We start from the raw sequence: 57,220 nt of genomic DNA, 5'->3' as shown, positions 1-57,220 counted from the left end.
GGTTCTACAAGTTTGAGCTGGATGCGAGCCGGGCTGACGCCCCCCGCCTGATGGTGAGCGAGGCGAGCGCTGAGGATCTGACTCTGGTCAACCCGCATCAGGGGCATGAGGCGGTCGAGAAGCGCTCCTTCGATACCTATCAAGCCGGGGTGAAGGAGGAGGTCACCTTCTCGGTGCTCAAGCGCGATGTCGAGCTGCGCCAATACGCCCAATCCACCACCCAGGAGCTGCGTGACCCGGTCGAAAATCATGTGACCTACCGGGAGGAGGCCGATCTGCCCAGGGTGCGCACCGGCAGCCTGGCCTTCGATGCCCTGTTTGCCCTGGCCAACCATGAGATGCGCCTCAACAGCGTGGCAGAGGTGAAGGATGGCAGCTACAACGGTGGCCGGGCCATCTCGTGTGACTGCTTCGAGACGGGGGCCAAGTGGCATTATGTCTGGACCCGGGATCTCTCCTATGCCACCGATCTGGGGCTCGGCACCCTGGATCCCCTGCGCGCCCGCAACTCGCTGCAGTTCAAGCTCTCCCCGTTCAGGGCATCCCTGCAGGGGGATCTCTCGCCCCGCATCCCCGAGGGGGCGCAGATAGTGCAGGACACAGGGACCGGCGGCAGCTGGCCCATCAGCACGGATCGGGTGACCTGGGCCATGGGGGCCGAGGCGGTGCTGGGCAGCCTGGATGAGCCGGAGCGGCTCGTCTTCGCCCGCCAGGTTTATGGCGGGCTCAAGGCCACCCTGGAGAGCGACCGGCTGGCCGCCTTCGATCCGGCCGACGGCCTCTACACGGGGGAGCAGTCCTACCTGGACTGGCGTGAACAGACCTATGCCAGGTGGATTACCGGGGACATCGCCCATATCGCCATGAGCAAGGCCCTCTCGACCAACGTGAACCACTACCGGGCGCTGCGCCTGGCGGCCCGCCTGGCGGACCAGCAGGGGGAGAGCGAGGTGGCCAGCCGCTATGAGGGGTGGGCCCGGGATCTGAAACTGGCCATCAACCGGGGCTTCTGGATGCCGGAGCAGGGCATGTATGCCAGCCTCATCTATGGTGCGACCGATGCCGGCCAGGGTTATCGCTTCGACATGCTGGGGGAGGCCCTGGCCATTGTCAGCGGCATCGCCGATGAGCAGCAGGCCAGGTCGATCGTCAGCCGTTACCCCTTCGGCCCCTTCGGTGCGCCCGTCTACTTCCCCCAGCAACCCGATGTGCCCGTCTATCACAACCGCTCCATCTGGCCTTTCGTCACCGCCTACGCCCTCAAGGCGGCGGTGCAGGTGAAGAGCGTGGCGGCGGTCGATCGCCATGTGGACACCCTGATGCGCGGCGCGGCCCTCAACCTCTCCAACATGGAGAACCTGGAGTGGCTCTCCGGTCAGCCCTCCCTGATGGATCTGGAGCACCCCGAGCTGAGTGGCCCGGTGATCAACTCCCAGCGCCAACTCTGGTCCGTGGGGGGGTACCTCGGTATGGTGACGGGTGACATCTTCGGTTATCGGGTGGAGGAGGGGGGCATACGCCTCACGCCCTTCGTCACCACAAGGCTGCACCGCCTCATGGGGGGCAGTGACAGCGTGACCCTGACGGGGCTCAACTATCGGGGCAAGACGATCAGCATAGTGCTGCAACTGCCCGCACAGGGGGCGGTCGGTGGTTACTATCCGGTGGCGGGAATCCGCCTCAACGGCAACGAGGTGAGCGGCGATCGGATCGACGCCAGCCAGCTGCAGGGGAGCAACCGCATCGAGATCCGGTTTGGCGCCGCCCAGCGCGACGAGCAGCCGGTGACCCTGATCGAGGGGGTCGATCCCCGCTCGGTGGATGACCCCAACGTCTTTGCCCCCGTGGAGCCGCAGATGGTCGCCGTGACCCGCCAGGGTGACGGGGTAGCCGTCGAGTTTAGTGACATGGCCAACCGCGGCGGCGTCACCTACAACCTCTATCGCAACGGACAGCGGGTGGCCAGTGGCCTGACCGAGCCGCGTTGGCTGGATGCGGGTCTGCCTGCGACCGACGGGGCCTGCTACAGCGCCGAGGCGGTCTATGGGTCCAGTGGCCATCGCTCCCATCACGCCAAGCCCTTGTGCCTGAACGCGGTGCGAGAGCGCATCCCGGTCACCGACGCCAGGGTTCGCCACGATGGCAGCCTGGTGACGGGGGAGGGGATTGAGGTCGCCTATCTCAAGGATTGGGGGGCGCCGGGTGAGCAGCTGCTGATCGGGGATCTGCCCATCGAGGGCAAGCGGATGATCCGGCTCGAGTATTTCAACGGTCACCACGCCATCAATCTGGGAGTGACCAACGGGGTCAAGCTGGTCGAAGTGCTGAGCCAGGGCGGTGCCGTGGTGGCGAGCGGTGCGGTGCAGATGCCCCATGTCATGAAGGAGGGGGAGAAGAAGCCCCTGCGCGAGTCGACGCCGTTGGCGGTCGATCTGCCGGCCGGTCGTTACAGCGTCCGGGTCAGCGACTTCTATAACATGAGCTATCTAAGCTCCAATGAGACCTATAACGATGCGGGTGGACGGGAGGGGCCCATCAACCGGGTCGATCTGGCCGCCCTGCTGCTGACGGATCGCTAAGGGCCATAGATGCAAACGCCGCTCTTGAGAGCGGCGTTTTTCTTGAGGCTGTCATCAGCTCAGACGGGAGGGGTAGACCTTCTTGAGAAACTCCGGGGCCAACACCTCGACCTGACCGTCGATGTTGTGCAGCCAGCTGCGAAACTCGGGGGTGTCGGCCACCTCGGTCTCCACCACCACGCTGCGCTTGTCATAGCGGGTCATGCGCTGGTTGCGACCGGGGATGTCACCCTCGCGCAGGGCCTGGCTGCTCTCGTCGATACGGCCGACGAAGCGGATGGTGCTGCTGGCATCCTGATAGCTCTGCTCGCGCACCAGCTTCTGGAGGTTGAAATCCTTCGGCTGGGTGGTGCTGTGGTTGGTCAGCTCTATTTCGCGAATATGGTCGAAGGCGATGCCGTAGACCTTGGGATCCAGCTCGGAGAGGGTACAGAGCAGCACCGGGCCCTCCTCCTGATTCAGGATGCCGAGGGGGTTGATCAGATCGTAACGCAGCCAGACGGTACGCTCCTTGATCACCCGCTGCACGTCGGCGCTGAACTTGCGGCCACGCCACAGGGCGTCGCGGATCAGGGTGCTGCGGCGAATATCCGGGTTGCCGGCGAAGGGGCGCGGCGACTGGTGAACGCTCTCGAGCCAGCGTTGGGCCGGTTCGCTCTGGCTGTCCTGGATCACCTGACAGGCCTTGTCCACCAGGGGGTTGAGTTCGGTCAGCACGCTCGCCGGCAGCAGTTGACTGGCCTGATCGCTCCAGGTCTTCAGGGCCACCGCCAGGGAGAGGGGCATGATATTGGCGAAGTCGCTCAGGCCGTTGCGTTCGAAGCACCAGCCATGGGGCTTGCTGCGCTCATCGGAGGTGAGGTCGAACAGACCCATGCCTGACATCTCTTCCAGATCGCGCTGGACGGTACGCAGGCTGACACGGATCCCCTCTTCCTCGAGTTTCACCTGCAGTTGGCTGGCGGTCAGCTTGTAGGGACGGTGCGGAATGCAGCGTGCCAGCGTCAGTTGTCTTAACAGCTTCTTGCTCATGGTGAATGCCTTTGCTGATGGGCTATGAGTCTATCCTAGAGACAAGTTGCGACAACTTCTGTCGCATTTTTTGCTGCGACAAGTGTCGCCATTTACATACACAATGGCATATCTATCTGAAAATCATGGATTTTAACAAAACAAAGGGCCCCGTTAGGAGCCCTGAAGGTTTCTGTCGCAGTGGGTTTTGCTTGCCTAGTTCAGCCAGGAGAGGGGGCTCTTGAGGAGGGCGGCCCCCACCATGTAGCCAAACAGACCCAGTGCGCTGACCCCCGAGAGGGTACGCAGGAGCGGACGCCGGCTCTTGAGGGCCACCATGCCGGCGGCGATATAGCCGACCAGGGCGATCAGCTTGGCCAGCAACCAGGGTTGGCTGCCGGGGGAGAGGTGCAGCAGCACCGCCAGCCAGAGGCCGGCCCCGAGCAGCAGGGTGTCGTTGATGTGGGGAGCTATCTTGAGCCACTTGCGCTGCAAGAGCGGGCTCTCCATCAGTGCCAGTATCCAGCGGCCGAGAAACAGCAGCAGGCTCACCATGGCCAGCAGCATATGCAGGTGCTTTATCAATGGGTAGTAGGTGATCATCTCTCTTCCTTGGGGTGTTCATCGGCGGGCAAACCGCTGTCCCAGTCGTGATGACGGGCGCGCTCCTGCTCCTCCTCGTCATCTTGCAGCAAGTCGGCCAGGATGTCGCGGTATTGCAGGCTCTTGTTGATATAGGTGTGTTCGTCGTCCAGATAGTGGAGCTGCTCGTGCAGCAGACGATTGTCGTGCTGCTTGAAGGTCTGGCCGGCGCGCCACGCCTGGTTGGCCCGAAAGCCGAGTTGGGTCAGAGCCTCGACCCCGAGATCGACCGCCGACCCCAGGGTTTCGCGATAGACCCTCTCGACCCCGTTACGCAGCAGCGCGTGGGCGTGGGGACGGTCCTGGGCCCGGGCCAGTATGCGCAGGTGGGGGAAGTGCTTGTGCGCCGTCTCTATGATGGCCAGGGTCATGGCCGGATCGTTGACCGCCACCACCAGCAGCCTGGCCTGGTGGGCCCCGGCCGCGTGCAGCAGATCGAGCCTGGCCGCATCCCCGTAGAAGACCTGGTAGCCGAACTTGCGCAGCATCTCGATCTGGCTCGGGTCCTGCTCGAGTATGGTGGTGCCGATGCCGTGACCGTGCAGCATACGCCCCACCATCTGCCCGAAGCGACCGAAGCCGGCGATGATGACCGGGTTGTCGGCGGGCTCGGGGTTGGCGTGTTCCCGGGCCGTAGCCTGATAGTCGAAGCGGGGCTGGATCAGGCGATCGTTGAGGATCAGCAGCAGGGGACCGAGCGCCATGGAGAGGGTCACCACCAGGGTGAGCAGATCGGTGATCTCACCATCGAGCACCCGGGCCTGGCCGGCGAAGGAGAAGAGGACGAAGGCAAACTCCCCCCCCTGGGCCAGCGCCAGGGCGAAGGTCCAGTTCTGGTTCGGGCTCATCCGCAGCACCCGGCCCAGTCCCATCAGCACGGCCCACTTCACCGCCACCAGCACGATGACCAGCAGGGGGATCAGCAGGGGATGCTCGGCAAACAGGCTAAAGTCGATACCGGCCCCCACCGACATGAAGAAGAGGCCGAGCAACAGCCCCTTGAAGGGGGCCATGTCCGCCTCGAGCTCGTGGCGGTATTCGCTCTCGGCCAATACTACGCCGGCCAGGAAGGAGCCGAGCGCCGGCGAGAGGCCCACCGACTCCATCAACACGGCGATCCCCACCACCAGCAGCAGGGCGGCGGCGACGAAGATCTCCCGCAGATGGGCCTGGGCGATGGCACGAAAGATGGGACGCATCAGGTAGTGGCCACCCAACACTATGCCGCTGATGGCGGCGGCCACCACCATGCCCTGCTGCCAGCCACTGAGACCGCTGCTCTCGCCGAGGGTGGTGGGCTGCAGGGCCAGCAGGGGAAGCAGAGAGAGGATGGGGATGACGGCGATATCCTGCAGCAGCAGCACGGCGAACGCGCTGCGACCGCTCTCGCTCTGCATCTGGTGGCGCTCCTGCAGGCTCTGCAGGGCGATGGCCGTCGAGGAGAGGGCCAGGATCAGGCCGATGGCGAGCGCACTCTGCCAACCGAGGGAGAAGAGCAGCCCCACCCCGGTGAGAGCGACCGTGGTGAGCACCATCTGCAGACCACCCGTGCCGAGGATGGGTCCCTTGAGTTGCCACAGCAGGGCGGGTTTGAGCTCCAGCCCCACCAGAAACAGCATCAGCACCACACCGAATTCGGCAAAGTGCATCACCTCTTTCTGATCCCCCACCAGGCCGAGCAGATAGGGGCCGATCAAGATACCCGCCAGCAGGTAGCCGAGCACAGAGCCGAGGCCGAAGCGCTTGGCCAGCGGCACCGCGATGACGGCGGCCCCCAGATAGATGAGGGCGTTGTGCAGCAGTCCCTGTTCCATCACAGCGCCTCCAGCAGATCGCGCAGGTAGTCGTGGCCGGCCAGTTGCTCCTGCGCCAGGCGGTCGTCGCGCAGGGCCTCGAGCAGGCGGCGATACTCCTGGCCGCAGCGGGTGAAGGCTCCTGGTTCGCTCAGCTTGTGGAAGGAGTGCAGTACGAAGGGGGGCAGCCAGGTCATGCCGCACATCCGGGCCGTCTGTTGAAACGGCAGCAGGAAGTCGAGCAGGGGGCGGTGGTTGTAGCCGGCCTCGCTGTATGACTCCGGTGCCCCCCCTGTGGTGATGGCCGAGAGCCACTGTTTGCCGTGCAAGGCGGTGCCCTCCTGGCCATAGGCATAGCCGTACTCGAGCACCAGATCGCACCACTCCTTGAGGATGGCGGGGCCGGAGTACCAGTAGAAGGGGTGTTGAAAGACGATGAGATCGTGCTCGGCCAACAGGGCTTGCTCCCGTTTAACATCGATCAGCTGATCCGGGTAGGTCTGATAGAGATCGTGCAGTGTGACCCCCTCCAGATCCGAGATGGCCTGCAGCAGACTGCGGTTGGCCCGCGACTTCTGCAGGGCGGGGTGGGCAAACAGCACCAGGATGCGTTTCATGGGGTCCTCGGTTTGTCCTGTCACAGGGGCCCCATTCTCGGCCGGGTTGTCGATGGCGTCCAGTCCGTCGATCCCGCCTTGACCCTGCCCCCGGTGGTAAGGTTAGGATATGCCCCTGTTCCCGATGAGGTCTCCCATGCTCTCCCTAACCCATTCCCGACTCGGCGCCGGCCGCTGGATACCCTTGTGGTGTCTGCTGCTGGTGTTGATGTCGTTCGGGACCAGGGCGGCGGCCGACCTCTGTACCTTCACCAGCCACTGTGGCGCCATGGAGCGCAACCTGGAGAAGGCGATGCCCTGCGGCAGCTTCACCACGGCTCTCAGCATGACGGTGGTGGCGGATGCCTGGTTGGGGGTGGCCCGTCCGGTGCCCGATACCCCCTGCTTCCCCGAGCCGAGCCGTTTCGTCCCTGTCGCCCCGGTGGAGCGGCTGGAGCGCCCTCCGATCTCCCTCCTCTGACTCGTCGCCGTCTTCCTTCCGGGGAAGGCTCAACCCTAAGTCAAACGAGGATAACCCGATGAAACTCGCATCCCGTCTGCTGGCCATGATGGCCGGTGTGGCTGCCTTCTCCGCCGTTGCGGGGCAGAGCATGACCGTTTATGAATCCCCCTACTGCGGCTGCTGCAAGGGGTGGGTCAAACACATGGAGGAGAATGGCTTCGACGTGAAGGTGGTGGAGACCAATGATCTCGCTACCGTCAAGGCCAGGTACGGCATCCGTCCCGAGCTCTCCTCCTGCCACACCGGCATAGTGGAAGGGTATGTGGTGGAGGGGCATGTCCCCGCCGCCGACGTCAAGCGCCTGCTCAAGGAGAAACCGGCGATCCAGGGGCTGACCATTCCCGGCATGCCCCAGAGCGCCCCGGGAATGGACATTCCCGGCCACCCCTATGAGGTGCTGAGCATGGACAAGGAGGGCAAGACGGCCCGCTGGTCCGCCTACCCGGGCTGACCCAAGACCGCTGTGGTGCGCTCCTTTCATCCCATGTGAGGCACACCTGGCAGACTGCCGAGCCGCCGCAGCGGTCGACCGCCACCCTTGGGTGGCGGTTTTTTTATGGAGATCGCCTTGTCATCGGGCCCGTATGGGGGCAGATTGGTCCCGCCAGGAGAGTGGCCCAGGCCGCTCGAGAGAAACGACAGAAGATCGCAAAGGACGCGACATGTTGCTAAAACCCCATTGGCTGCTCTGGTTGGGACTCCTGACCGGGGCCGCCCAAGCCGCGAGTATTGCCCCCATGACCCAGCCCATGCCTCCCCAGGCCGCCCGCCATCCCCATCTGCTCAAGAGTCACGGGGATGAGCGTATCGACAACTACTACTGGCTGCGGGATGACGAGCGCCGCGATCCGGCCGTGCTCGACTACCTCAAGGCCGAGAATGACTACACCACTACCATGCTGGCCCCCTCCAGGGCGCTGCGCGATACCCTCTACAAGGAGATGGTGGCGCGCATTCCCCAGCGGGACGAGTCGGTGCCCTACGTCAAGAATGGCTACCGCTACCAGACTCGCTACGAGCCGGGCAAGGAGTACGCCATCTACAGCCGTGAGGCGGTGGCAGGCGGCGCCTCCCAGCTGCTGCTGGATGGCAACCGGCGTGCCGAGGGGCACGACTACTACGCCACCGGCGCGCTCGAGGTGAGCCGCGACAACCGGCTGCTGGCGGTGAGCGAAGACCTGGTATCGCGCCGCCAGTATGACGTGCGCTTCTTCGATATCGAGCGCGGCCAGTGGTTGCCCGATACCATCGCGAATACTTCGGGCAACATCGTCTGGGCCGCCGACAACAAGACCCTCTTCTATGTGCGCAAGCACCCGCAGACCCTGCTGCCCTATCAGGTCTATCGCCACGTGCTGGGTACGGATCCGGCCAAGGATGAGCTGGTCTATGAGGAGAAAGACGACACCTTCTACGTCAGCCTCTATGCCACCACCTCGGAAGAGTTCATCGTCATCAGTGTCTCCAGTACCACCACGGGCGAGGCCCTGCTGCTCGATCCCCTTCACCCCGAGCGTCCCCCCAAGGTGTTCCTGCCCCGTCGGGTGAACCACGAGTACGGCATCGATCACTATCGCGGCTACTTCTATGTGCGCTCCAACAAGGACGGCAAGAACTTCGGCCTCTACGAGACCCGCGAGGCCTCGGAGGCGCGCTGGAAGCCGGTGGTGGCGCCGCGCCCCGACACCCTGCTGGAAAACTATACCCTGCTGCGCGACTGGCTGGTGGTGGAGGAGCGGGAAGGGGGGCTGACCCGGCTGCGCCAGATCCGCTGGAAGGATGGGGAGCAGAAGGCGATCGCCTTCGACGATCCCGCCTACGTCACCTGGCTCGGCTACAACCCCGAGCCCGACACCGATCGCCTGCGCTACGGCTACTCGTCACTGACCACCCCGAGCACCACCTACGAGGTGAACCTCGACAGCGGCGAGCGTACCCGGCTCAAGCAGCAGGCGGTGGCCGGCTTCAAGAGCGAGGATTACGCCAGTGCCCGGCTCTGGGTGAGCGCCCGTGATGGCGTCAAGGTGCCGGTCTCGCTGGTGTGGCGCAAAGACAAGTTCAAACAGGATGGCAGCAACCCCCTGCTGGTCTATGGCTACGGTTCGTATGGCGCCAGCATGGATCCGGACTTTGGCAGCGCCCGCCTGAGCCTGCTCGATCGCGGATTCGTCTATGCCATTGCCCACATCCGTGGTGGCGAGGAGCTGGGGCGCGACTGGTATGAACAGGGCAAGCTGCTCAACAAGCAGAACAGCTTCAACGACTTCGTGGATGTCACCCGGGCCCTGGTCGAGCAGAAGTACGCAGCCGCCGATCGGGTTTATGCCATGGGAGGCAGCGCCGGCGGCCTGCTGATGGGGGCGGTGATCAACCAGGCCCCCGAGCTCTATCGCGGCGTAGTGGCCCAGGTGCCGTTCGTCGATGTGGTGACCACCATGCTCGACGAGTCGATCCCCCTCACCACCGGCGAGTACGACGAGTGGGGCAACCCGGGCGAGAAGGCCTACTACGACTACATGAAGTCCTACAGTCCCTACGATCAGGTCAAGGCTCAGGCCTATCCGAACCTGCTGGTGACCACAGGATTGCACGACTCCCAGGTGCAGTACTGGGAGCCGGCCAAGTGGGTCGCCAAGCTGCGCGAACTCAAGACCGATCACAACCTGCTGCTGCTCAATACCGACATGGAATCGGGCCACGGGGGCAAGTCGGGACGCTTCAAGGCCTATGAGGATATCGCCCTGGAGTTCGCCTTCCTGCTGCAGGTGGACAAGAGGGCGTAAACCGCCCAACAAAAAGAGCGCCCTTTGGCGCTCTTTTTTTATTTCGCGACCGTCACACAGCGGCGGTGAGCTGGATCTCGACCTTGTAGTCGTCGTGGGCGAGGCGGGCCTGCACGCAGCAGCGCACCGGGGCCGTGCCGGCCGGCAACCAGGCGTCCCACAGCTCGTTGAAGGCGGCGATGTCACCGATCTCTTTCAGATAGATGGTGGCCATCACTATCTTGTCGACCCCGGAGCCGTTCTCTTCCAACAGGCGGGTCAGGCTGGTCAGCACCTCGCGGGTCTGGGACTGGAGGTCGGCCTCCAGGGTGGCGGGAACCTCCACCACATAGAGGGTGCCGTTGTGGATGACGACGTCGGACCAACGGGCCGTGGTGCCGATGCGGGTGATCTGGGACATGAAGATTCCTTGCGATTACAGACCCTTGCGGATCAGATAGCGGTAGGGGGCGGCCTCTATCTCGCTGGCCACCAGAGTGTGGTCCATGAAACGGCAGAAGCTCGGGATGTCGCGGGTGGTGGAGGGATCGTCGGCGCGAACCAGCAGGGTCTCACCGTCGGCCATGTTGCGTACCACCTTGCGCACCATCATCACCGGCTCGGGACAACGGAGTCCAATTGCATCCAGTTCATGGGTTGCCTTGCAGAATAAATCACTCATTAACTTGAAACCCCTAACCAATTCGGCTGCCAATAATACTCTCGGACAAAAAATAATCAAACCGGGTCGGCGTAGAACAGAAGATGTAACCAAATTGTTTCATCTTGCTTTCCACTCTGCCTATCATGGGTAATATAAAAAAAGACCCATATTCAACAAGGAGGTGTGAATATGATCCAGTCATACGACAGACTGAAGGTCTATGCCGCCATGGGCTTTCTGGCCTTCTCCATGTTGGCCCTGGGAACGCCCATCGGCAATGCCGGTACCTGGTTTGGTGCCCTGGTGATGATAGGGCTGGGACTCTGGGTCGAGATCAGCGATTTCGACGAGGATGAGGACGACAGGGATCAGTAACGAAGACGGGCCATTGGCCCGTCTTCACTGTTTCTGCCCCTCGGTCAGGGCGCTGGCCCTGAGGTAGTAGCGCAGCTCCCCCTGCACCCGTCGTATGGCCGCCAGATGGCGCTCCTGCAGGTAGATCTCCCCCTCTTGCCCCAGATGGGCGTGGGTGACCCCCATGCTGCGAAGGTACTCCTCAAACAATACGGGGCTGCCTATCTCGATGAAACGCGGATCCATGGCCATCTTTCCTGAGTAACGAGTAAATAGCATAGTCTCCCGGCTCCCTTGGCATCTGCCCATTGTCAGATCTGACACCGGGCTCTCTCCCCTTTGCTCCGTAGAGGGTCGCGTTATAGTAGAGAGGAATCTCTGTTGGAGTCGTGCGATGCGGCATCTGGCCCTGTGCCTGTTACTGTTGTGCGGTATGCCCCGTGCTGCCGAGGCACCGCTGGTGGTCTGGAACCGGTTGCTCGAGCACCCCAATCCCGCCGTGGCCGGTCTGCTGCGCCTGGCGCTCGACCTCACCGTGGAGGACTACGGCCCCTACACCCTGAGTCGCAGCGTGGAGATGGAGCAGGGACGGGCGGTACGGGAACTGCAGTCGGGGCAGATGGATGTGGCGGTGTTTGCCCCCGATGGGGAGCGAGAGCGCACCCTGCTCGGCGTCTATGTGCCGCTCGCCAGGGGGTTGCTGGGGTGGCGGGTCTGCCTGATCCGCCCCGGCGACGAGCGGCGCTTCGCGGCCATCGACAGCCTGGCGCGCTGGCGGGCCAGCGGATTGTTGATAGGGCAGCACCAATCCTGGCCCGATACCGCGCTGCTTCAGGCCAACAAGCTGCGGGTCGAGTTGGGGCATCGCTATGAGGGGTTGTTTCGGATGCTGCGCAAGGGGCGTTTCGACTGCTTCCTGCGCTCGGTGATCGAGGTGGAGGATGAGCAGAAGGCCAACCCGGATCTCGTCATCGAGCCACACCTGATTTTTCGCTATCCCCTGGCCCTGATGTTCTTCGTCTCGCCGACGCGACCGGAGCTGGCGCGTCGCATCGAGACCGGCCTGCAGCGGGCACGCGCCAACGGCGCCTATGAACGGCTGTTTGAGCAGGGCTTTGGCGGCACCATACGCCGCCTGGGGTTGGCGCGGCGTACCATCCTGGAGCTGGAAAATCCCGACCTGCCCGAGCGCAGTCGCCAGATGCTGGCCGATCCGGCCCTGACTTTCCCGCGTCCCTAGCGGCCGCTGCGGGCCGTGTCCCAGAAGGCGCGTACCAGCGGTTCCTCGAGCCGCTTCTTGAGCACGGCCACGCCCACATCGAAGGGCTTGAAGGGCGGTGCGAGATCGATGATGCGCACCTTCTCCCCCATGGGGCTATGGTCGATCACCGCATCGGGTACCAGTCCCACCCCGCAGCCCAGGGCCACCATGGCCACTATGCCCTCGTTACCGGCCACCTCGGCGTAGAGGTTGGGGGCGATGCCCTTGTTGCGAAACCATTGATCGCTGCGTTTACGGGCCAACCCCTGCTCCGAGAGGATCACCGGTAGCCGCTCCCAATCCGGCTCGCCACCCGGAAACCACTGGGCCAGCTGGGGGCCACTTCGGGGGGCGATGAACACCAGGGGCACCTGGCGCAGGTTGGCAAACTCCAGCTTGGCGGGCAGGGCATCGGGGCGGGCGGCGATGGCGAGATCCGCCTCGTCTCCCAGCAGCTTGTCCACTGCCAGGGCCGGGTCGCCGGTCTCGAGTTTGATCTCGAGGCGCGGGTGGCGACGGCGAAAACGCTCGAGCACCTCGGGCAGCAGGAAGTAGCTGGCGGTGACCGAGCAGAAGACCCGCAGTCGCCCCTGCAATGGCTCGTCGCTGCGGCGCAGCTCCTGGCGCAGGTGGCGCCACTCCTGCACCAGGCTGCCGCCAAACTCGCGCAGCTTCTCCCCGGCCGGAGTGAGGCGCACGCTGCGGTTGTCCCGCTCGAACAGGGCGCAGCCGGTCTCTTGCTCCAGGCGCTGGATGGCGCGGCTTAAGGTGGAGGGGCTGACCGCCATGGCATCGGCGGTCTTGCCGAAGTGAAGGCTGTCGGCGAGGTGGAGAAAGAGCTCCAGGTGGCGCAGGTCCATATTTCATTATCCGCAATACGATGTTTCGAATATATCAGTTACGGCAATACCTGTCCCACGCTATAGTGGTTCGACATCGAGCCGCATCGCGGCATGGAATCAACCGGACGGAGCAATCACCATGGCCAACTATTTCAATACCTTGAATCTGCGTCAGCAGCTCGCCCAGCTGGGCAAGTGCCGTTTCATGAAGCGCGATGAGTTCAGTGACGGCTGCGCCGTGCTCAAGGGCAAGAAGGTAGTGATCGTCGGCTGTGGTGCCCAGGGTCTGAATCAGGGTCTGAACATGCGTGACTCCGGCCTGGATATCGCCTACGCCCTGCGCAAGGCGGCCATCGAAGAGAAACGCGCCTCCTGGAAGAAGGCTACCGACAACGGCTTCGTGGTCGGCACTTATGAAGAGCTGATCCCCACCGCCGATCTGGTGCTGAACCTGACCCCGGACAAGCAGCACTCGGACGTGGTCAAGACCGTGATGCCGCTGATGAAACAGGGCGCCGCCCTGGGTTACTCCCACGGCTTCAACGTGGTCGAGGAAGGGCAGCAGATCCGTGCCGACATCACGGTCGTCATGGTGGCCCCCAAGTGCCCGGGCACCGAGGTGCGCGAGGAGTACAAGCGCGGCTTCGGCGTGCCGACCCTGATCGCCGTGCACCCGGAGAACGATCCCAGGGGCGAGGGCATGGCCATCGCCAAGGCGTGGGCCTCCGCCACCGGCGGCGACCGCGCCGGGGTGCTGGAGTCCTCCTTCGTGGCCGAGGTGAAATCCGACCTGATGGGCGAGCAAACCATCCTCTGCGGCATGCTGCAGGCGGGCTCCCTGCTCTGCTACGACAAGCTGGTGGCCGAAGGCACCGACGCCGGTTACGCCGGCAAGCTGATCCAGTTCGGCTGGGAGACCATCACAGAGGCCCTCAAGCAGGGTGGCATCACCAACATGATGGACCGCCTGTCCAACCCGGCCAAGCTGCGTGCCTTCGAGCTCTCCGAGCAGCTCAAGGTGCTGATGCGCCCCCTGTTCGAGAAGCACATGGATGACATCATCGCCGGCGACTTCTCCCGCGGCATGATGGCCGACTGGGCCGAAGACGACATCAAGCTGCTGACCTGGCGCGAAGAGACCGGCAAGTCCGCCTTCGAGAACGCCCCGGCGTTCGACGGCAAGATCGCCGAGCAGGAGTACTTCGACAAGGGGCTGGTCATGGTGGCCATGGTCAAGGCGGGGGTCGAGCTGGCGTTCGAAACCATGGTGGCCTCCGGCATCTACGAAGAGTCCGCCTACTACGAGTCCCTGCACGAGCTGCCGCTCATCGCCAACACGGTTGCCCGCAAGCGCCTGTACGAGATGAACGTGGTCATCTCCGACACCGCCGAATACGGTAACTACCTGTTCGCCAACGCCGCCGTACCGCTGCTGCGCGAGCACTTCATGCCGACCCTCAAGGCAGGCGATCTGGGCCAGCTGCTGGCGGGTAACGAGGCGGACAACGCCGCCCTGATCCGCGCCAACGAGGCGATTCGCAACCACCCCATCGAGGCCATCGGCCAGGTGCTGCGCGGTTACATGAAGGACATGAAGCGCATCGCCGTCGGCGGTTAAGCCCGGGGATGTCAGAGAGGGGAGCCGGTGGCTCCCCTTTTTCGTTGGCGCCGGCGCCTTGACCTTCCCACGATGGCAAGGTTTAGGGTGACACTCAGGTGTGCCCGGTGGCGCCCGAAGGGAGAGCCCATGCTTGCAAACAGATTGCCCACGAGCCTGATAGCCCGGCTGATGCTGGTGCTGCTGCTCGCCTGCAATCTGACCTTCTGCCTCGCCGCCCACCAGGCCAGCGCCGCTGTGGACCAGATGGCCCTTGGCTGCCACGCCGAAGAGAACCAGTCCGGCAGCGATTGCCCCATGCCTTCGGGCCTCGCCGGCTCCCTGGCCCAGTTGGCGGCCGGCCTGCCCTGGCTGCCACTGCTACTCTGCCTCACCCTGTTTGCCCCCCCCCTGCTGCTGGTCGCCCGCCCGGGCTGGCGGGTCGGTCGTGAACGGGGCGCCCCGCCACCCTCCTGGCCAAGGCGACACCTGGAGCTCTGCGTCCTGCGCCATTGATTTTCCCTTGCCGTGTCAACGGCCGGCCTCGTGCCGGCGTGTCTTCGTTTTCGTGCAAGAGAGTGATCATGGAATCCAACACCTCATCCCTGCGCCCCTTGAAGGGGATCTTGCTGCTGGCCGCCCTGGCCGGCAGCGCCGCCGCCGGCTACTGGCTGGCGAGCCATAACGCCGCTCCGGCCAGTGCCGAGAAGCAGCCCCTCTACTGGGTCAACCCCATGGACCCGGCCGACAAGCGCCCGGGCCCCGCCAAGGACTCCATGGGGATGGACTTCATCCCCGTCTATGAAGAGAAACAGGACGGCTCCCCCGGCACCGTCACCATAGCCCCCGAGATCCAGCAGAACATGGGGGTGCGTCTGGCCGAGGTGACCCGGGCCCCCTGGTTGCAGCGCATCGATACGGTGGGTTATGTGGGCTATGACGAGGAGCGCCTCGAGACGGTGACCGCCCGCCTGAGCGGCTGGATCCGCCGTCTCTACGTCAAGAGCGAGGGGCAGACGGTGCGTGCCGGCGAGCCCCTGTTCGACCTCTACTCGCCGGATCTGGTCAACGCCCAGAAGGAGTATCTGTTGGCCCTGGGCAGTGGCAACCCGCTGATTATCAAGGCCGCCGAGGGCAAGCTGCGCGCCCTCGAGGTGCCCCAGAGCCAGATAGATCAGGTGCGCCAGAGCCGCCGGGTGCAGGAGACCATACGGGTACCGGCGCCGCGCAGCGGCTATCTGGTCGATCTCAAGGTGCGTGAGGGGCAATACGTCGACCCGGCCAACCCCCTCTTCTCCCTGGCCTCCCTCGATCAGGTCTGGGTGAGCGCCGAGCTGTTCGAGCGCCAGGCCGCCGCCGTGCAGCCGGGCATGCCGGCCACCATGACCCTGGACTATGCCCCCGGGCGCAGCTGGCAGGGGCGGGTCGATTACGTCTATCCCACCCTGGATGCGGCCACCCGCACCCTCAAGGTGCGCCTGCGCTTCGCCAACCCGGACGGCTTCCTCAGGCCCAACATGTTTGCCGCCGTTCGCATCGAGCAGGCCCGCGCCCCCGTGTTGCAGGTGCCGGCCGAGGCGGTGATCCGCACCGGTCGCCAGGATCGGGTAGTGCTGGCGCTGGGTGACGGGCGCTTCAAGTCGGTGGCGGTGCGCCTCGGTGAGCGCGACGGCGAGCGTCAGGCGATCCTCGAGGGGGTCGAGGCGGGGGACAAGGTGGTCAGCTCGGCCCAGTTCCTCATCGACTCGGAGTCGAGCCTGGGCTCTGACTTCCAGCGCATGACGGCGTTTCGCCCCGAGTCGGTCTGGAGCCAGGGTACGGTGACGGCCCTGAGTGAGGGGCGGGTTACCCTCTCCCATGAGGCGGTGCCCGAGTGGCAGTGGCCTGCCATGGAGATGGAGTTCGCGCTGGCCGACGGTGTCGATGCCAGCGCCCTCAAGGTGGGCGGTGCCCTGCACTTCGAGATGCGCCAGCAGGGAGATGACTACCTCATCACCGCCATCCATATGATGGACGGCGCTGCGACCACCACCACTGGACACGGGGGGCAGTGAGCATGATCGCAGCCATCATTCGCTGGTCGCTGGGCAACCGCTTTCTGGTGCTGCTGGTGACCCTGCTGGTGACCGCCTGGGGCATCTGGTCGGTACGCCAGACCCCGGTCGATGCCCTGCCGGATCTCTCGGACGTGCAGGTGATCATCAAGACCAGCTACCCGGGGCAGGCGCCCCAGGTGGTTGAGGATCAGGTCACCTATCCCCTCACCACGGCGCTGCTGGCGGTGCCCGGCGCCACCACGGTGCGCGGCTACTCGTTTTTTGGCGACTCCTTCGTCTATGTGCTGTTCGACGACAAGACCGATCTCTACTGGGCCCGCGCCCGGGTGCTGGAGTACCTGAGCCAGGTTGCCTCGCGCCTGCCGCCCGAGGCCAAGCCCGAGCTCGGCCCCGACGCTACCGGGGTGGGCTGGGTCTACCAATACGCCCTGGTCGACAAGAGCGGCAAGCACGATCTGGCCCAGCTCACCTCGCTGCAGAACTGGTTTCTCAAGTATGAGCTGCAGACGGTGCCCGGTGTCTCCGAGGTGGCGACCGTCGGGGGCATGGTCAAGCAGTATCAGGTGCGGGTCGACCCGGACAAGCTGCGCGCCTACGGGGTGCCACTCTCGCTGATCAAGAGCGCCATCGAGGCGGGTAACCAGGAGACGGGGGCGTCGGTCATCGAGATGGCCGAGGCTGAGTACATGGTGCGCTCCAACGGCTACCTCAAGGGGGTGGAGGATCTGCGCCTCATCCCGCTCGGCACCCGGGTGCGCGGCACCCCCCTCACCCTGGGGGACGTGGCCGAGATAGGCACGGGCCCGCAGATGCGGCGCGGGGTGGCCGAGCTCAACGGCGAGGGGGAGGTGGTCGGCGGCATCATCGTCATGCGCTACGGCGAGAATGCCCAGCAGACCATAGACGGGGTCAAGGCTCGCCTGGCCGAGCTGACATCCAGCCTGCCCGAGGGGGTGGAGCTGGTCACCGTCTATGACCGTTCGGATCTCATCCAGCGCGCCATCGACAACCTCTCCGGCAAGCTGGTGGAGGAGTTCGTGGTGGTGGTGCTGGTCTGCCTGGCCTTCCTGTTCCACCTGCGCTCCTCCCTGGTGGTGGTGGTGAGCCTGCCCATCGCCATCCTGGTCGCCTTCATCGTTATGCACCTGCAGGGGATCAACGCCAACATCATGTCGCTGGGCGGCATCGCCATCGCCATCGGCGCCATGGTGGATGGCGCCATCGTGATGATCGAGAACGTCCACAAGCACATGGAGCGCACCACCCTCACCGACCAGAACCGCTGGCAGGTGATCCAGCAGGCGAGCATAGAGGTGGGGCCCGCCATCTTCTTCTCCCTGCTCATCATCACCATGAGCTTCCTGCCGGTCTTTACCCTGGAGGCCCAGGAGGGGCGCATGTTTGCCCCGCTCGCCTACACCAAGACCTATGCCATGGCGGCGGCCTCGGCCCTGGCCATTACCCTGGTGCCTGTGCTGATGGGTTACTTCATCCGCGGCCGGGTGCTGGCCGAGCAGGCCAATCCCCTCAACCGCACCCTGTCGCGCGCCTACATCCCCTTGCTCAATACGGTACTGGCCTGGCCCAAGACCACCCTGGCGCTGGCCCTGCTGGTGACTGTGGGGGGGCTCTACCCGCTCAAGCACCTGGGTTCGGAGTTCGTGCCCCAGCTCGACGAGGGGGATCTGATGTACATGCCCACCACCTACGCCAACCTCTCGGTGGGCAAGGCGCGCGAGCTGCTGCAGCAGACCGACAAGCTCATTCGCACCGTGCCCGAGGTGCAGAATGTGTTCGGCAAGGCGGGACGGGCCGACAGTGCCACCGATCCGGCGGACCTGGTGATGTTCGAGACCAGCATCCAGCTCAAGCCCCGCGACCAGTGGCGCCCCGGCATGACGCCACAGAAGCTGCGTGAGGAGCTCGACGCCCTCATTCGCTTCCCCGGTCTCACCAACGCCTGGGTGCCCCCCATCAAGACCCGTATCGACATGCTGGCCACCGGCATCAAGACCCCGGTCGGCATCAAGATAGCCGGCCCCGATCTCAAGGTGATCGAACGCATCGGCCGCGACATCGAGGGGATCCTCAAGACGGTGCCGGGCCTCTCGTCGGTCTATGCGGAGCGGGTCGCCGGCGGACGCTACGTCAAGGTGGATATCGACCGTGCCCTCGCCGCCCGCTACGGCCTCAACGTGGCCGACGTGCAGGCGGTGCTGGCCACCGCCGTCGGCGGCATGGAGATTGGCCAGACCATAGAGGGGCGCGAGCGTTACCCCATCAACCTGCGTTATCCCCAGGACTATCGCGACTCCCCCGAGGCCCTGGCCCTGCTCCCCCTGGTGACCGCCGACGGGGCACGCATTGCGCTGGGCGACGTGGCGCGGGTCTACCTCTCCGACGAGGCGCCCATGCTGCGCAGCGAGAACGCCCGCCTCAACGGCTGGGTCTATGTGGATATCGACGGGCGCGACATCGGCTCCTTCGTGGCCGAGGCGCGTGCCAGGGTGGAGCAGGAGCTTAAACTCGATCCCGGCTACTCCCTGACCTGGTCCGGTCAATACGAATACATGGAGCGGGCCAAGGCGCGCCTCACCTATGTGGTGCCGCTCACCCTGGCCATCATAGTGCTGCTGCTCTATCTGGCGTTTCGTCGCATGAGCGAGGTGCTGATCATCCTGGGTTCATTGCCGCTCGCCGTGGTGGGGGGGATCTGGGCCATCTGGCTGCTCGGCTTCAACCTCTCGGTAGCGGTCGGGGTGGGCTTTATCGCCCTGGCCGGGGTGGCGGTCGAGACCGGTGTGCTGATGCTGGTCTACCTCAACCACGCCTGGGAGGATCTCTGGGCCCGTGGCCAGCCCGATCGCGCCGGTCTGCACGACGCCGTCATCGAGGGGGCCGCCCTGCGCCTGCGCCCCAAGATGATGACGGTGGTGACCATCATCGTCGGCCTGCTCCCCATCATGTGGAGCGAGGGAACCGGATCCGAGGTGATGCAGCGCATCGCCGCCCCCATGATAGGCGGCATGGTGACGGCCCTGGTGCTCACCCTGCTGGTGCTGCCGGCCATCTACTACCTGTGGCGCGGGCGTCAGCTTGCCGCCCTTTGCCAACCCGAGGAGAAGACCCGATGAGAGTGATTGCAGGCCTGCTGCTGGCCATGACCTTTGCCGCCCACGCCGACGGGGGCCACCGCCTGGGGGAACCTGCCCCCCAACGCCCCGTCGATCGCACCCTGACGGTGACCCTGGATGACACCATGCGTTTTAGCCCGGCTGCCATCCGGGTCGAGGCGGGTGAGACGGTGCGGCTGCGGCTGCACAACCAGGGCAAGTTGACCCACGAGTTTGTGCTGGGGGAGATGAACAGCCTGCGCCAGCATGCCGAGATGATGCGCCAGCACCCCGGGATGGAGCATGACGATCCCGGTATGGTGAGCCTGGCCCCCGGTGCCAGCGGCGAACTGGTGTGGTACTTCCCCAAGGCCGGCCAACTCGACTTTGCCTGTCTGCTCCCTGGTCATATGGAGGCGGGCATGGTGGGCCAGATCCGGGTGGAGGGGTGAGGCGTTGGCTACTGGCCACTCTGTTACTCAGTGGGTCGGCGCTCGCCGATCCCTGGCTGGTGAAGGGGGTCGTCGTGGCCAGGGAGGCGTCAGCCGTTACGGTGCGCCACGAGGCCGAAATCAGGCTGGGAATGCCGGCCATGACAATGCGCGTCCGGGTCAGTGACCCGATGCTGTTGGAGACGCTGGCGGTGGGGGACACCCTCTTGCTGGCCCTGTGTGATAACCCATTGCTTAATAGCTTCGGACTGCTTGGCCCGAGCGTATCAATCTGACGAGGAGAGACAAATGAAAAGAGCACTGACCCTGTTGCTGCTGGGCTCCCTGAGCCTGACCATGCCCGCCCTGGCCAACGAGATGGCCGGCCACGAAGGCCACCAGATGGACGAGCCCATGATGGGGGCCCAGGTGATGACCAAGGGGGTGGTCACCAGGGTCGATCTGGAGGCGGGTAAGGTGGGGATCCGTCACGAGGCGATCGCCAACCTGGGGATGCCCCCCATGACCATGATCTTCAAGGCGGCCGATCCTGCCCTGCTGGAGGGGCTTAAAACCGGGGATGCCATCGAGTTTTTCGCCGAGAAACGGGACGGGGCCCTGGTGCTCGTCTCCCTGAGCCGCTAAGCGGCGGGACATCTGGTGACGCCCCGACAAGCGGGTTTATGACCCTCCCCGGACGGGGAGGGTTTTTTATTTGTTGCCGCCGGCGTTGTTGAATAAAAGAATCTTTCTCTGGTTAAGCTGGCATGAGCCTGAAAATCTCATCTGAACGCCGCATTCCAGTGTCTCAGGCAGGGTGAAGTGCAGAGACATCGATAACTTAAACAGCGCAGATATGCGTTTGTTCAACAAGGCAGCGTTACGCCCACCACTGCGGGCAGCGACGATGTCATCAGCCGGCGACTCGAATCTTTGCACTGTATCTTCGAGATAAACTCGGGTCGGCACCGGGAGTGAGAATGGGGGCCACCGCAGCCTTGAGTGGCACAGATGTAGGTGTCATGTGAGTGTCGCCTATGGCTGCAGTGGTGAGTAAGTCCCAAGCATGGAGATCTCCTCGCAACCGCTTTTATGATGAGTTTTAGTAAAAATCTGCTGGTCCCTCGCGGTCTGGCTCGGTAATCTTGCTCTTCCGGCCCCGGAGGGGCGTTGTCCGGCCACAGGAGTCTCGATGGCAACCCTGAAAGAGATTGCGCAGGAGGCGGGTGTCTCGCTCGCCACCGTTTCCCGTGTCCTTAATGAGGACCCCACCCTGAGCGTCAAGGATGAGACCCGGCAGCGTATCTTCGAGATCGCCGAGCGGCTGGAGTATCGGCCGCAGGCGAACCGACGCGGGGTGCACAAGAGCAAGCAGCAGTTTCTGGCCCTCTATGGCTATCCCCAGAGCCTGGAGGTGAACGATCCCTTCTACCTCTCCATCCGTTATGGCATCGAGGCCCAGTGTACCCGCCTCGGCATCGGCCTGAGCCATCTCTACGAGGCGGGAGCCCAGAGCGAGCTGCCTGCCACCCTGGACGGTGCCCTTCTGGTAGGGCGGGTCGAAACCGACCTCTGCCGCCTGCTGCAGGAACGCGGGGTGCCTCTGGTGTCGGTTGACAACAGCAGCGCTCTCGAGCACGACACGGTCGACGTGGATCTGGCCCGTATCAGCCAGCAGGTGATCGATCACTTCGTCGCCCATGGTCACCGGCGCATTGGCTATATCGGTGGTCAGGATGGAGAAACCGACGCCCGCGAGATCGCCTTCGCCGCCTACGGAGAGCGGCTCGGGGTGGTGCAGCAGGAGGATCTCTACCGGGGCGAGTTTTCCAGTGCCTCCGGCTACCGGCTGGCCTGTCAGATGCTGGAGCATGAGTGCCCGCCGGCCCTCTTCGTCGCCTCCGACTCCATTGCCATCGGGGTGTTGCGTGCCCTGCACGAGCGGGGGGTGCGCATTCCCGAGCAGGTGGAGCTTATCAGTGTCAACGACATCCCCACCGCCAAGTTCACCTTCCCCCCGCTCTCCACGGTGCGCATCCACTCCGAGCTGATGGGCTCGCAGGGGGTCAACCTGCTGCTGGAGCGGCAGCGCGACGGGCGCGACATCCCGTTACGGGTGCTGGTACCGAGTCAGTTGGTGCTGCGCGGCACCACCCGCTGAACCCGTTTTACTCCCCTTTACCCGACCCTGACCCGCTCGATGCCCTCGATGCGGGTCAATTTTTATGCCAACGAGCGCCTCACCACCTCGCCAACAGGATCCGGATCACAGTCCAGAAAGTGAGCTGTGATCCAGTTAAAGTTTTACCTGTTTAACTCTGTGATTAAGTAAAACTTTAACTAAAGTCGTCCCATCAACTCAGCCTGTTCCGGGAGGACATGTGAATAACTGGGAAAACTTCACCCTGTTGGGAGAGCATCGTCTGGCGCCACGCGCCTACTTCTTCTCCTATGCCGACAGGGCAAGCGCCGCCACCATGCAGCGAGAACTGAGCCGCCGCTTCCTCTCCTTGAGCGGCCGCTGGCAGTTCCACTACTTCGATCATCCCCTGGCGGTGCCGGAAGCCTTCTACCACAGCCCCATGAGCGAGTGGGGCCAGATCACAGTGCCCAACCTGTGGCAGATGGAGGGGCATGGCCGGCTCCAGTACACGGATGAAGGTTTTCCCTTCCCCATCGATGTCCCCTTCGTGCCGACCGACAACCCCACCGGTGCCTACCAGCGCAGTTTCACGCTGAGCCCGGCGTGGGACGGGGAGCAGGTCATCATCAAATTTGACGGGGTCGAGACCTACTTCGAGGTCTATGTGAACGGTCACTACGCCGGCTTTAGCAAGGGCAGCCGCCTCACCGCCGAGTTCGATATCAGTGCCTTTACCCGGGTGGGCGAGAACCTGCTCTCGGTGCGGGTGATGCAGTGGGCCGACTCCACCTATATCGAGGATCAGGACATGTGGTGGATGGCTGGCATCTTCCGCGACGTCTACCTGGTCGGCAAGCCGCGTGCCCATCTGCAGGACTTCTTCGTTCAGACCCGCCTCTCGGGTGACTGCACCGGCGCCACCCTGAGCTGCGATCTTCAATTCGAGAGCCTGGACGGCCCGGTCAGCGGTCATCGTCTGGCCTGGCGCCTGCTTGACGCCGAGCAAGAGGTCGGGAGTGGCGAGCTGACGGATCTGTACATCGATGGCAACCTCTCCACCCGCTTCACCCTGGACCTCGATCGGCCGCGCCTCTGGAGTGCCGAAGATCCCTACCTCTACCGCCTGGAGCTGGCCCACTTCGATGCCACCGGCACCCTGCTGGAGGTGATCCCCCAGCGGGTCGGGGTACGCGAGATCGCCGTGCGCGACGGCCTCTTCCATGTCAACGGCCGCTACCTCAAGCTGCACGGGGTGAACCGCCATGACAACGATCATCTGAAGAGCCGCGCCGTGGGCATGGATCGGGTTGAGCAGGACATCATCCTGATGAAGCAGCACAACCTTAACTCGGTGCGCACCGCCCACTACCCCAACGACCCCCGCTTCTACGAGCTGTGCGACCGCTATGGCCTGTTTGTGATGGCCGAGACCGATGTGGAGACCCACGGCTTCGTCAGCGTCGGTGATCTCAGCGCCATCACCGATGATCCGGCCTGGGAGAGCGTCTTCGTCGATCGCATCGTGCGCCACGTACACGCCCAGAAGAATCACCCCTCCATCATCATCTGGTCCCTGGGCAATGAATCCGGCTACGGCTGCAACATCAGGGCCATGTACCACAGCTGCAAGGCCATCGATCCGACCCGTCTGGTCCACTACGAGGAGGACAGGGACGCCGAGGTGGTGGACGTGGTGAGCACCATGTACTCCCGGGTTCAGCAGATGAACCACTTCGGCGAGTACCCCATGAACAAGCCGCGCATCCTGTGCGAGTACGCTCACGCCATGGGCAATGGCCCGGGTGGCCTCAGCGAGTACCAGCAGGTGTTCGATCGCCACGATCATATCCAGGGCCACTACATCTGGGAGTGGTGCGATCACGGCATCCTGGCCCACGACGAGCAGGGGCACCCCGTCTACCAGTACGGCGGTGACTATGGCGACTACCCCAACAACTACAACTTCTGCATGGATGGCCTCATCTACCCGGATCAGACCCCGGGGCCGGGCCTGCGCGAATACAAGCAGGTGCTCTGCCCGGTCAAGGTGCGTGCCAGTCAGGCCGCCGCCGGCCGCTTCGAGCTGGAGAATCGCTTCTGGTTCTCTTCCCTGGACGGGCTGCGTCTGGAGTGGGAGCTGCAGGCCGAAGGAGAGGTGATCTGGAGTGAGAGCCAGCCCCTGTGTGGCGTGGCACCGCGAGAGACCTTGCCTGTCGCCCTCGACCTGCCGGCCCTGGATCAGCGGGAGACCTTCCTGCAGGTGCGGGTGGTGCGCGAACAGGCCACCGCCTATAGCCCGGCGGGCTATCAGCTGGGTCAGTACCAGTTCCAACTCAAGGGGGCGACCCGCACCCTCTACCCTCTGGTGAATCCCAACGCCACCGAACTGCAGCTGGAGGAGGGACGTCTGGCCCTCACCATCACGGGCAACGGCTTCGCCCTGCGTTTCTCCCGTCTGGATGGCAAGCTGGAGAGCTGGCTGGTGGCCGGTGACGAGCTGCTGGCGAGCGCCCCGCGCCTCACCTTCTTCAAGGCGATGATCGACAACCACAAGCAGGAGTACGAGAGCCTGTGGCACCCGAACCACCTGCAGATCATGCAGGAGCACTTCCGCACCTTGAGTTGGCGCCAGCTGGGTGAGGCGGTCGAGGTGACGGTGGAGAGCATCATAGCCCCGCCGGTGTTCGACTTCGGCATGCGCTGCCGCTACGTCTACACCCTGAGCCCCAATGGCCAGCTGCATGTGGCCCTGAGCGGCGTTCCCTATGGCCGCTACGACGACATCATTCCCAAGATCGGCGTCGAGTTGGGGCTGCGCGGGGATCTGGATCGGGTGCACTACTACGGCATGGGTCCGGGCGAGAACTACTCCGACAGTCGCCAGAGCAACTGGATCGGCACCTTCAAGAGCACGGTGGCCGAGATGTGGGAGCACTACCCCTTCCCCCAGGACAACGGCAATCGCCAGCAGGTGCGCTGGGCCAGCCTGACAGACCGTCACGGCAGCGGCCTCTATGTGCGCCCCGACGCCCCCATCAACCTGAGCGCCTGGCCCTACAGCTGGGAGCATATCCACGCGGCCCAGCACATCAACGAGCTCGAGCCCGGCGGCCACATCACCCTCAACCTGGATCACAAGGTGCTGGGGCTGGGCTCCAACTCCTGGGGCTCAGAGGTGCTGGACTCCCACCGGGTGCGCTTCGAGGCATTTGAGTATGGCCTCACCCTGCTGCCTATCGAGCGCGGCAACCTGACACCGGCCACCCTGGCCGGACTGGACCTCACCATCAAGGGCGGGAGGAACCTCGCATGATCACCCTGGAAAGTCTGGATCTGTTCAAGCAGGTCTACCGCGAAGGCAAGAAGTGGAACCGCTGCATCGAGGCGATCGACAACCTGCCCAATATCCGCCCCGGGGTCTTCCACTCCATCGGTGACTCCCTGGTCTACCGGCTGTTCGAGGGGGTGAGCCCGGCCAAGGAGACCTTCGAGGGGACCCGCCGTTATGTGGACCTGCACTACTACCTGGAGGGGGAGGAGACGGTGGAGTGGGCCGCCAAGGACGATCTTGGCGTGGTGCAGGCCTATGACGACTGCACCGACCGGGAGCAACTCGGGGGCGAGGTGCAGCAACGCTGCCGGGTAGGCCATGGCCAGGTGGTGCTCTTCGAGAGCGACAAGGCCTACCGCTTCTGCGGGGACGCTCCGGTGCGCAAGGTGATCATCAAGGTCACGGTCGAAGGCGGCTACTTCAAAAACAAATAACAAGCCGCCGGTTTTGCACCGACAAAGCCGAAAGGGCGGGGCTCACCCTACAACGAATGCCCCGCTCTTTCGCTGCAATAACTACAGGTCTGGAGATGCACCATGTCTGATTCCAAACGCAATACGATCGGCAAGTTTGGTCTGCTGTCGCTTACCTTCGCGGCGGTATTCAGCTTCAACAACGTCATCAACAACAACATCGAGATCGGTCTGGCCTCGGCCCCCATGTTCTTCCTGGCCACCCTTTTTTACTTCATTCCGTTCTGCCTCATCATCGCGGAGTTCGTGTCACTGAACAAAAACTCCGAGGCGGGGGTGTACGCCTGGGTGAAGAGCTCCCTCGGTGGGCGCTGGGCCTTTATCTCCGCCTACACCTACTGGTTCGTGAACCTCTTCTTCTTCACCTCCTTGCTGCCGCGGGTCATCGCCTACGCCTCCTATGCCTTCCTCGGCTACGAGTACATCCTCACCCCGGTGGCAACCACTTGCTTGAGCATGGTGCTGTTTGCCTTTGCCACCTATGTCTCCACCAACGGCGCCAGGATGCTGGGCCCCATCACCTCGGTGACTTCGTCCCTGATGCTGCTGCTGACCCTCTCCTACATCCTGCTGGCGGGTACGGCCCTGGTGGGCGGTGTCCAACCGGCAGACCCCATCACGGTAGAGGCCATGATCCCCGACTTCAGCTGGGCCTTCCTCGGCATCACCACCTGGATCTTTATGGCTGCCGGGGGGGCCGAGTCGGTGGCGGTCTACGTCAACGACGTGAAGGGGGGGTCCAAATCCTTCGTCAAGGTGATCATCGTCGCCGGCATCTTTATCGGCGTGCTCTACTCCATCGCGTCGCTGTTGATCAACGTCTTCGTGCCGAGTGACACCCTGAAGTTTACCGGCGGCTCGGTGCAGGTGTTCGAGGGGCTGGCGGCTCATTTCGGCCTGCCGGAGAGCCTGATGAACCGCTTCGTGGGGCTGGTCTCCTTCACCGCCATGTTCGGCTCCCTGCTGATGTGGACCGCCACCCCGGTGAAGATCTTCTTCTCCGAGATCCCGGCCGGCATCTTCGGCCAGAAGACGGTCGAGCTGAACGAGAACGGCGTGCCCGCCCGCGCGGCCTGGATCCAGTACCTCATCGTGCTGCCGCTGATGGTGGTGCCGACGTTGGGCTCCAACACGGCGCAGGATCTGATGAACACCGTCATCAACATGACCGCCGCCGCCTCCATGCTACCGCCGCTCTTCATCATGCTGGCCTACCTCAATCTGCGCCTGAAGCTCGATCACCTGCCGCGGGAGTTCAGGATGGGGTCGCGCACCACCGGCATTGCCGTGGTCTCGGTGCTGATCGCCATCTTCTCGGTGGGCTTCCTCGCCTCCACCTTCCCGACCGGTGCCGACATCATGACCATCCTCTTCTACAACGTCGGCGGGATCGTCATCTTCCTCGGCTTCGCCTGGTGGAAATACAACCGTTACGAGGCCTCCTTGAGTCATGAGGCGCGGGTGAGAGAGGCCGGGCCGGCGGCCCGGGTCTCCATCCAGGCGCCCTGAGCGACCCCTTTCCCCCTATCAAACCGGGTGGCCGTTGGCCACCCGTTCACCGTCACATCACAACAGGAGAAGAGAATGAGCGAGACGATCGAGTTTGCCGACTTCAAGCGGATCGAGATGAAGGTGGGCAGGGTGCTGGAGGTGGTGCGCCATCCGGGCGCCGACAAGCTCTACATAGTGCAGATCGATGTGGGTGGCGAGCGCCCCCTGCAGACAGTCACCAGCCTGGTCCCCTACTACAGCGAGGATGAGCTGGCGGGCAGCGAGGTGGTGGTGGTGACCAACCTCAAGCCCACCCGAATGCGCGGCGAGCGCTCCGAGTGCATGCTGCTCTGTGCCGAGACGCCGGACGAGAGCCAGAGTGTGCTGCTGCAGCCGAGGGTTTCCATGCCCGCCGGCACCCCCATAGTGTGAAGCGATAACAACAACAGAACGACAGACCGGGGCCTGGCCCCCCAATCGAGACGCTCAGGCGCGCTGCGGCGCGCCGGAGGAGGAACCATGTCACAATCCATGCGCGGCACCATAGGCAAGTTCGCCTTGCTGGCCATGACCTTTGCTGCCGTCTTCAACGTGCGCAACATCGTTAACAACAACATCGAACTGGGGCTCAGTTCGGCGCCCATCTTCATGCTGGCGACCGTCGTCTACTTTATCCCCTTCGTCTTCATCATCGCCGAGTTCGTCTCGGCCAACAAAAGCTCGGAATCGGGCATGTACGACTGGCTCAAGAAACCGCTCGGTACCCGGATGGCCTATCTGGGTTCGTTTCTCTACTGGTTCGTGAACCTGTTCTGGTTTGTCTCCCTGCTGCCGAACGTCATCGCCTATGCCTCCTACGCCATGCTGGGCTACGAGTACAGCTTCTCTCCCATGGTCACCTCGATCATCTCCATCGTGCTGTTTGCGGCGGCGACCCACATCTCCACCAAGGGGGCGAACTGGCTCGGCAAGATTGCCGAGATCGTGGCCTACGGCGTGTTTGCCCTGTTCGCCATCTATGTGCTGGGCGCCCTGATGGCTTTGAGTGGCGATCATGTACCGGCCCAGCCCATCACCCTGGAGGCGATGACTCCCATCGTCAACTGGGCGACGCTCGGCATCATGTGCTGGATCTTCCAGGCGGCGGGCGGTGCCGAGACGGCGGCGGCCTACCTCAATGACGTGAAGGGCGGCCAGAAATCCTTCATCAAGGTGATCATCAGTGCCGGCATCGTCATCGGTGCCATGTATGCGGTCGGTTCCCTGCTGGTGAACGTGTTCGTGCCGCGCGAGAGCCTCACCTATGCCGGCGGCATGGTGGAGATCTTCACCGGCATGGCCCAGTACTTCGGGCTGTCGGAGGCGCTGGTGGGCCGATTTGTCGGCGTGGTGCTGTTCATCGCCATGTTCGGCTCCATGATGATGTGGACCTCGGCGCCGGTGAAGATCCACTTCTCCGAGATCCCCCAGGGGGTCTACGGCGAGAAGACCACCCAGCTCAACGAGCACGGCGTGCCGGTACGCGCCGCCTGGTGGCAGTTTGCCTTCGTGTTCGTGATGCTGGTGGTCAACGGCTTCGGCTCGGAATCGGTGCAGCAGATGATGAACACCGCTATCAACCTTACTGCGGGTACCGCCATGCTGCCGCCGATCTTCATCATGGTGGCCTACTTCGTGTTCCGCTGGAAACACGACGACACCCCCCGCGAGTTCCGCATGGGGTCGCGCACCTTCGGGATGGGCGTGGTGTCGGTGCTGATCGCCATCTTCGTGGTGAGCATGAGCGCCTCAGCCTTCCCGGCCGGGGTGGATCTGGTGCGCGCCTTCTTCATCAACGTCTTTATGACCGCCCTCTTCTCGGTCCTTGCCTACTGGTGGATCTCCCGTTTCGAACGGCGTCATGCCGTCAGGGCGCAGGCCAGCAACAGACCGGCGAGAGCGGGCTAGGCCCTTATCAGCAGAGAGGAGCCCAAGGGCTCCTCTCTTTGCTTTGGTATATCTTGCAGGCTGATGCGTTCTTGGCTGCGGGCTGATGGGTAGCAACCTCGGCATGGGCCGCCTGTGAGCTAACAAATCAGGACCATATCTTATATTTTCAGCATGGGTGCCTCGATAAGATGTGCGCCATCTGATTCTATAGGTTTTTGGGTGTCGTAGTTATGTTAACGCTGGAAGGTTATTTACAAGTTTTACTGAGTAAGTTAGGAATTCCTCTTCCAGATGATATGGGTAATCGCGATGTGTTCTCGCTTGAGATTGGTCGCTTTACTTATCATTTCAAAGTCCATGCTGAGAGATATTTGACTATCTACTCTCTGGTGGGTAATGAGGGTGACATTGTCGATAGGGCTCTTGTCGGAATTATGAATTTGAATCATTTTTCCGACGAGGAGTACTCACCCGTATTTGCGTATGATGTCAATGCCAAGAAATTCCTTATATGGAACAGGCAGAAAGTATGCGAAATTGGTAATGAAAACGTACTTCCCCAGTTGGAGGCAATGATGGCAGCCAATAATATGATTGAGACCCTGATGGCTCAGGGCGAGCAGAGAAATGATTCTGTGGCGTTAGATATTAAGGCGCCGCATATCGGGATCCGCTGCTAATTGGATTCCATATTTTCAATGAGTAATAGTGAAAAGTACTTTATTAAAGGATTTATGACATGCCAAGCATTGCATCACAGGTTCAGATACTGCCACCCCAGGTTCATCAGGAGCTGACTGAGAAGTTAAAGGGCGAGAAGAGCCCCGCAGGAGTGGCCAATGTTGAGCTCGGTAACCAAATGCATACCATTAGCGTTGTAGAAACCTCGGGTGATGCCAAACATGTGGGTGAGGGAAGAAAGTCATTTCTGTCTTCAGTGAAGGACTTCTTTAACAGTGTTCGAGATGCATTCATTAACTTCTTCAGTAAGGCATCGGAACCTACAAAGGGCTCGATAGAGATCGCTGCAGCGCCAGTGATGGACAAGCACGCAGCTGTCGTCGCCCAGAATAAAGAAATCATGGGTATCTTTCTTCAGAATCATGATTTTCTAAAAACTGAAGGAATCATGAGAATTTCTGCTGCAAAGACAGAGCTTGATCTGCTCTCTGCTGGCAAGAAGGATTTGCAGGATGCCACCGGTGTTGAGCTCACGGCACTGTTTAAGAAGAATATTCGTGAGCATTGTTCTCCGGCAGATATGAAGGCTTTTGAACAAACCTTCTTGGACTATCAAAATAATAATCAGCTGCCCTTGGTTAGCGATCTGCCCGAGATGGCTCAGGATGCCATCATGCTTGCCAAAGAGGTTGCTAAATATCAGGGTGAGAACCATATGACTGCGTCCAACCTGGCGATTGTGATGGCTCCTAACCTGATGTCCACTGAATTGCTCATGCAAGGTAAAACACTGGAGTTCAATACCTTCTTTGAGAAGCTTATCCAACAAGCATGATGATCGTTGTCTGGTCACTACACTAATAAAAGTTGAGTCGTAGCAGGAAAGGGGGTGGCCAGCGTGCCACCCCCTTGTCATTTTGGGTGACTGGTTTCAAGGGGGCATGGTTTCGGTGCCTCATTCCAGCTGTGATGATGGATCGTTGCCGTGTTAACAAGCTTGTTAACGGACACCCCAGGGTGTCCGTTTTTTATTGGTGCCTGGCTAGCGTGAGACCCAGACGCCGACCAGAGAGGCCACCAGCAGGGTTGCCACCAGGGCGCTGGCCAGGCCGGGCGGGGCCTGCTTGGCCAGGGTGCGCTCTACCTTGCTCATGCGGTGAACGACCCGGGCCCTGCCCATCAATAGCAGAGCGGCATGGAGCAGAGAGAGCCCGGTGAGCAGGGCAAAGGTGACGAGAGGGGGGCCGCCGAGACCGGAGAGGCCGAACAGTACGGCGGCACCATAGAGGCCGGCAAAGCAGGCGTTCATTCCACTACGCAGCCCCAGCAGGGTGGGGCGAAACAGGCCCGCCAGGGCCAGCAACAGACCGATCAGGGCAGCCAACGCCGCCAATTGGGATAGCATCATGCCTCCTTGGCATCGATTCCCGGTCCACCCCCATGGCCACAGACCCTGGCCAGTTGGCAGCAGGCGGGAGTATTGATTGGGCAAGAAACGTACACTGCCCGACTAGGCTACGCCTGCACCGGTCTGGAATGAAGCCGGACATTGCCAGGATGTGACCATGCTCAGCTACTGAGTGCGGGTGAGGGGGCGGCAAGTGTTGCCGCCCTCTGACCATAGAGGTCAGAGTGGATTGCCGGGGACGGGGTTGGACTGGCGCTCTTCATCTCCGCGCTGCCGGCGTCGCTCGGCGGCCTCCTGGATAAGCTCCTCTCTCTGCTTGTCGAGATCCTCCAGCAGCTTCTGCTTCTCTTCATCGGAGAGGGTCGGGTCTTCGGCGATCTCTTTCTTCCTCTGCTCGAGCCGGTCGAGCTTCTCCTTGCTAAGGCCTACCCGCTGGGCCAGCAGGTTGTCCCAGGCTACCCGGGTCAGGCTCTGCTCCGGCTCCTTGCGGGCACGTCCTGGATTGGCATAGGTGGGGGAGGGCTCACGGCTGCCTCCGTTCAGGGTCACCCTCTCTTCGGCAAGTCCTTGCCTCTGCCGCTGCGCCTCTCGAAACGGCTCCGTGCCCTGACGAGCCGTCAGTGAGGGCTGTAGCAAGCCAAATTGCACCGCACCCAAGTTCATCACTCATCCTCCTCGTCACTGCGTCGGCGTGGTCAGAGCAATAACCGTTCCAGCTTGCGGACAAGGAGAGGGGCCTGCCGGCCCCTCGTCGTTAACTGCGTCTGCGCCAGACCGTGAGCTGGGCCACCGTATGCTGGTACTTGCGGGCCGTCTCGCGGATCACGAACGGCAGGTCGCGCGGCGTGCCCACCTCTTCGAACTCCGTCGCCAGCAGCCGTTGCAGGGCCTGATGGGTGGTCAGCGCCTCGCCGTTCTCCCGCACACCGCCGAGCCAGTTGCCCTTGGGGGTGTACTCCTCGAGCCAGGTGTAGGGGCTGGTGAGCAGCAAGATGCCGCCCGGGCGCAGGCGCCGGCCTATGTCTTGCAGGAAGCGGGCGGGCTCGCGCAGCCGGTCGATCAGATTCGAGGCCAGCACCAGATCGTAGTGATCGTACTTGGGCTTGAGGTTGCAGGCGTCCCCCTGGCTGAAATGAATGCGTGCCGCCTGCTCCGGACCCAGATCGTGATCGGACAGCCTTGCCTCCCGATACTCCACCAGCTCCCCCTCCAGCGGCACGGCGTAACGGAATCCCTCCTGCCGGGTCATGGCCAGGGCCACGTCGATAAAGCGGGCCGAGTAGTCCACCCCGTCCACGTGCTGGAAGTGGCGGGCCATCTCGAAGCTGGCACGGCCCACGGCGCAGCCGATGTCGAGCGCCCGCTGGTGATGGGGGGCGAGCTCGGCCGCCAGCCCGGCCAGGGTCTGGCCGTAGTTGGGCACCCCGAAGTGGGTCGGTCCATAGTGGAAGTCGAGATACTGGGCCACCAGGGTGTCGGTCTCGTAGGGGTTGACCCGTCTCTGCTCCTGATGGCGCGACACCAGATAGCGAAAGCCGGCGTGCTGGAAGAAGTGGCGACGAAACGCATAGCGCGAGGCGGCGATAGCCTCGTTGCCGGTGCTGATCCAGCTGCCCCCCTTCATCAGGGTATGCTTGCCGTCGAAGGTGGGGGTGGAGAAGTCGTCATAGAGGGGGTGCACCCTGAACCCTTCGAAGCCGTCGATGGGGGTGCCGGTCCACTGCCAGACGTTGCCCACCAGATCGCAGAAGGCCCCCTGCTCGAAATGATCGACCGGGCAGGAGGAGGCCCACTGCTCCAGGTTGATGTTGCCGGGGGCTCGGGGCCAGTTCGGCTGATCCACCGGGATGCGGCTACGCAGGTGCATCCACTCGGCCTCGCTCGGCAGCTGTACCGGCAGACCCGTGGCCTCGCTCTTCCAGCGGCAGAAGGCGGCGGCCTCGAGCTGGTTCACCTCCACCGGCCAGTCCCATGGCATGGGCACTTCCTCTGTCATCAGCCTCAGTCGCAGGGCATCGGGTTCGCCCGGATCACCGACCCAGAAGGTGGGCATGGCGGCACGGGCGAATTCGCGCCAGCCCCACCCCTCGTCATCCCAGAAGCGGCGCTCGGCGTAGCCGCCGGCGGCGACAAACTCGAAGAACTCGGCATTGCTGACCAGCAGCCGGCTCGCCTGGAAGGGGGCCAGGGTGACCCGCCGCTCGCCATATTCGTTGTCCCAGCCGTAGGTGTCGTCCTGCTTGCCGAGACGCACCTCGCCGCCGGCCACCGCCTGCAGGGAGTTGGCCGGCACGCTGGTGCGATCGTGCCGGGCATGGGGGCAGGCGGGCCAGTGGGGTTGCGGGCGTACCCAGGCCAACGGCAGTTGGCGGATCAGCACGCTCGAGGTTTCGAGGTGGATGCGCTCATGTTCGATGCCCATCAGGATGGCCCAGGCCGGGCTCTCCCAATCGATGGGCAGGGTAAGCGGCATCTGCGCGATGAAGCGAGTCACCCGCTCGCGTACCCGGGCGCGATAGCGGCGCAACTCGCCCACGCTCGGCCAGTCGTAGTTGCGTTCGTCCAGGTCGTCCCAGCTCATCTCGTCCACGCCGATGGCCACCATGGCTTCGATGGGGGGGTCGATGCGCTCGTCGATGAGGCGGCCGGCCAGCAGCTTGTTGATGAAGAAGGCGGCGGTGTGGCCGTAGTAGAAGATGAGCGGATGGCGCAGGTTGATGGCCTTGGTAAACCAGGCGCGTTCGTCGGCCAGGCAGTCGAACAGGCTGTCGTAGAGATCGAAGGTTCGGGTGAAGTACTCCAGCAGCTCCTGGCGCTTCTGCTCCGGGTTCTCACCCCGCAGGTAGGGGGTGCGGGTCGGGTTTGGCAGGCCGGTGGTCTCGGCACGCAGAGGTTGGGCAAGGGTCACGGGCACGGCTCCTTATGGGGGGGACGGCTCCACTCTATACGGCGTGAGTGACAAATCGGATCGACGATCCGTTAGAGGAAGTTAGCCCATCGACGGGGCAAGAGGCCAGTCGACGGGCATGGGTTATCGATGGCGACGGGGCAGTACCCAGCCGGGCCTGACCCAGTGGCAGGTATAACCCTCCGGGTAGCGTTGCAAATAGTCCTGATGCTCCGGCTCGGCCTCCCAGAAGGGGCCCGCGGGCAGCACCTCGGTCACGACCGGGCCCGGCCAGAGGCCGCTTGCCTCCACGTCGGCGATGGTCTCGCGCGCCTCGAGGGCCTGCTCCTCGCTCAGGGTGTAGATGGCCGAGCGGTAAGATCGGCCCCGGTCGTTACCCTGACGATCCCGGGTGGTGGGGTCGTGGATCTGGAAGAAGAAGGCAAGCAGATCCCGGTAGCTGAGCCGGTCGGGATCGAAGATGACCTCGATCGCCTCGGCGTGGTCACCATGGTGGCGGTAGGTGGCGTGCTCCACCTCGCCGCCACTGTAGCCGACCCGGGTCGAGATGACCCCGGGATGGTGGCGCAGCAGCTCCTGCATGCCCCAGAAGCAGCCTCCGGCCAGGATGGCGGTCTCGTGATGATGCATAGGATTCTCCTTCTGTGAGTTCAATCGGCACGGTTCAGGGCGACGGCATTGATGCAGTAGCGCAGCCCCGATGGCGGTGGTCCGTCGGGAAAGACATGACCCAGGTGGGCGTCACATACCTGGCAGGTAACCTCGATGCGGTGCATGCCGTGGGAGCGATCCTGATGATAGGCCACCACCCCCTCTTGCAGGGGGCGAGTGAAGCTGGGCCAGCCGGAGTGGCTCTCAAACTTGTTGCCGGCATCGAACAGAGGGGTATCGCAGCAGACGCAGTGGTAGCGCCCCGGTTCAAACAGGCTGCACATGGCCGAGCTGTGAGGGCGTTCGGTGCCCTTTTCACGGGTGATCCGGTACTGCTCCGGGGTGAGGATGGCACGCCACTCCTGGTCGCTGTGTTCGACCCTGGCGGGGGGCCGGGGATTGCCCTGATTGGCCCAATGCAACACCTGATGCCAGTCGGGATGGGACATGGATGACCTCCTTGGGGGCTGTGGGCCAGCAGCCCCGCATCATCGGATGGTGGCCCGCAAGAGAAGACCGGGAAGGTGGTCATCTGATTTCATCGTGGGCCTGGCCATGACGCTAATGGGCATTTTAGATTGTGTGTTTAATCATCAATCGTTTTTTTGATGGACCCTATCACCGGAACCGGCTGTCTAAACTGGTGAGGGGTTATCCCGTCGGCCAGTCTGACACCCATTCAGGGAAGGAGAGTGTGATGGACAAACTTGACCACGAGATCGACACCCTGCGCCATGAGCAGGAGTTGCAACATCAGAAACAGGCGGAAAACCGCTGGCAGGCCCGTGTCGACGAGCTGCAGCGCGAGCGCCACGACGAGCCCGGTGGCGACTCCGGATCGGCAGAGCATTGACCCACAGAGGGGCCCCGCAAGGGGCCCTTCTCGTTTACCCCAGCTCGATGGGATCGACATCCACCACCCAGCGTACCCGCTTGGTCTCGGGCCAGGCCTCCAGCTCGGCGATGGCCCACTCCAGCAGCTGGGCCAGGGGGGCACGGGCGGCGGCCTGCACCATCAGTTGCATCCGGAACTTGCCCGCCTTGCGCTCCATGGTGGCACTCAGGGGGCCGATCACCTGCAGCCCCGGCAGGCGGGCCAGGCGCAGGGTGTCGGCGAGGCGGGTCAGGAAGTGTTGTGCCTCGCTCTGGCCGGTGGCCTCGGCCTTGAACAGGGCCTGGTGGCTGAAGGGGGGCAGGCTCAGCAGGCGGCGCTCCTTGAGGGCGGTATCGGCGAAGTGGTCGTAACCGTTCTGGGTCAGATCCTGCAGCAGGGCGTGCTCCGGATGGTGGCTCTGCAGCACCACCAGCCCCGGCTTGCTGGCCCGCCCGGCGCGACCGGCCACCTGAGTGTAGAGCTGGGCGAGGCGCTCGGCGGCGCGAAAATCCGCCGAGAAGAGGGCGCCGTCCACATCGATGAGGCCGACCAGGGTGACATCGGGGAAATGGTGCCCCTTGGCCAGCATCTGGGTACCGATGAGGATCTTGTAGTGGCCGCTCCTGATCCCCTCCAGGTGGCTCTCCAGCTCCCCCTTGCGGGCCGTGCTGTCCCGGTCGATGCGTACCACCGGATAGTGGGGAAACAGGGTTGCCAGCAGTTGCTCGAGCTGCTCGGTGCCGACCCCGGAGCCGATCAGCTCATGGCTGCCGCACTCCGGGCAGCTGGGGGGGAGGGGCCGCACGCTGTCGCAGTGATGGCAGTGCAGCCGTCGCCCGGCCTGGTGCCAGGTGTACCAGGCGTCGCACCGCTCGCAGGCGGCGCTCCAGCCGCACTGGTGGCAGATCAGGGCCGGCGCGTAGCCGCGCCGGTTGAGAAACAGCATCACCTGATTGCCGGCGGCCAGGTGCTCGGCCATCAGCCGCTCCAGCTGGGGCGAGAGGCCCGCCTGCAGCCGGGTGCTCTTGATGTCGAGGATCACCTGACGCGCCGTAGTGGCGTTGCCGGCGCGCCGGGTCAGGCGCAGGTGGTGATACTTGCCGCCGCGAGCGTTGTGCAGGCTCTCCAGCGAAGGGGTGGCCGAGCCGAGCAGGATCGGGATGCCGGCCCGGTGGGCGCGCATCACGGCGAGATCCCGGGCGTGGTAGCGAAAGCCCTCCTGCTGCTTGAACGAGGCGTCGTGCTCCTCGTCGATGATGATGACGCCGAGACGCTTGAACGGGGTGAAGACGGTAGAGCGGGTGCCAATCAGGATGGCGGCGCCCCCGTCACGGCAGGCGAGCCAGGCGTCGAGCCGTTCCCGGTCGTTCATCCCCGAGTGCATGGCCACCACAGGCACGTTGAAGCGGCGCCTGAAGCGGTTGATGGTCTGCGGGGTGAGGCCTATTTCCGGCACCATCACCAGTGCCTGTTTCCCCTCCCGCAGCAAGGGCTCGAGGATGCTCAAATACACCTCGGTCTTGCCCGAGCCGGTGATCCCCTCCAGCAGGAAGGCGTTGAAGCGATCCCGTTGGCTGGTCACCGTCGAGACTGCCAGCGCCTGCTCTGTGCTCAGAGGCAGGGCGCCGTCGCAGTGGAGGTGTTCGGCCCAGTCGGTGGGATGGCTGGGCTCCAGGCTGCGCCTCTCTATCAGTGCTTTTTTCTCCAGCGCCGTGAGCGCGGCGGATTGCACCTCCTCCTGGCGCAGGGCCGAGGGGGTCTGCGGTCCCCGGCGCAGCAGGGCCAGTGCCTGCTGCTGCTTGGGGGCGCGCCTGAGCTCGTTGAGATCGCAGGCGTGCCCGGCCTCGGTGGAGAACCAGAACTCCAGCTCCCGGTAGGCGGCCGGCTCTCCCTTGCGCACCAGCACCGGCAAGGCCACCGCCAGCACCTCGCCGAGGGGGTACTGATAGTAACCCGCCCCCCACTGCATCAGGGCCAGGATATCGGGGCCGAGCACGGGGCGTTCGTCGAGTACCCGTTTGATCGGCTTGAGCTTCTCCCTGGGCAGGGTGCTTTCGGCCGGATGATCGACCACCAGCGCCACCAGGGTCTGCGGGCCGAAGGGCACCTCGACCCGGCAGCCGGGCGCCGGCAGGGGGAGGGGGCAGAGATAGTCGAAAGGACGGCGCAGGGGCACCGGCACGGCGACACGAACCAGATCCAGTTTGTCGGAGGAATTCACCAAAGATTGCCTATTTTTTCCGCGGGGCCACTTGCCTGATCTCAGGCGTTTCCTATATTATTCGCTGCCTTTGAAACTGTGTTCAATATTCGTGTGGTGTCCGACCCAAGGTTCGGATGGCGACACGGCCTATATCTTTGAGGTTGTCCATGAAAGCTGGTATCCATCCGGAATACGTTGAAATCACCGCCAAGTGCTCTTGCGGTAACATCATCAAGACTCGCTCCACCGTCTCCAAGGATCTGAACCTGGACGTGTGCTCCGAGTGCCACCCCTTCTACACCGGCAAGCAGAAAGAAGTTTCTAGCGGCGGCCGCGTAGACAAGTTCAACAAGCGTTTCGGTTCTCTGACTGCCAAGAAGTAATCGAGTCCGAAAGCTTGAAGAAAAGCGCCCATTGGGCGCTTTTTTTGTGCCCGGCTTTCCCCTAAGGTGGGGCGAGGAGTCGAGAAGGAGAGCAGGGATGCGACGCTGTCTGGTCATGGGAGCCGCCGGTTATGTGGGCTCCTATCTGGTGCCTTATCTGCAGGCACAGGGTTATGAAGTGGTGGCCGCCGCCCGGCGCCCCTGCCGGTTGCCGGAAGGGGTCGGGTTTCGCCTCGCCGACAGCCTCAGGCCCGCCACCCTGGGGCCGGCCCTGGAGGGCATAGATACCGTCTTCTATCTGGTGCATGCCATGGGCGCCGGGGCCGGCTTCCACCGTCTCGAGCAGCAGGGGGTGAAGAACTTCGCCGCCGCCGCCCGCGCCGCCGGGGTGCGCCGTCTCATCTATCTGGGGGCGATCCAGCCCGAAGCGTGCGAGAGCCGTCATCTCAACTCCCGTCGTCACTGTGGTGAACTGTTTCGGGCCGCCGGTGTGCCGACCGTGGAGCTGCGCGCCGGCATCATCATAGGCCCGGGCTCGGCCGCCTTCGAGGTGATGCGCGATCTGGTGTTCAACCTGCCTATGATGGTGACACCCAAGTGGGTGCGCTCGCGCACGCCCCCCATCGCCCTCTCCAACCTGCTTCACTACCTGGGGGGGCTGGTGGAGGCCGAGGGGGTCGAGGGGGGGATTCTCAACGCCGCCGGTCCCGAGCTGCTCAGCTACCAGCAGCAGCTCGAGCGCTTCGCGGCCCACATTGGCAAGCGCTGCCCCATCCTTCCCATCCCCTGGCTTACCCCGCGTCTGTCGGCCTGGTGGCTGCAGTTTGCCACCTCTGTGCCCCAGCCGGTCGCCAAGGCCCTGGTGGGGGGGCTCAAGCACGATATTCCGGCCGACGACGGGCCGCTGCGTGCCCTGTTGCCCCAGCGCCTGCTCGATTTTGACGAGGCGCTGGCCGAGGCCCTTACCCTGGAGCAGCGACTGGGGGCCGAGCAGCACGGGGAGGAGACCCCCCTCGGTCTGCGCTGGCGTCACCCCGAGTACGGCTTCTATGACCGCACCGCGAGCGGCACCGCCCTCTCCCTCGCCCCGCCCGAGGCCCTGTGGCAGGTGTTGCAGGGGCTCGGCGGCGAGCGACGCTACTTCTACATGAACAGCCTGTGGAGCGTGCGCGAGTGGATGGATCACCTGATAGGGGGCCCGGCGCGCCAGTATGGCCGCAGCGATCCGACCCGTTTCAACAAGGGCGATCGGATCGACTCCTGGGAGATCCTGGGGGTGGAGGAGGGACGGCGGCTCGATCTGTTGTTCAACATGCGGGCACCGGGGGTGGGGCGCCTCGAGTTCCTTATCGTGCCCGAGGAGTCGGGGTTGACCCGCCTCACGGTGACGGCTCACTGGCACCCTCAGGGGGCCTGGGGGCTCGGCTACTGGCTCGCCATGCTGCCGTTCCACCTCTTTATCTTTCAGGGGATGACGGAGGCGATCGTGCGTGAGGCGGAGGCCGACAGCGGCATTCCGGTGATGGACTGAAATATACCTCTAACTTGGTATTCTTGCGTGGTGGAAATCGCTGGTCATCTGCTCCGTCCAGCGTTTTAAACCATATTATCCTCTGGGAAAGGGCCCCCCTTTTCTTTATGATCATTTCCCCCCGCCTGAAGCGGGGAGTCCATCATCATGACGTGAACAACCGTATCGGGGTATCCCATGTCCGATCTGCGCCAACAGGCTCTCGACTACCACGCCCTTCCCGTCCCCGGGAAGATCGCCATCGAACTCACCAAGCCGGCGGAGACTGCCCGCGATCTGGCCCTGGCCTACAGCCCGGGCGTGGCCGAACCGGTGCGCGAGATCGCCGCCAACCCGGATGATGCCTACAAGTACACCGCCAAGGGTAACCTGGTGGCGGTCATCTCCAACGGCACCGCCATCCTGGGGCTGGGCAATCTGGGGCCGCTCGCCTCCAAGCCGGTGATGGAGGGCAAGGCCCTGCTGTTCAAGCGCTTCGCCGGCATCGATGCCATCGACATCGAGGTGAAGCACCGCACCAACGAAGAGTTCATCAACACGGTGGCTGCCATCGCCGACACCTTCGGTGGTATCAACCTGGAAGACATCAAGGCCCCCGAGTGCTTCGCCATCGAGCAGGCCTTGATCGAGCGCTGCAGCGTGCCTGTGTTCCACGATGATCAGCACGGCACCGCCATCGTCACCGCCGCCGGCCTGCTCAATGCCCTCGAGATCCAGGGCAAGCGCATCGAGGAGAGCCGCATCGTCTGCATGGGGGCCGGTGCCGCCGCCATCGCCTGCATGGAGTTGCTGATCAAGTGCGGTGCCATGCGCGAGAAGATCTACATGCTCGACCGCAAGGGCGTGATCCACACCCGTCGTGACGATCTCAACGAGTACAAGAAGTTGTTTGCCAACAACACCGACATGCGCACCCTCGAGGAGGCGATCAAGGGCGCCGATGTCTTCGTCGGTGTCTCCGGCCCGGATGTGCTGCCGGCCGAGGCGGTGGCCCTGATGGCGCCGAACCCGGTCATCTTCGCCTGCTCCAACCCGGATCCCGAGATCAGACCCGAGCTGGCGCAGTCGGTGCGCGATGACCTCATCATGGGTACGGGTCGTTCCGACTACCCGAACCAGATCAACAATGTGCTCTGTTTCCCCTTCATCTTCCGCGGAGCCCTGGACGCGCGCGCCAGTTGCATCAACGATGCCATGAAGGTGGCTGCGGTCGATGCCATTCGCGCCCTGGCCAAGGAGCCGGTACCGGCCGAGGTGCTGCGTGCCGCCGGGGTCGATGCCCTCGAGTTTGGCCGCGACTATGTGATCCCCAAACCCATGGACGCCCGTCTGCTGCCGCGGGTTGCCCGCGCCGTGGCCCTGGCCGCCGTGGAGTCCGGTGTGGCACGTATCGAGCTGCCGGCCGACTACATGCTGGGTTGAGTTCGCTTCCGTGAAGAAGGGCCGCATCCGCGGCCCTTTTTATTGTCCGCGCTTCAGGTGCGCGGCAGGGTGAGGCGAAACAGGGCCCCCGTCGTGCTCTCTTCCAGGTGCACCTCGCCCCCGTGGTGGCGGGCTATGCTGCGCACGATGGCGAGTCCCAATCCGGTGCCCCCGGTGCGACGATCGCGGCTCTCGTCGAGGCGCACGAAGGGCTCGAAGATGCGGCCCGCCTGCGCCATGGGGATGCCGGGACCATCGTCTTGCACCTCAATCAGGCAGGCTTCCGGGGTCAGACAGAGGCGCAGTTGCACCGCCTCTCTGGCGTGGCGCTGGGCATTGCGCACCAGGTTCTCCACCGCCCGGGTCAACAGTCGTTCGTCCCCATGCCAGGGAAGGGGGGCGCTCGGGCTCGTCAGGGTGATCGGCTTGTGGGGGCAGAGGGTCTGCCAGTCCACCAGATGGCGCCGGGCCCAGGCGCCGAGCTCCAGCTCGACCGGTTGCAGGGGCATCTCGGGGCGATCGAGACGGGCGTAGGTGAGCATCTCGTCGATCAGGGTGTCGAGTGCGGCCAGGTCCCGCTCCAGGGCCAGCCGATCTGCCTCGGGGGGCGGTGGCTCGAGCATGGCGAGGCGATAGTGCAGCCGCACCAGAGGGGTGCGCAGCTCGTGGGCAATGGCGTCGGTGAGCTGCTTCTTGCCATTGATCAGCGCCTCCAGCTGTTCGCCCATGCGGTCCAGGGTCTGGCCCATGCGCGCCAGGCTGCTGCCGGCGGGCAGGTGGCTGCGGGCATCCAGCTCACCATTTCCCAGGCGGCGTGCGGTCTGCTCCAGAGTGAGCAGCCCGCGCCAGTGGGGGCGCAGCCAGATCAGGATGGGCAGGGCCAGGGAGAGGCCGAGCAGCAGCAACAGGCCGATGTCGAGCCAGTGCAACTCGTGCAGATAGGAGAGGTAGGGGACGGGACCGACGATCAGCACCTGCTCGCTGCCGGGAATGCGCTGGCGGAAGGTGTCATCCTCCTCGACGATGAGCAGCTCCCCTCCCTGCAGCAGGGCCAGGTCCTCGCTGTCGAGGGGCTGGCTGGCCAGGGGATCGAGACGCAGGGGCAGCTTGAGCTGGCGGGACTGCTCCCTCAGTCGCTCGGACCAGAGCGAGGGCGGGGTGCGGGAGAGCTCGTTGGTGAGCAGGGCGAGGGAGCCTTGCATCAGGCGCTCCAGATAGCGGTTGCCGGCGCGCTCCGTGGTGTGCTGGTAGATGAGGCCGACCAGCAGCACCGCGACCATGAAGCAGGCCATCACCAGCAGGTAGAACTGGATAAACAGGCGGCGCATGGCTCACTCCCAGGCCTGGGGCACCAGCAGATAGCCGCGCTGGCGTACCGTCTTGATGCGGGTCGGGTCGGCCGGATCGTCCCCCAGCTTGCGGCGCAAGCGGGAGATGGCCACATCCATGCTGCGATCCAGCCCGTCGTAGTCGCGGCCACGCAGGCGACGAAACAGGGCGTCGCGTCCCATGATTTGCCCGGCGTGGCAGGCCAGCTCCCAGAGGAGATCGAAGTCGCTGGTGGAGAGGGAGACGCTCACCCCGTCCAGGGTCACGGAGCGGGCCTGACCATCGATGGTCAGGCCACCCAGTTGCAGCCGCTGGGGGACTGTGACGGGGGCCTGTGCCTGCGGCGCCCTCTGCTGCTGGCGAAACTGCACCCTCAGTCGTGCCAGCAATACGGGGGGCGGCGTGGTCTTGAGGATGTAGTCGTTGGCCCCCAGCTCCAGGCTCAGGATCTGGTTCATGTCGCTGTCGAGCGAGGTGAGCATGACGACAGGGCCGGCAAAGCGGGGGCGCAGGTCCCGGCACAGGGAGAGGCCGTCGCAGCCGGGCAGCATGATGTCGAGCAGCACCAGGTCGGGCTGCACCTCCTCGACTCTGGCCAGGGCCCGATCCCCGCGTGGCTCGAGGATCACCTCCATCTCGTGACGGGAGAGCCAGCCGGCGATCAGCTGACCGATATCGGGGTCGTCTTCAACAAACAGGATGCGTTGCATGGGGCCACCATCTCGGGGTCGGTCTGCTGACAGCATACCCGGCTGGTGGCCGCGGGGAAGAGGGGCTTATTAACCCTTGGCCGAATGGATGAGGCGACCGAGGCGTGCGGCGGTGGCCGCCGCATCACCGGCCGGGTCGTTGAAGAAGGCGGAGAGCACGTCCATCAGGGCCTGTTGCAGAGGGGTGGGCAGGGCCATCCCCTCGGCGATGCTGGGAAGCAGGGTGCCCTCCTGCTGCGCCTGCCGGAAATCCTGGTGAGAGCGGATGGCACAGCGGTCGAACCCCTGCATGGGCACCTTCTCCAGCGCCGGGATCGACCCCTTGGCCTGGTTGAAGCTGGCCTGGAACGCCGGGCGCATGATGAGCTCGGCCAGTTCGCTCTGGGCCTGCAGCTGTGCCGGATCGCGCACCTTGAACATGGCAATGGAGTCGATGTTGTAGCTGAAGAGCCCCTGACTGCCCGGGGCCGGCTGACAGAGGATATCTTCGCCGGGGCGGTAGTTGCCGGCGCTCAGCTCTCCCTTCACCCAGTCCCCCATCACCTGCATGGCGGCACCACCGGTCTCCAGCAGGTTGGTGGCCTGATGCCACTTGAGGGTCACGAAGCTGGAGGGGACGAAGGCCCTCAGCTGGCGAAAGCGGTTGAGTACCCGGATCATCTCGGGTCCGGTCAGGGTTGCCGAGTCGAGCTGGAGGAAGGCCTTGCGGTAGAAGTCCGCTCCCCCTTCGCCGAGGGCGACCGATTCAAACAGTACCGCCAGTTGCCAGGGTTCGTTGCCGATGGCCAGCGGGGTGATCCCCTTCTCCTTCAGTTGCTCTGCCACCCTGACCAGCTCGCCCCAGCTCTCGGGCACGGCGAGCCCCTGGGCGGCGAAGAGGCGGTGGTTGATCCAGAGCCAGTTCACCCTGTGGATGCCGGTGGGCACCGCCACCAGCTGGCCGCCCGGGCTCAGGGTCTGGCGCACCACGGGTGGCATGGCCTGATACCAGCCCAAGTGTTCGGCCATGGGGTCGAGGTCGCGCAAGAAGCCAAGACCGGCCCACTCGCGCAGCTCTATCCCCTTGAGGTGGGCGGCCTGGGGCGGATTGGCCGCCAGGGCCCGACTCTTGAGCACCGTCATGGCGCTCTTGCCACCGCCCCCCTGGATGGCGAAGTCCTGCCACTGGTTTCCCTCGGCCTTCCACATGGACTTGAGCACCTCGACGGCGCGCGCCTCGCCTCCCGATGTCCACCAGTGCTGCACCTCCACCTGGGAGGCGAGGGCGACGGGGGAGAGCAGGGCACACAGCAGGGGGGTGAGGGTCGTCTTCATGATCATTGTCGCGGCAGGGAGAGGGTGGCCTGCAGGCCACCGTTGGGACGATTTTCCAGCACCAGATCGCCCCCGTGGGCGTGGGCTATGTTGCGGGCGATGCCGAGCCCCAGGCCATTGCCCGGTTGCTCGGTATCGAAGCGGTAGTAGGGCTCGAAGATGTGTTCGAGCTGCTCCTCGGGCAGGCCGGGGCCCTCATCCATGATGAAGAGGATCAGCATCTCGTCGTCGTCGAAGATGATGATGCGCACCTTCTTGCCGTACTTGATGCCGTTGTCGATCAGGTTGGCGATGCAGCGCTTGAGGGCCAGGGGTTTGCCCCGGTAGCCGTGTTTGCAGCGTCCCTCTATGGTGAGCCGCTCCTCGCGCAGGTTAAGGCTCTCGGCCAGCTGGTCGAGCATGCCGTCGATGTCGATTTGCTCGATATTTTCGTGGATATCGGTGTCTTTCACCGTCTGCAGTGCCCCCTTCACCATCAGCTCCAGCTCGTCGAGGTCTTTGCTGAACTTGGTGATCTGCACCTCGTCGTCGAGCAGTTCGACCCGCAGCCGCAGTCGGGTGATGGGGGTCTTGAGATCGTGAGAGATGGAGCTGAACAGTCGCTCTCTATCGTCGATATAGCGCCGGATCCGGTGCTGCATGATGTTGAAGGCCCGGGTGGCCGCCACTATCTCGGAGGCCCCCTCCTCCTTGAGGGAGGGTTGGTCGATGTCCTTGCCCAGGTTGGCGGCCGCCTTGGCGAGGCGGCGCAGGGGGCGGGTCTGCCAGCGCACCAGCAGGAAGGTGAAGAAGCAGAGAAAGACCGTCATCAGGGCGATGAAGCGCACCTGGTTGGCGGGCATGACGGTGTCGTCCAGGGTCATGTAGGGGGCCGGCAGCAGGGCCGCCAGATAGAGCCACTCCCCCTCCTTGATCTCGATCTGAATCACCAGCACCGGTGGATTGATGGGCTCCAGCGACAGGGTGTAGCGAGCCCAGGAGGAGGGGAGATCCGCCAGCAGGGTATCGTTGTTGAAGACGTGCAGCTCCTCGGGGCGGGAGAAGTCCACCTTGATATCCATGGTATCGGTGAGCTTGCTGTCCAGTATGGTGCGCAGCTCGCCGAGCACGACGGCCTTGCGCTCGCTGTCGGGGATGGAGTTGACCCGGATCTCCTCCTCGTTGAGCGACACGAAGAAGCGGCTGCCCCCCATGTTGCGCAGCTGATCCAGCGCTATATGCCGGTACTGCAGGGGGAGCGACTTGAAGAAGCTGACGGTGGAGGCTGCCGACATGGCCAGGTTGCGGGTGGTGCTGAGCATTCCCTCCAGCTCCCGCTTCTGGATCTGCTGCATCCAGATCCCGGTGAGGATGGTCTGGGAGAGCAGGATCGCCAGCAGCAGGAGCAGCAGCATGCGCGACAGCAGGGAGCGCGGTACCAAAGGAGACCACCACCGTTTGGCGTTCATGCGTCCTCGAACACCTCGGCGATCAGCATATAGCCGCTGCCACGAATGGTCTTGATGATGCGCGGGCTCTTGCCGTTGTCGCCCAGTTTCTGGCGCAGTCGGCTGATCTGCACGTCGATGCCGCGCTCCATGGGCAGGCTCTCGCGGCCACGGGTGGCGTCGGAGATGGTATCGCGGTCGAGCACGGCCCCCGGCTGCTGCAGGAACATGGCCAGCAGCATGAAGTCGCTGCCCGACAGATCGAGCTTGCTGCCATCCTCGTGGGTGAGTTGGTGGCTCAGGGTGTCCAGGGTCCACTCGGCGAAGCGCAGCCGGCGCGGCAGCTCCTTCTCCTTGACCTCGGGCTGGCGGAACTCGGCCCGGCGCAGCAGCGCCTTGATGCGGGCTTGCAACTCGCGCGGGCTGAATGGCTTGGCGATGTAGTCGTCGGCACCCAGCTCCAGGCCGATGACCCTGTCGGTCTCGTCGGAGGCGGCGGTCAGCATGATGATGGGGACCTGGGAGTCGCGGCGGATCTGTTGGCACAGGGTGAAGCCATCGTCCCCCGGCATCATGATATCGAGGATAATGAGATCCGGGCTATGCTGGGCCAGCTGGCGACGCATCTCGTTGCCCTCGGCGGCGGTGAGCACCTCGAACCCGGCGCGGGTCAGGTACTCGTTGAGCAGCTCACGGATTTCCTGATCGTCGTCGACGATCAGCAGCTGTTTGCTCAGTGACATAGGTGTGTGCATCCATTTTTTTGTGCAGATTGAACCCGTCGGGGGCACAAAAAGCAAGCAGAGGGGGGTGCGAGTGTGAGTCGCTGGGCACTCCTTATGCGTATAGCCGTAAAATTGGCGATAAAAAAGGCCGGTTGATAAACCGGCCAATAAGGCGCATGGATCCGCGTGTTACCACTGTGTCGGGGCACCGTGTTGCCCCGCACATGACTCAGATGCGCTCAAACACGGTGGCGATCCCTTGACCCAGGCCGATGCACATGGTGGCGACCCCCAGGGTGGCGTCCTTCTCCTCCATCAGATTGATCAGGGTGGTGGAGATGCGGGCACCGGAGCAGCCGAGGGGGTGACCCAGGGCGATGGCGCCGCCGTTGAGGTTCACCTTCTCGTCGACCTGATCCAGCAGGCCGAGATCCTTGACGCAGGGCAGGGACTGGGCGGCGAAGGCCTCGTTGAGCTCGAACAGGTCGATGTCATCGACGGTCAGACCGGCACGCTTGAGGGCCTTCTGGGTCGCCGGTACCGGGCCGTAACCCATGATGGCGGCGTCACAGCCGGCCACCGCCATGGCACGGACGCGGGCACGGGGGGTGAGGCCGAGGGCACGGGCGCGATCCAGGCTCATCACCAGCATGGCGGCGGCGCCATCGGACAGGGCCGAGGAGCTGCCGGCGGTGACGGTGCCGTTGGCCGGGTCGAACACAGGGCGCAGCTGGCCCAGGGTCTCGATGGTGGTCTCGGGGCGGATCACCTCGTCATAGTCGTAGAAGAAGCGGGCGCCGCTGGCATCGTGCCCCTCCAGCCCGACGATCTCCTTGGCAAAGCGCCCTTCCACCGTGGCGGCGTGAGCACGCTGGTGGGAGCGGGCGGCGAAGGCGTCTTGCTGCTCACGGCTGATGCCGTGCAGCTTGCCGAGCAGCTCGGCAGTCAGCCCCATCATGCCGGAGGCCTTGGCCACCGATTTGGCGAGGCCGGGGTGGAAGTCGACCCCGTGGCTCATGGGCACGTGGCCCATGTGCTCGACACCGCCGATGATGAAGATATCGCCGTCACCCACCTGGATGGCGCGAGAGGCGTCGTGCAGCGCCTGCATGGAGGATCCGCACAGGCGGTTGACGGTGACCGCGCCGACCTGCTTCGGAATGCCGGCCAGCAGGGCGGCGTTACGGGCGATGTTAAAGCCCTGCTCCAGGGTCTGCTGTACGCAGCCCCAGTAGATGTCCTCGATCTCGTTGGGGTCGAGGGCGCCGTTACGCTTGAGCAGTGAGCTCATCAGATGCGCGGAGAGATCCTCGGCGCGCACGTTGCGAAAAGCCCCGCCCTTGGACCGCCCCATGGGGGTCCGGATACAGTCGACAATGACTACGTCTTTCATGAATGGGTCTCCTTTCCGCAATCAGTAGAAGGTCTTGCCCTGGGCCGCCATCTCGCGCAGCTGGTTGCTGACGCGATAGAGGGGGCCCAGATCCGCGAACTGGTCGGCCATGGCCACATAGCGATCCAGGCCCATGGTGTCCAGATAGCGGAACACGCCGCCGCGGAAGGGAGGGAAGCCCAGACCGTAGACCAGGGCGATGTCCGCCTCGGCCGGGGTTGCGATGATCCCCTCTTCGAGGCAGAGCACCACCTCGTTGATCATGGGGATCATCATGCGGGCGATGATGGTCTCCTTGTCGAAGGCCTGCTGTGGCTTGGCGATGGGGGCCAGCAGCTCGTAGGCCGCGGCGTCGGCCACCTTCTTCGGCTTGCCCTTCTTGTCGGCCTCATAGGCATAGAAGCCCTTGCCGTTCTTCTGACCGAAGCGGCTTGCCTCGTACATGACGTCGATGGCGGTACGGCCATCCTTGGTCATGCGGGTCGGGAAGCCCTGGGCCATGACATCACCGGCATGGTGACCGGTGTCGATGCCGACCACGTCCAGCAGGTAGGCCGGGCCCATGGGCCAGCCGAACTCTTTCTCCATCACCTTGTCGACGGCGGCGAAGTCGGCGCCGTCGGCGACCAGCTTGTTGAAGCCGAAGAAGTAGGGGAACAGCACCCGGTTGACGAAGAAGCCCGGGCAGTCGTTGACCACCACAGGGGACTTGCCCATGGCGGCGGCATAAGCCACCACACGGTCGATGGTTTCGTCCGATGTCTGCTCGCCACGGATGATCTCTACCAGGGGCATGCGGTGCACCGGGTTGAAGAAGTGCATGCCGCAGAAGTTCTCGGGGCGCTTGAGCCCCTTGGCCAGCAGGGAGATGGGGATGGTGGAGGTGTTGCTGGCGAGCACGGCGTCGTCACCGAGAACGGCTTCCACTTCGCCCAGCACGGCGGCCTTCACCTTGGGATTCTCGACCACGGCCTCGACCACCAGATCCACGCCCTTGACGCTGTCATAGCTGAGGGTGGGGGTGATGGCGGAGAGCACCTGGCCCATCTTGATGCCGTCGATGCGGCCCTTCTCGAGCTGGCCGTTGAGCAGCTTGGTGGCCTCACCCATGCCCAGCGCCAGCGCCTTCTCGTTAATGTCCTTCATCACAGCCGGTATGCCCTTGCTGGCAGACTGGTAGGCGATACCGCCCCCCATGATGCCGGCGCCGAGCACGGCGGCGTGGTTGGTGGCCTTGCTCGCCTTCTTGGCGGACTGCTTGGCCAGAGCCTTGATGTGCTGGTCGTTCAAGAAGATGCCGACCAGGGCCTTGGCCACGTCGGTCTTGGCCAGCTTGATGAAGGTGGCGGCCTCGGCGGCCAGCGCCTCGTCACGGCCCATGCCGGCGGCGGTCTCTACCGTCTTCACGGCGGCCATCGGCGCCGGATAGTGCTTGCCCGCCACGGCGGCAACCATGCCGGCGGCGGTGCTGAAGCTCATCATGGCCTCCAGCCTGGAGAGGCGCAGGGGCGCCTTCTTGGCGGCGCGGCGGCCCTGCCAGTCGAGCTTGCCGTCGGCGGCGTCCTTGATCATCTGTACGGCCGCGGCGGTCAGGGCGGCGGGGGCGACCACGGCGTCTACGGCGCCCACCTTGAGGGCGTCATCGGCGCGGTAGTCTTTACCTGTGGTGATCCACTCCAGGGCGTTGTCGGCGCCGATCACCCGCGGCAGGCGCACGGTGCCGCCAAAGCCCGGCATGATGCCGAGCTTGGTCTCGGGCAGGCCGATCTTGGCCGTGCTGTCGGCCAGGCGGAAGTCGGTGGAGAGGATGGTCTCGCAACCGCCGCCCAGGGCATGGCCCTTGATGGCTGACAGGGTCGGCACCGGCAGATCCTCGATGGCGTTGAAGATGTCGTTGGCCTTCTTCAGCCAGCCGAGCAGCTGTTCATCCGGCAGGGCGAACAGCTCGAGGAATTCGGTGATGTCGGCGCCGACGATGAAAGCGTCTTTGCCGGAGGTGAGGATCAGGCCGCGCAAGTCGGTTTGTTGCTGTAATGCGCTGATCGCTTCGCTCAGGGAGAGCAGGGTGGCGCGATCGAGTTTGTTGACTGAACCCGGTGCGTCGAACCTGAGTTCGGCAATGCCGTCTTCCAGGTAGCGGACCGACAGGGTTTCGCCTTGGTAGATCATGAGGGTCTCCTTGTTCCCGGCGGGTTGCGGGGATGGCTCCTTGTTCTCCCCCTGAGGGGACGCAGCTCAATATTGATCCAATGCTCGACATTTTCAACACCTATTTTAAACATTCGTTTAACACTGTTTGGTGTAAAGGCTCTAGTCGTGCGGATCCCATAAAAAAACGGCGCACACAGGCGCCGTCATCAGATTGTGAGCGGGATCAACTGGCCAGCTCCTGGCGGTCACGGTATTCATCCAGCACCTCTGGGTTGGCGAGGGCATGGGTGTTCTTCACCGGCCTGTGATGGACCACCTCCCGCACCGCCAGCTCGACTATCTTGCCTGACTTGGTGCGCGGAATGGCGCTTACCTGGACGATGCGGGCCGGCACGTGGCGCGCCGTGCAATGGCTGCGCACCTGCTGACGGATGCGATCGCGCAGGGCATCGTCCAGAATCAGGCCATCGCGCAGGCGCACAAACAGCACCACCCGCTCGTCCTGCTGCCACTGTTGACCAATGACGATGCTCTCCTCCACCTCGTCGAGCTGCTCCACGTAGCGGTAAATTTCGCTGGTGCCGATGCGCACGCCGCCCGGGTTGAGGGTGGCGTCGGAGCGGCCATAGAAGAGGATGCCGTCGTGCTCGGTCAGCTCGATCCAGTCCCCGTGACACCAGACGTTGTCGAAGCGCTCGAAGTAGGCGGCGCGATACTTGTCGCCGCTCTCATCTCCCCAGAAGCCGATGGGTTGGGCCGGGAAGGGCTTGGTACAGACCAGCTCGCCCTTTTCACCCTGCACCGGCTTGCCCTCGTCGTTGAACACCTGAACCGCGAGGCCGAGGCCACGGCCCTGGCTCTCTCCCCGGTAGACCGGGCTCATGGGGTTGCCGATGGCGAAGCAGGAGCAGATATCGGTTCCCCCCGAGATGGAGGCGAGCTGCACATCCTGTTTGATCTGTTGATAGACGTAGTCGAATCCCTCGGGAGAGAGTACCGAACCGGTGCTGCAGATGAGGCGCAGGGCGGGCAGGGCATGGGTGTGGATGGGGGTATAACCCTGCTTGTGCAGGGCATCAAGATACTTGGCCGAGGTGCCGAACAGGGCGACCTCTTCATCCCGGGCCAGATCCCACAGCACCTTGCCATCCGGGTAGAAGGGAGAGCCGTCAAACAGCACCAGGGTGGCGCCGGAGGCGAGTGCGCTCACCAGCCAGTTCCACATCATCCAGCCGCAGGTGGTGAAGTAGAAGACCCGTTCTCCCGGCTTGATGTCGCAGTGGAGCTGGTGTTCTTTGAGATGCTGCAGCAGGGTGCCGCCGATGCCGTGCACGATACACTTGGGCTTGCCGGTGGTACCGGAGGAGTAGAGCACATAGAGAGGATCGTTGAAGGCGCGCTCGGTGAAGGTGAGCGGGGGAGCCTCTCCCTGTTGCAGCGCATCCCAATCGACCCACTCCCGGGGGGACTCACTCAATCCCAGCAGGGGAACCATCACCACCCGGCGCACGCTGTCGATGGCACGGACCACCTCGGCTACCTTGTCGCGGATGTCGATGGCCTTGCCGCCATAGCGGTAGCCGTCGCAGGCGATCAGCACCACGGGTCGGGTCTGGCCGAAGCGCTCGATGACGCTGGCGGCCCCGAAGTCCGGGCTGGTGGAGGTCCACACCGCACCCAGGCTGGCGCTGGCCAGCATGGCGATCACCGTCTCGGGAATGTTGGGCAGGTAACCGGCCACTACGTCGCCGGGCTGCACCCCCTCGGCCCGTAGCCAGTGGGCGAGACGTGCCACCGCCTGCTGCAGCTGGTGCCAGCTGAGGGTACGGCGGGAGCCATCCTCGAGTCGGCTGATGATGGCCAGGCTGGCATCGTCCCGACGCAACAGGTTTTCGGCGAAGTTGAGGCGGCTGTCGGGGAACCAGCGGGTGCGGCTCATCTCCTGGCGGTTCTCTGCGACAGTATTGCCCAGACGCCCAACCACGCCGCAGTGCTGCCACACCAGGGGCCAGAAGCGGGTAGTCTTCTCGACTGACCACTGCCACAACTGTGGATAAGTACTCAAATTGAGTCCATGGAAGCGATTTACCTGCTCCATGAAGTGATACATGTTGGAGTGGCGGATGCGTTCCGGGCTCGGTTGCCACAGGCTGGCGCTGTTCATGAGAGATCCCTTTCTCGACGGTCTGGCTGCAGTTTATCGATTTGTTTTTCATTTGTTAATGAATCTGGTTTTCCGCAGGGGCGGGAAGCGTCACCTTTGCGTGACATCACGAACCGGTGGCGCGGCGGGTCGAGCCTGTGCCATCAAGATGTTATGCTGGTGTGATTGAACCAGCCGGAGCCCGATCCATGAGCAGCTACAGCCAACTCTATGCGCAACATATCGAGACCCTACAGCGGCGTACCCGCGACATCCTCGCCCAACAGGGTCTGGAGGGGTTGGCCATCCACTCCGGCCAGTGCCTGCGCATCTTCCTCGATGATCAGGATTACCCCTTCAAGGTGAACCCTCACTTCAAGGCGTGGCTGCCGGTGCTGGACAACCCTCACTGCTGGCTGCTGGTCGATGGCCACAGCAAGCCGGTGCTGCTCTTCTACCGACCGGTCGACTTCTGGCACAAGGTACCGGATCTGCCAACCTCCTTCTGGGTCGAGCAGTTCGATATCCGTTTCCTGACGCGCCCCGAACAGGTCGCCGATCACTTGCCGGCCCAGCGCGGACAGTGGGCTTATCTTGGTGGTCATCTGGAGGTGGCCGAGCTGCTGGGGTTTAGCCAGCCCAATCCGGAGGCCGTGCTCAACTATCTCCACTATCATCGCGCCTACAAGACCGACTACGAGCTCGAATGTCTGCGCGAGGCCAACCGCATCGGTGTACGCGGCCATTTGGCGGCGCGAGATGCCTTCCTGGCCGGAGCTTGCGAGTTCGAGATCAATCTGGCCTATATGAAGGCGGTCGGGCAGGGGGCCCTGGATGCCCCCTACGGCAATATCGTTGCCATCAACGAAAACGCGGCCGTGCTCCATTACACCCACCTCTCGCATCAGCGCATCGCCGACGTGGATCGCCACTCCTTCCTCATCGACGCCGGGGTGGACTTCCACGGCTATGCCTCGGACATCACCCGCACCTGGGCCTGGCGCCGTGGTCTGTTTGCCGACCTGGTCGCCGCCCTCGAGGTGCAGCAGCAGGAGATCATCGGTGAGATGCGTGCCGGTCTGCGTTATACCGAGCTGCATCTGCAGATGCACAGACGCATTGCCCGCCTGCTCAAGGAGTTTGAGCTGGTCGAGATGTCGGCCGAAGGGGCGGTGGAGAGCGGGATCACGGCCGCCTTCTTCCCCCACGGGCTGGGCCACCATCTGGGGCTGCAGGTGCACGATGTGGGTGGATTCATGCAAGACGAGCGCGGTACTCACCTGGCCGCCCCCGAGGCGCACCCCTTCCTGCGTTGTACCCGGGTGATGGAGCCACGCCAGGTGTTCACCATCGAACCCGGCCTCTACTTCATCGACTCTCTATTGGCCCCGTTGCAGGCCGGCGAGCACGGTCGTGCCATCAATTGGGACAGGGTGGAGGTCCTGCGTCCATGTGGCGGCATTCGTATCGAGGACAACGTGGTGCTTCATGAACACGGGACCGAGAACCTGACCCGTCAGGCCGGCTTGTGAGCGGCTACCCCATACCCGGGGAGGCGGTGGAGTGGAGCGAGGAGATCAAGAAGAGTCGCTTTATTACCCTGCTGCGCCACACTCCGGATATCGACACGGCTCGGAGCTGGATTGCCGAGGTGCGGGCCGCCCATCCGGTAGCCCGGCACCACTGCTGGGCCTATGTTGCAGGAGCCCCCGACGACAGCCAGGTCTATGGCTTCAGCGATGATGGCGAGCCCTCCGGCACGGCCGGAAAGCCCATGCTGGCCCAGCTGATGGGCTCGGGTGTCGGGGAGGTCTGCGCCGTGGTGGTGCGTTACTACGGTGGCGTTCTGCTCGGTACCGGCGGCCTGGTCAAGGCCTATGGGGGCGGCGTTGGTGCGGCCCTGAGGCAGATGCCAAGAGCATTCAAACGGGCCATGGTCTCGACGGCGTTGGTGTGTGATTACGGAGACATGGCGCTTATCGAGTATCTACAGGGGCAGTTTGACGGGGTGACCGAGGTGGCCGACTACGGCGCCCGGGTCAGCCTGCGGCTCGCCTGGCCCGACGATCTCCTGCCTCACGTCATCGCCTCACTGACTGAGCGCAGCCAGGGACGGCTTCTCCTCACTACCTCATCCTGAATCGTCACCGCACTGGAGGAATGTTTCCCGAATGCAGTTTCGGAGCCTGATCCGTATCGTCGGTCTGCTGGTCGGCATCTTTAGCAGCACCATGCTGCTCCCGGCCCTGGTGGCTTATCTCTATCGTGATGGGGGAGGGATCGAGTTTGTGCTCGCCTTCTGCCTCTCTCTGGCCATCGGATTTCTGCTCTGGTTCCCCAATCGCTATCAGAAGCGGGAGTTGAGGGCCAAGGAGGGCTTTCTCATCGTCGTCCTCTTCTGGACTGTATTGGGCAGCATAGGTGCCTTGCCCTTCCTGCTGGGAGAGGTGCCGGCCATGACGGTCTCGGAGGCCTTTTTTGAATCCTTCTCGGGGCTGACGACCACGGGGGCGACCGTGTTGACCGGGCTCGATACCCTCCCCAAGGCCTTTCTCTTCTATCGGCAACTGCTGCAGTGGCTTGGGGGGATGGGCATTATCGTGCTGGCAGTGGCAATCCTGCCGTTGCTCGGGATCGGCGGCATGCAGCTCTACCGGGCCGAGATACCCGGACCGGTCAAAGATAACAAGGTGACACCACGCATCGCCGAGACCGCCAAGGCGCTTTGGTACATCTATCTCTTGATCACCATCCTCTGTGCCCTGGCATTCTGGCTTGCCGGCATGGATATGTTTGATGCCATCTGCCACTCTTTCTCTACCGTGGCGATCGGTGGTTTCTCCACTCATGATGCCAGCATGGGTTACTTCAACAGCCCGGCGATCAACCTTATTACCGTGGTGTTTCTGCTGATCGCCGGGGTGAACTTCAGCCTGCACTTTGCGGCTTTTGCCCATGGTCCAACCCGGCTGGGAGTCTATTGGCGGGATCCCGAAGTAAAGGTCTTCCTCGGGGTGCAGCTGGTGTTGACCCTCATCTGTTTCCTGATCCTGGTCGATCACAATGTCTACGGATCGGCGGGGCAGGCTCTGGACCAGGCGCTGTTTCAATCGGTCTCCATCTCGACGACGGCCGGTTTCAGCACCACCAGCTATGCCGAATGGCCTCTGTTCTTGCCTGTGCTGCTGATGTTCTCCTCGTTTATCGGTGGCTGTGCCGGTAGTACAGGGGGGGGCATGAAGGTGATGCGCATCATGTTGTTGCACATGCAGGGGATGAGAGAGCTCAAGCGCCTGGTTCACCCCAGGGCCGTTTATCGGCTTAAATTGGGCAATAAGGCGATCTCGGAGCGCGTGATTGAGGCCGTCTGGGGCTTCTTCGCCGCCTATGCCACTATTTTCGTGCTCTGCATGTTGGGACTGATCGCCACCGGTATGAGCGAACTCACCGCCTTCTCCGCGGTCGCTGCCACGCTCAATAACCTGGGGCCGGGTCTTGGCGAGGTGGCGCTTCACTTTGGTGAGAGTACGGCTGCGGCAAAATGGATCATGATCCTGGCCATGTTGTTCGGCCGATTGGAAATTTTTACGCTTCTGGTACTGTTTACTCCAGCATTCTGGCGTAGTTGAGGTAGCTGATGGATAAGGTTTTGGTGCTTTACTCTTCCCGGGACGGTCAAACCAAAAAGATCGTCGATGTCATGGCCGAGGAGATGGCAGGCCACGAAGTGGTTATGATGGATCTGCATGCCATGCCGAAGTGCAACTTGAGCAAGTATGCCAAGGTGCTCATTGGTGCCTCTGTTCGCTATGGCCACTTCCACCCCAGCTTGATGGGCTTCATCTATGCGCATCAGGAACAGCTTGAGGTAGCCAATGCGGCCTTCTTCTGTGTCAACCTCACGGCCCGTAAGCCGGAGAAGGCGACGCCGGCCACCAACGCTTATATGAAGAAGTTCCTGCGCCAATCGCCCTGGAAACCCAAATTGCTCGCTGTCTTTGCCGGGGCCCTTCTCTACTCTCGCTATAACTGGTGGCAGACCCTGATCATTCAGCTCATCATGAAATTGACCGGGGGGAGCACGGACACCAGCCGTGATATCGAGTTTACCGACTGGCCCCAAGTTCGTGCCTTTGCCCGAGAGTTTATGACCCGCCGGTGAGGCGAAAATCGGCAAGTTGTCGAAATAAAGAGCATTCGAGTGGCGTTTTCCATAAAACGCCATTTTTTTGCAAATTTCCCCTTGCCAGCCGAACTGAACTCCCTATAATGCGCCTCCGTCGACAGGGCAACGCCGCCACAGCAGCGAGCCGGTCGATGGGTGAAAAAGCCTTGTAAAATAAGGCTTGACTCACCGGGCGGGAAGCGTAGAATG

The 57,220-nt window shown here is 63.5% G+C and carries 52 protein-coding genes (1 of these 52 cut by a window edge); 29 read left to right on the top strand and 23 right to left on the bottom strand.

Translation table 11 applies throughout. From position 1 onward, the window contains the following. Positions 1–2,579: the 3' portion of a hypothetical protein gene (locus AB5Y48_RS12040; RefSeq protein WP_368164606.1), read on the top strand. Its footprint begins 727 nt before the window's first position; 2,579 of the gene's 3,306 nt are visible here — the last part of the coding sequence; its start codon lies off the left edge, out of view; it ends in the stop codon at positions 2,577–2,579. 54 nt (positions 2,580–2,633) lie between these two features. Here AB5Y48_RS12040 and AB5Y48_RS12035 read toward each other — a convergent pair whose 3' ends face one another. The 4 genes from AB5Y48_RS12035 to AB5Y48_RS12020 form a co-directional block, all read right to left on the bottom strand. Continuing rightward, the gene (locus tag AB5Y48_RS12035) at positions 2,634–3,611 is read right to left on the bottom strand and encodes a YafY family protein (RefSeq protein WP_050665326.1); all 978 of its coding nucleotides are present in this window, start codon (positions 3,609–3,611) and stop codon (positions 2,634–2,636) included. 195 nt (positions 3,612–3,806) lie between these two features. Further along, on the bottom strand, positions 3,807–4,193 hold the full coding sequence (locus tag AB5Y48_RS12030) for a SirB2 family protein (RefSeq protein ID WP_050665327.1): 387 nt from the start codon (positions 4,191–4,193) through the stop codon (positions 3,807–3,809). Next, positions 4,190–6,046 carry a monovalent cation:proton antiporter-2 (CPA2) family protein gene (locus AB5Y48_RS12025; RefSeq protein ID WP_060588125.1) on the bottom strand — a complete coding sequence of 619 codons (1,857 nt, stop codon included), beginning with the start codon at positions 6,044–6,046 and terminating at the stop codon, positions 4,190–4,192. Before AB5Y48_RS12025 ends, AB5Y48_RS12030 begins: the two co-directional genes overlap by 4 nt. Further along, the gene (locus AB5Y48_RS12020) at positions 6,046–6,642 is read right to left on the bottom strand and encodes an NAD(P)H-dependent oxidoreductase (protein ID WP_368164604.1); all 597 of its coding nucleotides are present in this window, start codon (positions 6,640–6,642) and stop codon (positions 6,046–6,048) included. Before AB5Y48_RS12020 ends, AB5Y48_RS12025 begins: the two co-directional genes overlap by 1 nt. Before the next feature lie 136 nt (positions 6,643–6,778). On the opposite strand from AB5Y48_RS12020, the gene AB5Y48_RS12015 reads away from it, so the two are divergent. The 3 genes from AB5Y48_RS12015 to AB5Y48_RS12005 all read left to right on the top strand — a co-directional run bounded on the left by AB5Y48_RS12015 (position 6,779) and on the right by AB5Y48_RS12005 (position 9,927). Continuing rightward, entirely contained in the window at positions 6,779–7,102 is a 324-nt protein-coding gene (locus AB5Y48_RS12015; RefSeq protein WP_050665330.1) for a hypothetical protein, read from the top strand. 58 nt (positions 7,103–7,160) lie between these two features. Further along, on the top strand, positions 7,161–7,595 hold the full coding sequence (locus AB5Y48_RS12010) for a DUF411 domain-containing protein (RefSeq protein WP_050665331.1): 435 nt from the start codon (positions 7,161–7,163) through the stop codon (positions 7,593–7,595). Between the two features lie 286 nt (positions 7,596–7,881). After that, positions 7,882–9,927 carry a S9 family peptidase gene (locus AB5Y48_RS12005; RefSeq protein ID WP_368164650.1) on the top strand — a complete coding sequence of 682 codons (2,046 nt, stop codon included), beginning with the start codon at positions 7,882–7,884 and terminating at the stop codon, positions 9,925–9,927. A 52-nt stretch (positions 9,928–9,979) separates the two neighbouring features. Here AB5Y48_RS12005 and AB5Y48_RS12000 read toward each other — a convergent pair whose 3' ends face one another. Together AB5Y48_RS12000 and tusA are read right to left on the bottom strand one after the other, a co-directional pair. Then, positions 9,980–10,327 (bottom strand): RidA family protein, encoded by a 348-nt coding sequence (locus tag AB5Y48_RS12000; RefSeq protein WP_050665332.1) that lies wholly within the window; start codon positions 10,325–10,327, stop codon positions 9,980–9,982. A 15-nt stretch (positions 10,328–10,342) separates the two neighbouring features. Then, positions 10,343–10,588: a sulfurtransferase TusA gene (tusA, locus tag AB5Y48_RS11995; protein ID WP_005349308.1), complete on the bottom strand. Its 246-nt coding sequence runs from the start codon at positions 10,586–10,588 to the stop codon at positions 10,343–10,345. A gap of 171 nt (positions 10,589–10,759) precedes the next feature. Between tusA and AB5Y48_RS11990 the strand changes: the two genes are divergently transcribed. Next, positions 10,760–10,945: a hypothetical protein gene (locus tag AB5Y48_RS11990; RefSeq protein ID WP_005349310.1), complete on the top strand. Its 186-nt coding sequence runs from the start codon at positions 10,760–10,762 to the stop codon at positions 10,943–10,945. Positions 10,946–10,969: 24 nt separating this feature from the next. Here the strand turns inward: AB5Y48_RS11990 and AB5Y48_RS11985 are convergent, their stop codons facing one another. Next, positions 10,970–11,170: a hypothetical protein gene (locus AB5Y48_RS11985; protein ID WP_050665335.1), complete on the bottom strand. Its 201-nt coding sequence runs from the start codon at positions 11,168–11,170 to the stop codon at positions 10,970–10,972. 148 nt (positions 11,171–11,318) lie between these two features. Here AB5Y48_RS11985 and AB5Y48_RS11980 point away from each other — a divergent pair, with 148 nt between their 5' ends. Next, a complete protein-coding gene (locus tag AB5Y48_RS11980) occupies positions 11,319–12,164 on the top strand; it encodes a substrate-binding periplasmic protein (RefSeq protein WP_368164601.1) in 846 nt (281 codons plus the stop codon). Here AB5Y48_RS11980 and ilvY read toward each other — a convergent pair. Beyond that, positions 12,161–13,045 (bottom strand): HTH-type transcriptional activator IlvY, encoded by an 885-nt coding sequence (gene ilvY / locus AB5Y48_RS11975; protein ID WP_368164600.1) that lies wholly within the window; start codon positions 13,043–13,045, stop codon positions 12,161–12,163. The two genes, AB5Y48_RS11980 and ilvY, sit on opposite strands and share 4 nt — an antisense overlap. Positions 13,046–13,166: 121 nt before the next feature. Between ilvY and ilvC the strand changes: the two genes are divergently transcribed. The 15 genes from ilvC (at position 13,167) to AB5Y48_RS11900 (ending at position 31,108) form a co-directional block, all read left to right on the top strand. Next, complete coding sequence (ilvC, locus tag AB5Y48_RS11970; RefSeq protein WP_050665338.1) at positions 13,167–14,645, top strand: ketol-acid reductoisomerase; 1,479 nt, start codon at positions 13,167–13,169, stop codon at positions 14,643–14,645. A gap of 129 nt (positions 14,646–14,774) precedes the next feature. Continuing rightward, complete coding sequence (locus AB5Y48_RS11965; RefSeq protein WP_368164599.1) at positions 14,775–15,140, top strand: hypothetical protein; 366 nt, start codon at positions 14,775–14,777, stop codon at positions 15,138–15,140. 68 nt (positions 15,141–15,208) lie between these two features. After that, the gene (locus AB5Y48_RS11960; protein ID WP_368164597.1) at positions 15,209–16,678 is read left to right on the top strand and encodes an efflux RND transporter periplasmic adaptor subunit; all 1,470 of its coding nucleotides are present in this window, start codon (positions 15,209–15,211) and stop codon (positions 16,676–16,678) included. 2 nt (positions 16,679–16,680) lie between these two features. Beyond that, complete coding sequence (locus AB5Y48_RS11955) at positions 16,681–19,815, top strand: efflux RND transporter permease subunit (protein ID WP_368164596.1); 3,135 nt, start codon at positions 16,681–16,683, stop codon at positions 19,813–19,815. Then, positions 19,812–20,246: a plastocyanin/azurin family copper-binding protein gene (locus tag AB5Y48_RS11950; protein WP_050665342.1), complete on the top strand. Its 435-nt coding sequence runs from the start codon at positions 19,812–19,814 to the stop codon at positions 20,244–20,246. The genes AB5Y48_RS11955 and AB5Y48_RS11950 overlap by 4 nt, the downstream gene beginning before the upstream one ends. Next, the gene (locus AB5Y48_RS11945; protein ID WP_224162928.1) at positions 20,243–20,521 is read left to right on the top strand and encodes a copper-binding protein; all 279 of its coding nucleotides are present in this window, start codon (positions 20,243–20,245) and stop codon (positions 20,519–20,521) included. The genes AB5Y48_RS11950 and AB5Y48_RS11945 overlap by 4 nt, the downstream gene beginning before the upstream one ends. 13 nt (positions 20,522–20,534) lie before the next feature. Further along, positions 20,535–20,870: a copper-binding protein gene (locus tag AB5Y48_RS11940; protein ID WP_368164594.1), complete on the top strand. Its 336-nt coding sequence runs from the start codon at positions 20,535–20,537 to the stop codon at positions 20,868–20,870. Between the two features lie 547 nt (positions 20,871–21,417). Further along, positions 21,418–22,386 (top strand): transcriptional regulator EbgR, encoded by a 969-nt coding sequence (gene ebgR, locus AB5Y48_RS11935; protein WP_368164592.1) that lies wholly within the window; start codon positions 21,418–21,420, stop codon positions 22,384–22,386. Between the two features lie 220 nt (positions 22,387–22,606). Continuing rightward, positions 22,607–25,681 (top strand): beta-galactosidase subunit alpha, encoded by a 3,075-nt coding sequence (gene ebgA / locus AB5Y48_RS11930; RefSeq protein WP_368164590.1) that lies wholly within the window; start codon positions 22,607–22,609, stop codon positions 25,679–25,681. After that, positions 25,678–26,133, top strand: a complete 456-nt coding sequence (locus tag AB5Y48_RS11925) for a beta-galactosidase subunit beta (protein ID WP_050665349.1) — start codon at positions 25,678–25,680, stop codon at positions 26,131–26,133. The genes ebgA and AB5Y48_RS11925 overlap by 4 nt, the downstream gene beginning before the upstream one ends. A gap of 102 nt (positions 26,134–26,235) precedes the next feature. Next, complete coding sequence (locus AB5Y48_RS11920) at positions 26,236–27,681, top strand: amino acid permease (protein ID WP_368164588.1); 1,446 nt, start codon at positions 26,236–26,238, stop codon at positions 27,679–27,681. A 75-nt stretch (positions 27,682–27,756) separates the two neighbouring features. Further along, positions 27,757–28,095, top strand: a complete 339-nt coding sequence (locus tag AB5Y48_RS11915; RefSeq protein WP_368164587.1) for a tRNA-binding protein — start codon at positions 27,757–27,759, stop codon at positions 28,093–28,095. Between the two features lie 87 nt (positions 28,096–28,182). Continuing rightward, positions 28,183–29,610, top strand: coding sequence for an amino acid permease (locus AB5Y48_RS11910; RefSeq protein ID WP_368164585.1), 1,428 nt, complete (start codon positions 28,183–28,185; stop codon positions 29,608–29,610). Between the two features lie 212 nt (positions 29,611–29,822). Further along, a complete protein-coding gene (locus AB5Y48_RS11905; RefSeq protein ID WP_082177897.1) occupies positions 29,823–30,272 on the top strand; it encodes a CesT family type III secretion system chaperone in 450 nt (149 codons plus the stop codon). 59 nt (positions 30,273–30,331) lie between these two features. Next, entirely contained in the window at positions 30,332–31,108 is a 777-nt protein-coding gene (locus AB5Y48_RS11900; RefSeq protein WP_368164583.1) for a RhoGAP domain-containing protein, read from the top strand. A gap of 207 nt (positions 31,109–31,315) precedes the next feature. On the opposite strand, the gene AB5Y48_RS11895 is transcribed toward AB5Y48_RS11900, so the two are convergent. The 5 genes from AB5Y48_RS11895 to msrB form a co-directional block, all read right to left on the bottom strand. Next, positions 31,316–31,678, bottom strand: coding sequence for a hypothetical protein (locus AB5Y48_RS11895; protein ID WP_368164582.1), 363 nt, complete (start codon positions 31,676–31,678; stop codon positions 31,316–31,318). A gap of 222 nt (positions 31,679–31,900) precedes the next feature. Next, positions 31,901–32,344, bottom strand: coding sequence for a hypothetical protein (locus tag AB5Y48_RS11890; RefSeq protein ID WP_050665356.1), 444 nt, complete (start codon positions 32,342–32,344; stop codon positions 31,901–31,903). 91 nt (positions 32,345–32,435) lie between these two features. Then, positions 32,436–34,589, bottom strand: coding sequence for a 5-histidylcysteine sulfoxide synthase (ovoA, locus tag AB5Y48_RS11885; RefSeq protein ID WP_050665357.1), 2,154 nt, complete (start codon positions 34,587–34,589; stop codon positions 32,436–32,438). 123 nt (positions 34,590–34,712) lie between these two features. Beyond that, entirely contained in the window at positions 34,713–35,219 is a 507-nt protein-coding gene (gene msrA / locus AB5Y48_RS11880) for a peptide-methionine (S)-S-oxide reductase MsrA (protein WP_060583269.1), read from the bottom strand. 20 nt (positions 35,220–35,239) lie between these two features. Further along, positions 35,240–35,689, bottom strand: a complete 450-nt coding sequence (gene msrB, locus AB5Y48_RS11875) for a peptide-methionine (R)-S-oxide reductase MsrB (protein ID WP_050665359.1) — start codon at positions 35,687–35,689, stop codon at positions 35,240–35,242. A gap of 248 nt (positions 35,690–35,937) precedes the next feature. Here msrB and AB5Y48_RS11870 point away from each other — a divergent pair, with 248 nt between their 5' ends. Beyond that, a complete protein-coding gene (locus AB5Y48_RS11870) occupies positions 35,938–36,093 on the top strand; it encodes a hypothetical protein (protein ID WP_168929841.1) in 156 nt (51 codons plus the stop codon). Positions 36,094–36,127: 34 nt separating this feature from the next. On the opposite strand, the gene priA is transcribed toward AB5Y48_RS11870, so the two are convergent. Continuing rightward, positions 36,128–38,335, bottom strand: a complete 2,208-nt coding sequence (gene priA, locus AB5Y48_RS11865; protein ID WP_368164579.1) for a primosomal protein N' — start codon at positions 38,333–38,335, stop codon at positions 36,128–36,130. Positions 38,336–38,484: 149 nt separating this feature from the next. Here priA and rpmE point away from each other — a divergent pair, with 149 nt between their 5' ends. The 3 genes from rpmE (at position 38,485) to AB5Y48_RS11850 (ending at position 41,653) form a co-directional block, all read left to right on the top strand. Further along, a complete protein-coding gene (gene rpmE / locus AB5Y48_RS11860; RefSeq protein ID WP_050665360.1) occupies positions 38,485–38,700 on the top strand; it encodes a 50S ribosomal protein L31 in 216 nt (71 codons plus the stop codon). 97 nt (positions 38,701–38,797) lie between these two features. Further along, on the top strand, positions 38,798–40,231 hold the full coding sequence (locus tag AB5Y48_RS11855; RefSeq protein WP_050665361.1) for a DUF2867 domain-containing protein: 1,434 nt from the start codon (positions 38,798–38,800) through the stop codon (positions 40,229–40,231). Positions 40,232–40,408: 177 nt separating this feature from the next. Continuing rightward, positions 40,409–41,653 (top strand): malic enzyme-like NAD(P)-binding protein, encoded by a 1,245-nt coding sequence (locus AB5Y48_RS11850; RefSeq protein WP_050665362.1) that lies wholly within the window; start codon positions 40,409–40,411, stop codon positions 41,651–41,653. Positions 41,654–41,706: 53 nt separating this feature from the next. On the opposite strand, the gene rstB is transcribed toward AB5Y48_RS11850, so the two are convergent. The 8 genes from rstB to AB5Y48_RS11810 all read right to left on the bottom strand — a co-directional run bounded on the left by rstB (position 41,707) and on the right by AB5Y48_RS11810 (position 52,866). Beyond that, the gene (rstB, locus tag AB5Y48_RS11845) at positions 41,707–42,981 is read right to left on the bottom strand and encodes a two-component system sensor histidine kinase RstB (protein ID WP_368164578.1); all 1,275 of its coding nucleotides are present in this window, start codon (positions 42,979–42,981) and stop codon (positions 41,707–41,709) included. A 3-nt stretch (positions 42,982–42,984) separates the two neighbouring features. After that, positions 42,985–43,692, bottom strand: coding sequence for a two-component system response regulator RstA (rstA, locus tag AB5Y48_RS11840; RefSeq protein ID WP_368164577.1), 708 nt, complete (start codon positions 43,690–43,692; stop codon positions 42,985–42,987). A gap of 69 nt (positions 43,693–43,761) precedes the next feature. Further along, positions 43,762–45,006 (bottom strand): ABC transporter substrate-binding protein, encoded by a 1,245-nt coding sequence (locus AB5Y48_RS11835; protein WP_368164576.1) that lies wholly within the window; start codon positions 45,004–45,006, stop codon positions 43,762–43,764. Positions 45,007–45,008: 2 nt separating this feature from the next. Continuing rightward, positions 45,009–46,454, bottom strand: coding sequence for an ATP-binding protein (locus AB5Y48_RS11830; protein WP_050665366.1), 1,446 nt, complete (start codon positions 46,452–46,454; stop codon positions 45,009–45,011). After that, entirely contained in the window at positions 46,451–47,176 is a 726-nt protein-coding gene (locus tag AB5Y48_RS11825; RefSeq protein ID WP_050665367.1) for a response regulator, read from the bottom strand. The genes AB5Y48_RS11830 and AB5Y48_RS11825 overlap by 4 nt, the downstream gene beginning before the upstream one ends. A gap of 211 nt (positions 47,177–47,387) precedes the next feature. Next, complete coding sequence (fadA, locus tag AB5Y48_RS11820) at positions 47,388–48,572, bottom strand: acetyl-CoA C-acyltransferase FadA (protein WP_201785119.1); 1,185 nt, start codon at positions 48,570–48,572, stop codon at positions 47,388–47,390. Further along, entirely contained in the window at positions 48,573–50,720 is a 2,148-nt protein-coding gene (gene fadB / locus AB5Y48_RS11815; protein ID WP_136612623.1) for a fatty acid oxidation complex subunit alpha FadB, read from the bottom strand. Positions 50,721–50,925: 205 nt separating this feature from the next. Continuing rightward, positions 50,926–52,866, bottom strand: a complete 1,941-nt coding sequence (locus AB5Y48_RS11810; protein WP_368164573.1) for an acetoacetate--CoA ligase — start codon at positions 52,864–52,866, stop codon at positions 50,926–50,928. A 188-nt stretch (positions 52,867–53,054) separates the two neighbouring features. On the opposite strand from AB5Y48_RS11810, the gene pepQ reads away from it, so the two are divergent. From pepQ to hemG, 4 genes are read left to right on the top strand one after another with little or no spacing between them, the layout of a single operon-like run. Beyond that, on the top strand, positions 53,055–54,377 hold the full coding sequence (pepQ, locus tag AB5Y48_RS11805) for a Xaa-Pro dipeptidase (RefSeq protein ID WP_050665371.1): 1,323 nt from the start codon (positions 53,055–53,057) through the stop codon (positions 54,375–54,377). After that, a complete protein-coding gene (locus tag AB5Y48_RS11800; RefSeq protein WP_368164572.1) occupies positions 54,374–54,985 on the top strand; it encodes a YigZ family protein in 612 nt (203 codons plus the stop codon). Before pepQ ends, AB5Y48_RS11800 begins: the two co-directional genes overlap by 4 nt. A gap of 31 nt (positions 54,986–55,016) precedes the next feature. Next, positions 55,017–56,474, top strand: coding sequence for a TrkH family potassium uptake protein (locus tag AB5Y48_RS11795; RefSeq protein ID WP_050665373.1), 1,458 nt, complete (start codon positions 55,017–55,019; stop codon positions 56,472–56,474). Between the two features lie 8 nt (positions 56,475–56,482). Continuing rightward, positions 56,483–57,007 (top strand): menaquinone-dependent protoporphyrinogen IX dehydrogenase, encoded by a 525-nt coding sequence (gene hemG / locus AB5Y48_RS11790; protein ID WP_050665374.1) that lies wholly within the window; start codon positions 56,483–56,485, stop codon positions 57,005–57,007. On the opposite strand, the gene AB5Y48_RS11785 is transcribed toward hemG, so the two are convergent. Beyond that, the coding region (locus tag AB5Y48_RS11785; RefSeq protein WP_368164570.1) for a hypothetical protein at positions 56,991–57,220 on the bottom strand (230 nt) is incomplete at its 5' end. The two genes, hemG and AB5Y48_RS11785, sit on opposite strands and share 17 nt — an antisense overlap.

The sequence above is a fragment of the Aeromonas sp. R6-2 genome (assembly GCF_040908155.1).
Lineage (GTDB): Bacteria > Pseudomonadota > Gammaproteobacteria > Enterobacterales > Aeromonadaceae > Aeromonas > Aeromonas schubertii.
This window is presented reverse-complemented; position numbering and strand designations above follow the sequence as displayed.

Coding starts and splice junctions, on each gene's coding strand:
- AB5Y48_RS11950 (WP_050665342.1), top strand. CDS start 19,812: ATGAGAGTGATTGCAGGCCTGCTGCTGGCCATGACCTTTGCCGCCCAC.
- AB5Y48_RS11895 (WP_368164582.1), bottom strand. CDS start 31,678: ATGCTATCCCAATTGGCGGCGTTGGCTGCCCTGATCGGTCTGTTGCTG.
- fadB (WP_136612623.1), bottom strand. CDS start 50,720: ATGATCTACCAAGGCGAAACCCTGTCGGTCCGCTACCTGGAAGACGGC.
- AB5Y48_RS11940 (WP_368164594.1), top strand. CDS start 20,535: ATGAAAAGAGCACTGACCCTGTTGCTGCTGGGCTCCCTGAGCCTGACC.
- AB5Y48_RS11850 (WP_050665362.1), top strand. CDS start 40,409: ATGTCCGATCTGCGCCAACAGGCTCTCGACTACCACGCCCTTCCCGTC.
- pepQ (WP_050665371.1), top strand. CDS start 53,055: ATGAGCAGCTACAGCCAACTCTATGCGCAACATATCGAGACCCTACAG.
- AB5Y48_RS11870 (WP_168929841.1), top strand. CDS start 35,938: ATGGACAAACTTGACCACGAGATCGACACCCTGCGCCATGAGCAGGAG.
- AB5Y48_RS11985 (WP_050665335.1), bottom strand. CDS start 11,170: ATGGATCCGCGTTTCATCGAGATAGGCAGCCCCGTATTGTTTGAGGAG.
- hemG (WP_050665374.1), top strand. CDS start 56,483: ATGGATAAGGTTTTGGTGCTTTACTCTTCCCGGGACGGTCAAACCAAA.
- AB5Y48_RS12000 (WP_050665332.1), bottom strand. CDS start 10,327: ATGTCCCAGATCACCCGCATCGGCACCACGGCCCGTTGGTCCGACGTC.
- rstB (WP_368164578.1), bottom strand. CDS start 42,981: ATGCGCCGCCTGTTTATCCAGTTCTACCTGCTGGTGATGGCCTGCTTC.
- AB5Y48_RS12025 (WP_060588125.1), bottom strand. CDS start 6,046: ATGGAACAGGGACTGCTGCACAACGCCCTCATCTATCTGGGGGCCGCC.
- AB5Y48_RS12005 (WP_368164650.1), top strand. CDS start 7,882: ATGACCCAGCCCATGCCTCCCCAGGCCGCCCGCCATCCCCATCTGCTC.
- rpmE (WP_050665360.1), top strand. CDS start 38,485: ATGAAAGCTGGTATCCATCCGGAATACGTTGAAATCACCGCCAAGTGC.
- AB5Y48_RS12035 (WP_050665326.1), bottom strand. CDS start 3,611: ATGAGCAAGAAGCTGTTAAGACAACTGACGCTGGCACGCTGCATTCCG.
- AB5Y48_RS11955 (WP_368164596.1), top strand. CDS start 16,681: ATGATCGCAGCCATCATTCGCTGGTCGCTGGGCAACCGCTTTCTGGTG.
- AB5Y48_RS12010 (WP_050665331.1), top strand. CDS start 7,161: ATGAAACTCGCATCCCGTCTGCTGGCCATGATGGCCGGTGTGGCTGCC.
- AB5Y48_RS12020 (WP_368164604.1), bottom strand. CDS start 6,642: ATGAAACGCATCCTGGTGCTGTTTGCCCACCCCGCCCTGCAGAAGTCG.
- AB5Y48_RS11855 (WP_050665361.1), top strand. CDS start 38,798: ATGCGACGCTGTCTGGTCATGGGAGCCGCCGGTTATGTGGGCTCCTAT.
- AB5Y48_RS11980 (WP_368164601.1), top strand. CDS start 11,319: ATGCGGCATCTGGCCCTGTGCCTGTTACTGTTGTGCGGTATGCCCCGT.
- AB5Y48_RS11920 (WP_368164588.1), top strand. CDS start 26,236: ATGTCTGATTCCAAACGCAATACGATCGGCAAGTTTGGTCTGCTGTCG.
- AB5Y48_RS11890 (WP_050665356.1), bottom strand. CDS start 32,344: ATGAACTTGGGTGCGGTGCAATTTGGCTTGCTACAGCCCTCACTGACG.
- AB5Y48_RS11835 (WP_368164576.1), bottom strand. CDS start 45,006: ATGAAGACGACCCTCACCCCCCTGCTGTGTGCCCTGCTCTCCCCCGTC.
- AB5Y48_RS11825 (WP_050665367.1), bottom strand. CDS start 47,176: ATGTCACTGAGCAAACAGCTGCTGATCGTCGACGACGATCAGGAAATC.
- ebgR (WP_368164592.1), top strand. CDS start 21,418: ATGGCAACCCTGAAAGAGATTGCGCAGGAGGCGGGTGTCTCGCTCGCC.
- ilvC (WP_050665338.1), top strand. CDS start 13,167: ATGGCCAACTATTTCAATACCTTGAATCTGCGTCAGCAGCTCGCCCAG.
- rstA (WP_368164577.1), bottom strand. CDS start 43,692: ATGCAACGCATCCTGTTTGTTGAAGACGACCCCGATATCGGTCAGCTG.
- AB5Y48_RS11900 (WP_368164583.1), top strand. CDS start 30,332: ATGCCAAGCATTGCATCACAGGTTCAGATACTGCCACCCCAGGTTCAT.
- AB5Y48_RS11990 (WP_005349310.1), top strand. CDS start 10,760: ATGATCCAGTCATACGACAGACTGAAGGTCTATGCCGCCATGGGCTTT.
- AB5Y48_RS12015 (WP_050665330.1), top strand. CDS start 6,779: ATGCTCTCCCTAACCCATTCCCGACTCGGCGCCGGCCGCTGGATACCC.
- ilvY (WP_368164600.1), bottom strand. CDS start 13,045: ATGGACCTGCGCCACCTGGAGCTCTTTCTCCACCTCGCCGACAGCCTT.
- AB5Y48_RS11925 (WP_050665349.1), top strand. CDS start 25,678: ATGATCACCCTGGAAAGTCTGGATCTGTTCAAGCAGGTCTACCGCGAA.
- AB5Y48_RS11905 (WP_082177897.1), top strand. CDS start 29,823: ATGTTAACGCTGGAAGGTTATTTACAAGTTTTACTGAGTAAGTTAGGA.
- msrA (WP_060583269.1), bottom strand. CDS start 35,219: ATGCATCATCACGAGACCGCCATCCTGGCCGGAGGCTGCTTCTGGGGC.
- msrB (WP_050665359.1), bottom strand. CDS start 35,689: ATGTCCCATCCCGACTGGCATCAGGTGTTGCATTGGGCCAATCAGGGC.
- AB5Y48_RS11965 (WP_368164599.1), top strand. CDS start 14,775: ATGCTTGCAAACAGATTGCCCACGAGCCTGATAGCCCGGCTGATGCTG.
- AB5Y48_RS11830 (WP_050665366.1), bottom strand. CDS start 46,454: ATGAACGCCAAACGGTGGTGGTCTCCTTTGGTACCGCGCTCCCTGCTG.
- AB5Y48_RS11810 (WP_368164573.1), bottom strand. CDS start 52,866: ATGAACAGCGCCAGCCTGTGGCAACCGAGCCCGGAACGCATCCGCCAC.
- AB5Y48_RS11910 (WP_368164585.1), top strand. CDS start 28,183: ATGTCACAATCCATGCGCGGCACCATAGGCAAGTTCGCCTTGCTGGCC.
- AB5Y48_RS11915 (WP_368164587.1), top strand. CDS start 27,757: ATGAGCGAGACGATCGAGTTTGCCGACTTCAAGCGGATCGAGATGAAG.
- tusA (WP_005349308.1), bottom strand. CDS start 10,588: ATGAGTGATTTATTCTGCAAGGCAACCCATGAACTGGATGCAATTGGA.
- AB5Y48_RS11795 (WP_050665373.1), top strand. CDS start 55,017: ATGCAGTTTCGGAGCCTGATCCGTATCGTCGGTCTGCTGGTCGGCATC.
- AB5Y48_RS12030 (WP_050665327.1), bottom strand. CDS start 4,193: ATGATCACCTACTACCCATTGATAAAGCACCTGCATATGCTGCTGGCC.
- AB5Y48_RS11960 (WP_368164597.1), top strand. CDS start 15,209: ATGGAATCCAACACCTCATCCCTGCGCCCCTTGAAGGGGATCTTGCTG.